The 57,671-nt window shown below is 61.0% G+C and carries 51 protein-coding genes, 1 tRNA gene and 3 pseudogenes (2 of these 55 running past the window's edge); 30 read left to right on the plus strand and 25 right to left on the minus strand.

What is annotated here, in order from left to right:
• Positions 1-1,229, minus strand: the 5' portion of a protein-coding gene (locus BKP54_RS05035) for a sulfatase-like hydrolase/transferase (RefSeq protein ID WP_025426552.1). It extends 457 nt beyond the left edge of the window; 1,229 of the gene's 1,686 nt are visible here — the first part of the coding sequence; the start codon lies at positions 1,227-1,229; the stop codon falls past the left edge of the window.
• Positions 1,230-1,528: 299 nt separating this feature from the next.
• On the opposite strand from BKP54_RS05035, the gene argC reads away from it, so the two are divergent.
• Entirely contained in the window at positions 1,529-2,461 is a 933-nt protein-coding gene (gene argC / locus BKP54_RS05040) for an N-acetyl-gamma-glutamyl-phosphate reductase (protein ID WP_025426551.1), read from the plus strand.
• Positions 2,462-2,532: 71 nt separating this feature from the next.
• Here the strand turns inward: argC and BKP54_RS05045 are convergent, their stop codons facing one another.
• Complete coding sequence (locus BKP54_RS05045; RefSeq protein ID WP_025426550.1) at positions 2,533-3,636, minus strand: COX15/CtaA family protein; 1,104 nt, start codon at positions 3,634-3,636, stop codon at positions 2,533-2,535.
• A 156-nt stretch (positions 3,637-3,792) separates the two neighbouring features.
• On the opposite strand from BKP54_RS05045, the gene BKP54_RS05050 reads away from it, so the two are divergent.
• The 3 genes from BKP54_RS05050 (at position 3,793) to BKP54_RS05060 (ending at position 6,151) form a co-directional block, all read left to right on the plus strand.
• The gene (locus tag BKP54_RS05050) at positions 3,793-4,005 is read left to right on the plus strand and encodes a DUF2842 domain-containing protein (RefSeq protein WP_025426549.1); all 213 of its coding nucleotides are present in this window, start codon (positions 3,793-3,795) and stop codon (positions 4,003-4,005) included.
• 16 nt (positions 4,006-4,021) lie between these two features.
• Complete coding sequence (locus BKP54_RS05055; protein ID WP_025426548.1) at positions 4,022-4,765, plus strand: metallophosphoesterase family protein; 744 nt, start codon at positions 4,022-4,024, stop codon at positions 4,763-4,765.
• Between the two features lie 213 nt (positions 4,766-4,978).
• Positions 4,979-6,151 carry a GNAT family N-acetyltransferase gene (locus BKP54_RS05060; protein WP_225906177.1) on the plus strand — a complete coding sequence of 391 codons (1,173 nt, stop codon included), beginning with the start codon at positions 4,979-4,981 and terminating at the stop codon, positions 6,149-6,151.
• A 24-nt stretch (positions 6,152-6,175) separates the two neighbouring features.
• On the opposite strand, the gene BKP54_RS05065 is transcribed toward BKP54_RS05060, so the two are convergent.
• On the minus strand, positions 6,176-8,368 hold the full coding sequence (locus BKP54_RS05065) for an exopolysaccharide transport family protein (RefSeq protein ID WP_057211434.1): 2,193 nt from the start codon (positions 8,366-8,368) through the stop codon (positions 6,176-6,178).
• A gap of 206 nt (positions 8,369-8,574) precedes the next feature.
• Between BKP54_RS05065 and BKP54_RS05070 the strand changes: the two genes are divergently transcribed.
• The 7 genes and pseudogenes from BKP54_RS05070 to BKP54_RS05100 all read left to right on the plus strand — a co-directional run bounded on the left by BKP54_RS05070 (position 8,575) and on the right by BKP54_RS05100 (position 16,406).
• On the plus strand, positions 8,575-9,150 hold the full coding sequence (locus tag BKP54_RS05070) for a polysaccharide biosynthesis/export family protein (RefSeq protein WP_025426545.1): 576 nt from the start codon (positions 8,575-8,577) through the stop codon (positions 9,148-9,150).
• Positions 9,151-9,155: 5 nt separating this feature from the next.
• A complete protein-coding gene (locus BKP54_RS05075) occupies positions 9,156-10,328 on the plus strand; it encodes a glycosyltransferase family 4 protein (RefSeq protein ID WP_025426544.1) in 1,173 nt (390 codons plus the stop codon).
• A gap of 56 nt (positions 10,329-10,384) precedes the next feature.
• Positions 10,385-11,946: pseudogene (locus BKP54_RS05080) on the plus strand (undecaprenyl-phosphate glucose phosphotransferase).
• Positions 11,943-13,187 carry an O-antigen ligase family protein gene (locus tag BKP54_RS05085; RefSeq protein WP_025426542.1) on the plus strand — a complete coding sequence of 415 codons (1,245 nt, stop codon included), beginning with the start codon at positions 11,943-11,945 and terminating at the stop codon, positions 13,185-13,187. Before BKP54_RS05080 ends, BKP54_RS05085 begins: the two are co-directional and overlap by 4 nt.
• Before the next feature lie 2 nt (positions 13,188-13,189).
• The gene (locus BKP54_RS05090) at positions 13,190-14,374 is read left to right on the plus strand and encodes a glycosyltransferase (RefSeq protein ID WP_057226542.1); all 1,185 of its coding nucleotides are present in this window, start codon (positions 13,190-13,192) and stop codon (positions 14,372-14,374) included.
• Between the two features lie 122 nt (positions 14,375-14,496).
• The gene (locus BKP54_RS05095; RefSeq protein WP_081788848.1) at positions 14,497-15,552 is read left to right on the plus strand and encodes a glycosyltransferase family 2 protein; all 1,056 of its coding nucleotides are present in this window, start codon (positions 14,497-14,499) and stop codon (positions 15,550-15,552) included.
• Positions 15,553-15,563: 11 nt separating this feature from the next.
• Complete coding sequence (locus tag BKP54_RS05100; protein ID WP_025426539.1) at positions 15,564-16,406, plus strand: glycosyltransferase family 2 protein; 843 nt, start codon at positions 15,564-15,566, stop codon at positions 16,404-16,406.
• Positions 16,407-16,516: 110 nt separating this feature from the next.
• On the opposite strand, the gene BKP54_RS05105 is transcribed toward BKP54_RS05100, so the two are convergent.
• Positions 16,517-16,593: transfer RNA gene (locus BKP54_RS05105), tRNA-Pro, on the minus strand.
• A gap of 344 nt (positions 16,594-16,937) precedes the next feature.
• On the opposite strand from BKP54_RS05105, the gene BKP54_RS05110 reads away from it, so the two are divergent.
• Positions 16,938-17,171 carry a hypothetical protein gene (locus BKP54_RS05110; RefSeq protein WP_025426538.1) on the plus strand — a complete coding sequence of 78 codons (234 nt, stop codon included), beginning with the start codon at positions 16,938-16,940 and terminating at the stop codon, positions 17,169-17,171.
• Positions 17,172-17,580: 409 nt separating this feature from the next.
• Here the strand turns inward: BKP54_RS05110 and BKP54_RS05115 are convergent, their stop codons facing one another.
• From BKP54_RS05115 to BKP54_RS05140, 6 genes and pseudogenes are all read right to left on the minus strand, one after another.
• On the minus strand, positions 17,581-18,117 hold the full coding sequence (locus BKP54_RS05115) for a MerR family transcriptional regulator (RefSeq protein ID WP_025426537.1): 537 nt from the start codon (positions 18,115-18,117) through the stop codon (positions 17,581-17,583).
• 139 nt (positions 18,118-18,256) lie between these two features.
• The gene (locus tag BKP54_RS05120; RefSeq protein ID WP_025426536.1) at positions 18,257-18,595 is read right to left on the minus strand and encodes an integration host factor subunit alpha; all 339 of its coding nucleotides are present in this window, start codon (positions 18,593-18,595) and stop codon (positions 18,257-18,259) included.
• Between the two features lie 92 nt (positions 18,596-18,687).
• The gene (locus BKP54_RS05125) at positions 18,688-19,659 is read right to left on the minus strand and encodes a beta-ketoacyl-ACP synthase III (RefSeq protein ID WP_057211437.1); all 972 of its coding nucleotides are present in this window, start codon (positions 19,657-19,659) and stop codon (positions 18,688-18,690) included.
• A 4-nt stretch (positions 19,660-19,663) separates the two neighbouring features.
• The gene (gene plsX / locus BKP54_RS05130; protein ID WP_025426534.1) at positions 19,664-20,722 is read right to left on the minus strand and encodes a phosphate acyltransferase PlsX; all 1,059 of its coding nucleotides are present in this window, start codon (positions 20,720-20,722) and stop codon (positions 19,664-19,666) included.
• 201 nt (positions 20,723-20,923) lie between these two features.
• Positions 20,924-21,475 (minus strand): DUF177 domain-containing protein, encoded by a 552-nt coding sequence (locus BKP54_RS05135; RefSeq protein ID WP_084814311.1) that lies wholly within the window; start codon positions 21,473-21,475, stop codon positions 20,924-20,926.
• A 98-nt stretch (positions 21,476-21,573) separates the two neighbouring features.
• A pseudogene (locus BKP54_RS05140) lies at positions 21,574-22,112 on the minus strand (ubiquinol-cytochrome C chaperone family protein).
• 138 nt (positions 22,113-22,250) lie between these two features.
• On the opposite strand from BKP54_RS05140, the gene BKP54_RS05145 reads away from it, so the two are divergent.
• Entirely contained in the window at positions 22,251-22,757 is a 507-nt protein-coding gene (locus BKP54_RS05145; protein ID WP_025426531.1) for an outer membrane protein assembly factor BamE, read from the plus strand.
• Between the two features lie 70 nt (positions 22,758-22,827).
• Here BKP54_RS05145 and BKP54_RS05150 read toward each other — a convergent pair whose 3' ends face one another.
• From BKP54_RS05150 to ribH, 4 genes are all read right to left on the minus strand, one after another.
• Entirely contained in the window at positions 22,828-24,963 is a 2,136-nt protein-coding gene (locus BKP54_RS05150; protein ID WP_025426530.1) for a sodium-translocating pyrophosphatase, read from the minus strand.
• A gap of 199 nt (positions 24,964-25,162) precedes the next feature.
• Positions 25,163-26,368, minus strand: a complete 1,206-nt coding sequence (locus BKP54_RS05155; RefSeq protein ID WP_038576864.1) for an MFS transporter — start codon at positions 26,366-26,368, stop codon at positions 25,163-25,165.
• Positions 26,369-26,399: 31 nt separating this feature from the next.
• Positions 26,400-26,882 carry a transcription antitermination factor NusB gene (gene nusB / locus BKP54_RS05160; protein ID WP_025426528.1) on the minus strand — a complete coding sequence of 161 codons (483 nt, stop codon included), beginning with the start codon at positions 26,880-26,882 and terminating at the stop codon, positions 26,400-26,402.
• Positions 26,879-27,340 carry a 6,7-dimethyl-8-ribityllumazine synthase gene (ribH, locus tag BKP54_RS05165; protein ID WP_025426527.1) on the minus strand — a complete coding sequence of 154 codons (462 nt, stop codon included), beginning with the start codon at positions 27,338-27,340 and terminating at the stop codon, positions 26,879-26,881. Before ribH ends, nusB begins: the two co-directional genes overlap by 4 nt.
• A 278-nt stretch (positions 27,341-27,618) precedes the next feature.
• Between ribH and BKP54_RS05170 the strand changes: the two genes are divergently transcribed.
• The 4 genes from BKP54_RS05170 to BKP54_RS05185 all read left to right on the plus strand — a co-directional run bounded on the left by BKP54_RS05170 (position 27,619) and on the right by BKP54_RS05185 (position 30,223).
• Positions 27,619-28,332, plus strand: coding sequence for an HAD family phosphatase (locus BKP54_RS05170; protein ID WP_057211439.1), 714 nt, complete (start codon positions 27,619-27,621; stop codon positions 28,330-28,332).
• Between the two features lie 171 nt (positions 28,333-28,503).
• Entirely contained in the window at positions 28,504-29,004 is a 501-nt protein-coding gene (locus tag BKP54_RS05175) for a cupin domain-containing protein (protein ID WP_025426525.1), read from the plus strand.
• Between the two features lie 33 nt (positions 29,005-29,037).
• Positions 29,038-29,616 carry a GNAT family N-acetyltransferase gene (locus BKP54_RS05180; protein WP_025426524.1) on the plus strand — a complete coding sequence of 193 codons (579 nt, stop codon included), beginning with the start codon at positions 29,038-29,040 and terminating at the stop codon, positions 29,614-29,616.
• Positions 29,617-29,872: 256 nt separating this feature from the next.
• The gene (locus tag BKP54_RS05185) at positions 29,873-30,223 is read left to right on the plus strand and encodes a hypothetical protein (RefSeq protein WP_025426523.1); all 351 of its coding nucleotides are present in this window, start codon (positions 29,873-29,875) and stop codon (positions 30,221-30,223) included.
• 83 nt (positions 30,224-30,306) lie between these two features.
• Here the strand turns inward: BKP54_RS05185 and BKP54_RS05190 are convergent, their stop codons facing one another.
• The 7 genes from BKP54_RS05190 to BKP54_RS05220 all read right to left on the minus strand — a co-directional run bounded on the left by BKP54_RS05190 (position 30,307) and on the right by BKP54_RS05220 (position 36,813).
• Positions 30,307-30,927, minus strand: a complete 621-nt coding sequence (locus BKP54_RS05190) for a riboflavin synthase (protein WP_025426522.1) — start codon at positions 30,925-30,927, stop codon at positions 30,307-30,309.
• Entirely contained in the window at positions 30,927-32,036 is a 1,110-nt protein-coding gene (gene ribD, locus BKP54_RS05195; RefSeq protein ID WP_025426521.1) for a bifunctional diaminohydroxyphosphoribosylaminopyrimidine deaminase/5-amino-6-(5-phosphoribosylamino)uracil reductase RibD, read from the minus strand. The genes BKP54_RS05190 and ribD overlap by 1 nt, the downstream gene beginning before the upstream one ends.
• A gap of 18 nt (positions 32,037-32,054) precedes the next feature.
• A complete protein-coding gene (gene nrdR, locus BKP54_RS05200) occupies positions 32,055-32,528 on the minus strand; it encodes a transcriptional regulator NrdR (RefSeq protein ID WP_003529310.1) in 474 nt (157 codons plus the stop codon).
• A 10-nt stretch (positions 32,529-32,538) separates the two neighbouring features.
• Positions 32,539-33,834 carry a serine hydroxymethyltransferase gene (gene glyA, locus BKP54_RS05205; protein WP_025426520.1) on the minus strand — a complete coding sequence of 432 codons (1,296 nt, stop codon included), beginning with the start codon at positions 33,832-33,834 and terminating at the stop codon, positions 32,539-32,541.
• Between the two features lie 183 nt (positions 33,835-34,017).
• A complete protein-coding gene (locus tag BKP54_RS05210; protein ID WP_084814300.1) occupies positions 34,018-35,343 on the minus strand; it encodes a murein L,D-transpeptidase in 1,326 nt (441 codons plus the stop codon).
• Between the two features lie 389 nt (positions 35,344-35,732).
• Positions 35,733-36,245 carry a MarR family winged helix-turn-helix transcriptional regulator gene (locus tag BKP54_RS05215; RefSeq protein WP_025426518.1) on the minus strand — a complete coding sequence of 171 codons (513 nt, stop codon included), beginning with the start codon at positions 36,243-36,245 and terminating at the stop codon, positions 35,733-35,735.
• Positions 36,246-36,375: 130 nt separating this feature from the next.
• Entirely contained in the window at positions 36,376-36,813 is a 438-nt protein-coding gene (locus tag BKP54_RS05220; RefSeq protein WP_025426517.1) for a DUF6163 family protein, read from the minus strand.
• A gap of 183 nt (positions 36,814-36,996) precedes the next feature.
• On the opposite strand from BKP54_RS05220, the gene hemB reads away from it, so the two are divergent.
• The 4 genes from hemB to BKP54_RS05240 all read left to right on the plus strand — a co-directional run bounded on the left by hemB (position 36,997) and on the right by BKP54_RS05240 (position 40,404).
• Positions 36,997-38,013, plus strand: a complete 1,017-nt coding sequence (gene hemB / locus BKP54_RS05225; protein WP_025426516.1) for a porphobilinogen synthase — start codon at positions 36,997-36,999, stop codon at positions 38,011-38,013.
• A 103-nt stretch (positions 38,014-38,116) separates the two neighbouring features.
• Complete coding sequence (locus BKP54_RS05230; protein WP_025426515.1) at positions 38,117-38,581, plus strand: RDD family protein; 465 nt, start codon at positions 38,117-38,119, stop codon at positions 38,579-38,581.
• Positions 38,582-38,715: 134 nt separating this feature from the next.
• Entirely contained in the window at positions 38,716-39,504 is a 789-nt protein-coding gene (locus BKP54_RS05235; RefSeq protein WP_025426514.1) for an arginyltransferase, read from the plus strand.
• Between the two features lie 3 nt (positions 39,505-39,507).
• Complete coding sequence (locus tag BKP54_RS05240) at positions 39,508-40,404, plus strand: DMT family transporter (protein WP_025426513.1); 897 nt, start codon at positions 39,508-39,510, stop codon at positions 40,402-40,404.
• A gap of 50 nt (positions 40,405-40,454) precedes the next feature.
• On the opposite strand, the gene BKP54_RS05245 is transcribed toward BKP54_RS05240, so the two are convergent.
• Positions 40,455-40,793: a helix-turn-helix domain-containing protein gene (locus BKP54_RS05245; RefSeq protein WP_025426512.1), complete on the minus strand. Its 339-nt coding sequence runs from the start codon at positions 40,791-40,793 to the stop codon at positions 40,455-40,457.
• 136 nt (positions 40,794-40,929) lie between these two features.
• Positions 40,930-43,206 carry a DNA topoisomerase IV subunit A gene (gene parC / locus BKP54_RS05250; protein WP_025426511.1) on the minus strand — a complete coding sequence of 759 codons (2,277 nt, stop codon included), beginning with the start codon at positions 43,204-43,206 and terminating at the stop codon, positions 40,930-40,932.
• Positions 43,207-43,657: 451 nt separating this feature from the next.
• Here parC and BKP54_RS05255 point away from each other — a divergent pair, with 451 nt between their 5' ends.
• From BKP54_RS05255 to groL, 5 genes are all read left to right on the plus strand, one after another.
• Complete coding sequence (locus BKP54_RS05255) at positions 43,658-44,851, plus strand: hypothetical protein (protein WP_057211441.1); 1,194 nt, start codon at positions 43,658-43,660, stop codon at positions 44,849-44,851.
• A gap of 526 nt (positions 44,852-45,377) precedes the next feature.
• Positions 45,378-46,808, plus strand: a complete 1,431-nt coding sequence (locus tag BKP54_RS05260; protein WP_025426509.1) for a cytochrome P450 — start codon at positions 45,378-45,380, stop codon at positions 46,806-46,808.
• A complete protein-coding gene (locus tag BKP54_RS05265) occupies positions 46,798-47,805 on the plus strand; it encodes a hypothetical protein (protein ID WP_084814301.1) in 1,008 nt (335 codons plus the stop codon). Before BKP54_RS05260 ends, BKP54_RS05265 begins: the two co-directional genes overlap by 11 nt.
• Positions 47,806-47,976: 171 nt before the next feature.
• Positions 47,977-48,195 (plus strand): hypothetical protein, encoded by a 219-nt coding sequence (locus tag BKP54_RS05270; protein ID WP_025426507.1) that lies wholly within the window; start codon positions 47,977-47,979, stop codon positions 48,193-48,195.
• 115 nt (positions 48,196-48,310) lie between these two features.
• Complete coding sequence (gene groL, locus BKP54_RS05275) at positions 48,311-49,939, plus strand: chaperonin GroEL (protein WP_057211442.1); 1,629 nt, start codon at positions 48,311-48,313, stop codon at positions 49,937-49,939.
• A 186-nt stretch (positions 49,940-50,125) separates the two neighbouring features.
• Here groL and aspS read toward each other — a convergent pair whose 3' ends face one another.
• The gene (gene aspS / locus BKP54_RS05280) at positions 50,126-51,913 is read right to left on the minus strand and encodes an aspartate--tRNA ligase (protein ID WP_057212547.1); all 1,788 of its coding nucleotides are present in this window, start codon (positions 51,911-51,913) and stop codon (positions 50,126-50,128) included.
• A 316-nt stretch (positions 51,914-52,229) separates the two neighbouring features.
• Between aspS and BKP54_RS05285 the strand changes: the two genes are divergently transcribed.
• The 4 genes and pseudogenes from BKP54_RS05285 (at position 52,230) to BKP54_RS05300 (ending at position 57,420) form a co-directional block, all read left to right on the plus strand.
• On the plus strand, positions 52,230-53,468 hold the full coding sequence (locus tag BKP54_RS05285; protein ID WP_057226524.1) for an MFS transporter: 1,239 nt from the start codon (positions 52,230-52,232) through the stop codon (positions 53,466-53,468).
• 103 nt (positions 53,469-53,571) lie between these two features.
• Positions 53,572-54,971: pseudogene (locus BKP54_RS05290) on the plus strand (multicopper oxidase family protein).
• Between the two features lie 78 nt (positions 54,972-55,049).
• A complete protein-coding gene (rnd, locus tag BKP54_RS05295; RefSeq protein WP_038575996.1) occupies positions 55,050-56,201 on the plus strand; it encodes a ribonuclease D in 1,152 nt (383 codons plus the stop codon).
• Between the two features lie 172 nt (positions 56,202-56,373).
• Positions 56,374-57,420 carry an adenylate/guanylate cyclase domain-containing protein gene (locus tag BKP54_RS05300; RefSeq protein WP_025426502.1) on the plus strand — a complete coding sequence of 349 codons (1,047 nt, stop codon included), beginning with the start codon at positions 56,374-56,376 and terminating at the stop codon, positions 57,418-57,420.
• 3 nt (positions 57,421-57,423) lie between these two features.
• Here the strand turns inward: BKP54_RS05300 and BKP54_RS05305 are convergent, their stop codons facing one another.
• Positions 57,424-57,671, minus strand: partial view of a DUF2000 family protein gene (locus tag BKP54_RS05305; protein WP_057211443.1) — the 3' portion only. 160 nt of this gene lie beyond the right edge of the window; 248 of the gene's 408 nt are visible here — the last part of the coding sequence; its start codon lies off the right edge, out of view; the stop codon is at positions 57,424-57,426.

The raw sequence follows: 57,671 nt of genomic DNA on the forward strand, positions 1-57,671 counted from the left end.
GGAGCGAAAGCCTTGTCCGGCAAGGCGTCTTGCGGCACCAGCGTCATGTCGTAAGGGCCGTGCGGGAAAAGGGTCTGCATGGCAATGAACAGTGGTCGCCGATCCTTTTCGCGGTGCTCGCGCACAATTCGTTCTACGACATCGAAATAGAAACGATCGCGCACGAAGTGCGACTCCGGTTTCATTGCGTCGAAATCGACGATTTCCTGGAATCCGATCGAGGTCAGGAACGGCCCTTCATTGACGAAGCTCGCCTGCATCGGCATCACGGCGATGGTGCGATAGCCGCAGCGTGCCATGAGGCTCGGCAGGCTCGCCTTGACCCGGCCTTCCAGGATCTGCGTCACATAGGGGCTCTGCCAGCCGAAATCTGCTCCGGAGAGCCCCGTCATCACGGAGAAATTCGTGACCCATGTGCCGCCGCCGAACGTCTCGACCTGCATCGGATGCACCCGGCCGTCCTGTGATTGGAACGACGCACTCATCCATTCAGGGACCGTTACCTGCGGGAAATAGCTGGGGCTGGTCTGGCTCTCGCTGAGAACGAGAAACAGGTCGGGCTGGCTGGCCGCCACGCCGCAGCTGATGTCATCGCTGAGCTTCCCCTCCGCTTCGACATTTTCCAGTCGACCGGCAAGGACGATCCGCCCGAGCGGAAACTCAAGATCGCCGATCGACACGAAGAAGGACGAGGCGTCATAACCGGAGATGTAATGGACGTAGTCTGGCTCGCCGTTCTTCTGCGGATAAAGAGCGACAACACCGACTGCCGCTATGACAAACAGGCAAGCGCGCACGACAAAAGAGCGAGCCGACCGGCGGTCGCTCCTGAATGCCACGACCAGGAACACGAATGCTGCGGCCAGCGCAGCCAGTCCGGCAATCAACAAATTGAAGTAGGAGCCGACCAGAAAGGAAAGCGCAGATCGATCAAGGCCGGTAAAGGCGAAATCGAAAACGTGCAGGGAAAAACCCTTGAGGCGGAACTTGACCTCCGACATCGCCGCAATGAGCAATACCGTCAATCCCGCTGCCCAGAGCGAAAAAGTCGGCCGGCGCGACAAGAGGAACAGCAGTGCGGCGATCGCCAGCGTCACGGCGACGAGGAAGGGCACGAACCGCCACCGCGTATCGAAATAGTGTAAGGCCTGGAGCAGCGTCAGGAACGCCAGCGAGATAGGCAGCGGATGCCTGAGCACGCGCCCGGCCTGCTCGATCACGTATTTCACCCTCTGCTCCCATATGACAGTTTTATGACAGCGCCTCAGATGCAGAATTACCGACGACAAGGCAACCTCTGGGTTGTAAATCACAATTCATGGTTAAGCGTGGAATGCGCGGCGCGGCGTCGCCGGCCCGTTGCTTGCGCGGGCGCCCAGTTGCGGGCTCCGGCCGCTGCTTATATATGAACACCACCGCGCCACCGGGCGGGCGCTTCACGCGCGAACGGGGCGTTGAGAAACTGAATCAAATCTGTGTCAGATTGATTCCGGAATGACTCGTAACCTTCTGGACGAACGGGAAAATCATGAAACCGAAGATCTTCATCGATGGCGAACACGGCACCACCGGGCTGCAGATCCGCACCCGCATGGCCGGCCGCAGCGATCTCGAACTCCTGTCGATACCGGAAGCCGAGCGACGCAATGCCGCGATGCGCGAAGATCTTCTGAACAATGCCGACATCGCAATCCTCTGCCTGCCGGACGACGCATCGCGCGAGGCCGTCTCCATGGTTGCCGGCAACAACCGGGTACGCATCATCGACACGTCGACCGCGCATCGCATCACTCCCGACTGGGCCTACGGCTTTGCGGAGATGGACAAGACACAGCCCGCCAAGATCCGTGACGCCCGCCACGTCGCCAATCCCGGCTGCTACCCGACGGGTGCAATCGGCGTGATCCGGCCGCTGCGTCAGGCCGGCATCCTGCCCGATGGATACCCGGTCACGGTCAATGCCGTTTCCGGCTATACCGGCGGCGGCAAGCAGATGATCGCGCAGATGGAAGACGAGGCGAACCCGGATCACATCAGCGCGCCACATTTCCTCTATGGGCTGACGCTCAAGCACAAGCACGTGCCGGAGATGAAGATGCATGGCCTGCTCGACCGCGCACCGGTATTTGCGCCATCCGTCGGCAAATTCCCGCAGGGCATGATCGTTCAGGTTCCGCTCTATCTCGACGATCTCGCCTCCGGCGCGACGATCGAGAACATTCATGCGGCGCTCGTCGAGCACTATGCCGGCCAATCGATCGTCGACGTTGTCCCGCTGGCCGTCAGCGAAAAGCTCGGCCGCATCGACGCCACGGAACTTGCAGGAGCAGACACGATGAAGCTGTTCGTGTTCGGCACGCCTGGCGGAACTCACGTGAACCTCGTCGCTCTGCTCGACAATCTCGGCAAAGGGGCCTCGGGGGCCGCTGTCCAGAACATGGATTTGATGCTGTCCGCCTGATCGGTTACAGCAATTGCAAACGAAAAAACCCGGCGAGACGTTCGCCGGGTTTTTCTTTGCGATTGTGGGTTTTAGTTGCGCAACTCGATTGCAGTCGGCTTCGGATATTCGCCGATGAAGCCGCGCCAATGGGCGATGGCAAAGCCGAGCACCACCAGCGCACCGCCCTGATGCAGGACGCCCCAGCCGACCGGCACCTGCAGCAGGAGCGTCGTGATGCCGATGATCGCCTGGACGCAGACGAGCACGAACAGCAATACCGAGCGGCGCGCATGGGTCGATTCCGGCGCCGCCCGCACCGAGGCGATCACGTGCATCAACGCCAGCGCAAACAGCACGTAGGCGCCGATCCGGTGGATGAACTGCACGGTCTTCGGGTTCTCGAAGACATTGATCCACCAGGGGTGCTGCAGGAAAAGATCGGACGGGATCCACGCGCCATCCATCAGCGGCCAGGTATTGTAGCTGAAGCCCGCATCGAGCCCGGCAACCAGCGCGCCGAGATAGATCTGGAACAGGCTCATGATTGCGATGATGGCGGCCATCCGACGCGAACGATCCGTCGGCGCCGCATCATCGGAATGCGGACAAAGGCCGCGCTGGATCCACATGCAGGCGGCGAAGATCAAACAGGCGATGACGAGGTGGGTCGCCAGCCTGTATTGACTGACTTCGGTCCGCTCCACCAGACCGGACGAAACCATCCACCAGCCGATAAAACCCTGGAAGCCACCGAGCGCCAGAATGCCGAGCAGCGGCCAGCGCAGCCGGCGTTCGACCCGACCCGTCAGCCAGAAGAAGGCGAGCGGCACGGCGAAGATGATGCCGATGGTGCGCGCCAGCAGCCGGTGCGCCCATTCCCACCAGAAGATCGTCTTGAACTCGCCGACGGTCATGCCGTTGTTGAGCTGTTGGTATTGCGGAATGCGCTGGTAGAGCTGGAACTCCTCCTCCCACTCCTCGGCCGTCAGCGGCGGGATCACACCGTGGATAGGTTTCCACTCCGTGATCGAAAGGCCGGATTCGGTCAGGCGCGTCGCGCCGCCGACAAGCACCAGCGCAAAAAGCGTAAAGAGAACGACGACGAGCCAGCCGCGGATCTGCCGGCGGTTGCGATCGGTCCTGCCAATCTCGCTTCGGAGCATCTGTTCTGTCGCCAATTCGACGCCTGCCATGGCTTTCCCTCTGGTATCGCGGGGTTGGCGGCGAGCGGTTCATCGCCGCGCCTGCCGGAAAGCCGTTGATTTGCACCAGAGCGGCATGCAAAACAAGGCCGAACCCTTTGCGGCATGCCGTCGCGGCCGGATCTCGCGCCATTTGAAAGAATTGAAATGCCCGTACGTCTCAGAAAGCTGATCGGTACGATCCTGATCATCATCCTCGTCATCGTCTATGCGCTCGCCGCCGTCACCTTCGCGTCACTGCTGCTCGGCGCTGCGCCGTGGTGGGTGCATCTGATGTACTTCTTCTTTACCGGCCTGCTCTGGGTGCTGCCGGCGATGCTGATCATCAAGTGGATGGAAAAGCCGGCGAAAGACCGCTGAGCCAAGGGGGACCTCGATGAAGGTTGCGATCATTTCCGATATCCATGGCAACGACCTTGCACTCGAGGCGGTGCTTGCCGATATCGACGCGCTGGGGATCGCCGATATTGTCAATCTCGGCGACCATGTCAGCGGTCCGCTCAATGCGGCGCGCACCGCCGATATCCTGATGGCGCGCAACATCCCCTCGATCTCTGGCAATCATGACCGATACCTGCTGACGCTCGATCCCACCGGCATGGGGTTGTCCGACCGCGCGGCCCATGCGGAATTGCAGCCTCGGCATCTTGAATGGCTAGCGACCCTGCCGGCCACCCTCGTCTATCGCGATGCATTCTTTCTTTGCCATGGCACGCCTGCGAGCGACGAGGCGTACTGGCTCGAAGCATTGACGGCGGAGGGCGTGGTCCATCTGGCAGCGCGCAGCGCCATCGAAGTCCTCGCTACAGGCATCAAGCAACCAGTCATTCTCTGCGGACACACGCACACTCCCCGAGCGATCCGCCTTGCGGACGGCCGGCTCGTAGTCAACCCCGGCAGCGTTGGTTGCCCTGGATATGACGCCGACAGCCCGGTCGCCCACAAGGTTGAAGTCGGCTCGCCGGATGCGCGCTACGCCATCGTCGAAAGCGTTGGCAATGATTGGAGTGTCACGTTCCGCACAGTTCCCTACCAGCACGAGACGATGGCAAGGCTTGCCGCGCAGCGAAACCGCCTGCAATGGGCGCAAGCTCTTGCAACAGGTTTTCTCGGTGGGTAGCAATCCGGGCTTCATGCTTTGCTAACTGCATTCGCCGGTTGTTGCCCGGAGGTCGCAGTCATATTTCAGGAATTAAACGGATTGTAGCGGAGTTGCCGTTGAATGGCAGCCGCAACCAGCATCCGGACGGCCTTGCCGATGACGAACACAGATCTGACCATCGGCCGGCCGGGCCATCGAGACGCACACGCTGCGTCCCGGTCTGATGCCGCCATGAGCCGATTCGAGATCTCCATCCATGATACGATGGCGCCGCTGGAGCAGGAATGGCGGTCGCTGGAAGCGCTGTCTTTCAACTCCCTGCATCAAGGCTACGACTGGTGCGCGGCATGGGCGCAGGCTCATGACAGCGAGTTGCAGGTCGTTCGCGGCGCCCTTGATGGCGAATTGCTGTTCATCCTGCCTCTTGAATTCGTGCCCGGTCGCCTGTTCAACACGGCGCGGTTTGTCGGTGCGCCCCACAGCAATCTCAATACCGGACTTTTCGCGGCAGATGCGCTGACCCTTCCCCGAAACGACTTCGCTGACCGACTGGCGCGCGAACTCACTCATCGGCTGCGCCATAAAGTCGATCTCGTGGCGCTCGAAAAGACGCCGCTTGCCTGGCGCGGAACCGCAAGCCCGTTTGCGAACCTACCCGGCATCAAGAACCAGAATTCCTCGTTTCAGCTGCCGCTGTTTTCGAGCTTCGAACGCACGCTGGCACAGGTCAATGCCAAACGGCGGCGCAAGAAGATGCGGATCTCCGAGCGGCGGCTCGAGGCTCTCGGGGGGTACGACTACGTCATTGCGCAGGATCCCTGCGAAGCGCGGTCGTTGCTCGACGTCTTTTTTCGCCAGAAGGCCACTCGTTTTGCAGCTCTCGGACTTCCCGATGTCTTTCAGGGCGCCCCGACCAGAACGTTCTTTCACGCAGTCGCGGGCAGTTGCGGCGCAGCTGACGAACGACTGCTCGAACTCAATGCCATCCGCCTTAAAGGCGAACATGGCGGGCGGATTGTGGCCGTCGCCAGTCTGTCGCGAAAGGCCGATCATGTCATCTGTCAATTCGGCTCCATCGACGAGGAATTGGCAGGCGACGCCAGCCCGGGCGAGCTCTTGTTCTACAGAATGATCCAAAGGCTTTGCGGCGAGGGCGCGGCGCTCTTCGACTTCGGCGTCGGAGACCAGCCCTACAAACGCTCGTGGTGTACAGTCGAGACGCCGCTCAGGGACATCGTCCTGCCGCTGACGGTGCGCGGCCGGTTTGCAGCCGGCTACCACCGGGCATTGGTGCAGGCGAAAGTGGCGATCAAGGCCAACAGGGCCGCCTATTCATTCTTCCAGCGGGTGCGGAGCCGCAAGCGGAAGACCGATCGACAGACCGGCGAGATCGATAGCGAATAAGCAGCGCCGTTAGCGCGCCTCGGCTCAGGCCGCGTGGCGGTCGGGATAATCCGGGCCGGGTTCACCCCGCCCAGTCATCAACACGATGTCCCGGTAGCCGGCCTCGCCGAAGCCGGTCAGGACTTCAATGATTCTCTCTTCGCTAACCGCCGGCGCCGACAGGATGATTTCCGCGCCGTCGCGGCGGGCAATCTTGTCGACGGCTCCCTCGTCGGCCGGTCCGCATTCGACCAGCACCAGATCATAGGCATTGGTCAACGCATCGATGATCATCTGCAGGCGCTCGATGCCGCGCATTGCGAGCCGCGGATCGGCATCGCCTTGCGGAATGATGTGCGCGTCGGAGAACCGATCGGCATGAATGGTTTCGGTGAACGCCACCTCGCCGGCCAGCAAGTTGGTGATGCCAGGCAGTTGCGCCGAACGCGCCATCAGGCGGGTCGGGCAGGCCGAACCTGTGAGGTCGATCAACACGACCTTGCGATCTTCCTCCGCGATCAGACGCGCCAGCATCACCGTCGCCGTCGACCCCTCGTCGCCACCGGGCGAAACAGAGATTGCGATCCGCACTGCGTTTTCACGCAGGTGATCGGCAACCGCCTCGATCGAGAAATCCGGTTCGGCCGTCTCGCCGCTCGGGTCGTCGACAACATCGTCCGTCTCGTCCTCGGCCAGTGGCGCCAACGGTGGCAGATCGATGGCGTCGTTCAATGCAGGCGAGATGTTGAGCTTCTTCTCATCGAAACCATCAGCAGCAGCGACGGCGGCAATGGCCGGCCGCGAACGTGCCGGCGGCCGCTCGGCACCGACTGACACCGGCCGCAGTGCACGACCGCTGAACAACTCCCCGAGCATGATGATGATGCAGCTCAGAAGAAAGGTCGCAAGTGCCGCAACGATGGTGATCGGCATCACCTTCGGGAAGCTGGCGCCGGTGGGGACGACCGCGCTTGAAATGACACGCGCATCGGCGGGCGTTGCATTCTCGACCGTGCGCGACGTCGCTTCGCGATAGCGCGCCAGATAGGTCTCGAGCAGTTGCCGTTGGGCGGTCGCCTCGCGCTCGAGTGCACGCAGGCCCACCTCTTCCTCGCCGGCCTGGGCCGATTTGGCCTTGAGCGCGTTGAGCTGCTGCGTCAGCTGTTGCTCGCGCAACTCGCCGACCTTCGCCTCGTTTTCCAGACTGCTGAGGATCTTGCGGGTTTCTGAGCGGATCTGCGCCCTGATACCTTCGACCTGCGATTTCAGGGCCTTCAGCCGCGGATGGCCGTCCAGAAGCGTGGTCGAAAGGTCAGCCACCTGCCCTTGCAGGTTTGCTTCCGTCTCCTTGAGGCGCTGTATCATCGGCGAACCAACGACGTCGGCGATGGTATCAGCCTCGCGGCCGCTCGCCAGCGCCGCCCGCACACCTTCGGCGCGCGCCTCGGCATTAGCCCGCTCGCCACGCACGCGGGTCAGCTCGGTCGAGATATCCGTGAGTTGCCGGGTTGCGAAATTCGTGGTCTCGCCGGTTGGCAACAGATCGGACGACGAACGATAGGCCGCCACCTTGGCTTCGGCATCCCGCACCTTCTCGCGCAGATTGGCGATCTCCGGCTCAAGCCAACGGCTGGCTTCAGAATTGGTGTCGAGCTTCGCGCCGCTTTGCAGCGAAAGGAATACCTTTGCCATCTCGTTCGGGATCGCAGCCGCCAACTGTCGATCCTTCGAGGTAAAGGCGATCGCGATCACGCGCGACTTCTCGACCTGATAGACCTGCAGTTTCGATGTGAACTCCTTCAGCACCCGCTCTTCGGGCGGCATTTCCAGTGGGTTCTTCTTCAGGCCCAGCATGACCATCAGGTCGGAAACCGCCGAAGGTGCGGCCGAAGGATCAAACTCCTTCTGCTCGTGTAGCTTCATGTTGCGCGCGACCTGCTTGATCAGGTCGGCCGAACGCAGCACCTGAACCTGGCTCAGAATGCCGGATTCGTCGAAGACGCGGTCGGACCCTGTCTGCGCGTTCTGGTTGGAGCCGCTGAATTCAGGCTCCCGCGATTCGATGAGGACGCGCGTCTCGCTCTGATAGTCCGGTGCGATCATCTTCGCGGCGCCGAAAGCGAGCGCTGCAACACACGCAGTGGCGAGCAATACCTTGACGCGTCGATCCCACACGGCGCGGAACAGCCCGCCGAGATCGATATCCACATCCTGTTGTCCGCTGCCGTTTCCCGACATGCTTCTGGCTCCGAACCTTAAAATCTCGCTGGAAGGTAAATGAACATGGTAACGCAAGGGTTAATGGCTGCTCAACCTCTGGGCGATTTCGCCCCTCCTCTGCCGCAGGTCCCCCGTTGAAAATTCTACCGCGAGTTTACCAGCTATTAACCCTAACGGATCGATAACGGCGAGAGAGGTGGTCGTTTCCGGAGCCGAAGAGCAGCATGTCAACCGCAGGTATGAAGACGGGTCTCGCTATTACGGTGGCAGCACTGTCGATGTTGCTCGGCGGCTGCACAAGCTATCAGCCGGCACCCAAAGCGTTCAGCGAAGCAACGATCCAGCCCTATCGGCTGGACAGCGGCGACCGGCTGCGCATCAACGTATTCGAGCAGGCAGGCCTAAGTGGTACCTACACGGTCGATCAGGCAGGCTATGTTGCCTTTCCGCTGATCGGCACCGTCGCCTCGCGCGGCCACACGCTGCCCGAACTCGAAGGCATGATCGCCGCAAAGTTGAAACAGGGCTATCTGCGCGATCCGGATGTCACCATCGAAGTCGATCGCTATCGCTCGGTCTTCATCATGGGCGAAGTCGGCCAGGCAGGACAATATGCCTATGTGCCGGGAATGACGATACAGAACGCGATTGCGGTTGCCGGCGGCTTCTCGCCGCGGGCCAACCAGGCCAGCGCCGACGTCACGCGTAAAATCAACGGCCGGATCATCACCGGTCGCGTGCCGATTACCGATGCCGTACTGGCTGGCGATACGATTTACATTCGCGAACGGCTGTTCTGATCTCGATGCAGCCGCAGCGTCCCTTGCGCATCATTCACTGCTTCAGATCGCCCGTCGGTGGTATTTTCCGCCATGTGCGCGAGCTGGCGGAGGCGCACGCGGCGGCGGGTCATGAGGTCGGCATCCTCTGCGACAGTACCACTGGCGGATCCTATGAGGATTCGCTCTTCGACGGAATCCGGCCCTATCTGGCGCTGGGCCTCGTCCGCATGCCGATCCATCGCTCGATCGGCCCAAGGGATTTTGCCGCGCTCTGGCGCTGTTACAAGGAAATCAGAAGTTTGCAACCGGATGTGCTGCATGGGCACGGCGCCAAAGGTGGCGCCATAGCCCGCCTCATCGGTTCAGCCTTGCGGGTCAACAGGTATCGCGTAGCCCGCCTCTATTCCCCGCACGGTGGCAGTCTCCACTACAGCCCGAAGTCGTTTGTCGGGCGGATCGTCTTCCCGCTGGAGCGGCTTCAGGAACGCCTGACCGACGCGCTCGTCTTCGTCTGCGACTTCGAGCGCCAGACTTATTTTTCCAAGGTCGGCGAGCCGCGCGAGCACTACGAGCTGATCTACAACGGCATCGACGATCGCGAGTTCGAGGCCGTAGAGGCGCGGCCGGATGCGGTCGACTTCCTCTATATCGGCATGATGCGGGACCTGAAGGGTCCCGATCTTTTTGTGGATGCCTTTGCCCGCACGGAACGGCTTGTCGGGCGGCCGCTCTCGGCGTTGATGGTCGGCGACGGCCCACAGCAGCAAGAATACCGCGACCTCACGTTCGAGCAGGGCCTCGGGCGACGGATCACCATGCGCCCTGCCATGAACGCCCGCGAAGCCTTTGCGCTGGCACGAAACATCGTCATTCCATCCCGGGCAGAATCCATGCCCTATATCGTGCTCGAGGCGCTCGCGGCGCAAAAGCCGGTGATTGCCAGCCGCGTCGGCGGCATACCGGAAATCCTCGGCAAGCACAGCGCAGCTCTTGCCGAAGCGGCAGACGCGCAGTCACTTGCCACGATCATGGCTTCTGCAATCGTCGAGAAGGACTGGTCCGCGCGCGTGATGCCCGACCCGAAGACATTCAAGTCCCGCTTCGCGGCCTCGGTCATGACGGCGGAGGTGCTGCGGCTCTACCGGGATTTGTGCCGGGACCAATCGGCTCCGATAAGGCCTCAGGTTGCAACGTAAGCGTTTCTTAGTGGCTTTCTGCTATCCCGTGCGGACTTCAGTGCCGGAAGGAAGCCATGAACGAGTTTAAGCGGTCGGAAGCCTTCGACCCCGAAGCGCTTCGCAAGAAGATTTCGGAGATCCGTACCCGTGCGCCGGACGAAAAAGCCGGTGACGAACCGTCGACGGAACTCAACCCCCTCGCCCGACAGATTGCCGAACAATTCCGCGCAGACACCTATTCGCCCGCCATGATCATGGGCCTGATGCGTCTTTTCGAGTTCTGCGCACTGTTCGCCATCGGCTATGCCATCAATGCGCTTTATGTGCAGCCCGGCTTCGATCAGCTGCCGCTTTACCTGACGATCCTCGTTGGTGGCTCCGCACTAGCCGTTGCCGCGATGCAGATCGCCGACACCTACCAGGTCCCTGCTCTTCGCGCCTGGTTGCGCTTTACTCCGCGTATCCTCGCCTCTTGGGCGATCGCATTCGGCGGCATTGCCATCGCGCTTTTCTTTCTAAAGTCCGGTCATCAATATTCGCGTGTGTGGTTCGGCGGCTGGTTCGTCGCCGGTGCGCTCTTCCTCGTGGCAGAACGCGCATTCATTGCCTATTCCATCCGGCATTGGGCCCGCAACGGAACGATGGAGCGTCGTGCCGTCGTCGTCGGCGGCGGCCAGCCGGCCAAGGATCTGATCCGCACACTCGAACATCAGACCGACAACGACATCAGGATCTGTGGCATCTTCGACGATCGCGACGAACGTCGGTCTCCGAATGTCATCGCCGGCTACCCCAAGCTCGGAACGGTCGACGAGCTGGTGGAATTCGCGCGCCTGGCGCGCATCGACATGTTGATCATCTCGCTGCCGTTGACGGCGGAGAAACGCATCCTGCAGCTCCTGAAGAAGCTCTGGATACTGCCGGTCGACATCCGTCTTGCAGCGCACGCCAACAACCTGCGCTTCCGGCCGCGCAGTTATTCCCACGTCGGTGAAGTGCCGATGCTGGATATCTTCGACAAACCCATCGCAGACTGGGATTCCGTCGCCAAGCGTGGCTTCGACATCTTCTTCAGCATCGTCGCTCTGGTGTTGTTGTGGCCGGTGATGCTGGGGGCTGCGATCGCGGTCAAAGCCACCTCGCCCGGCCCCATCATCTTCAAGCAGAAGCGCCACGGTTTCAACAACGAGACCATCGAGGTCTACAAGTTCCGCTCGATGTACACGCATTTGAGCGACCCGAGCGCCCGCAACGCTGTGACGAAGGGCGACCCCCGCGTCACGCCGGTTGGGCGTTTCATCCGCAAGTCCTCGATCGACGAACTGCCGCAGATCTTCAACGTGCTCAAGGGCGAGCTCTCGCTCGTCGGCCCGCGCCCGCATGCCGTGCTAGCGCAGACGCAGAACCGCACCTATCCGACGTCGTCGAAGGCTATTTCGCCCGTCACCGCGTCAAGCCCGGGGTCACCGGCTGGGCGCAGATCAACGGCTGGCGCGGCGAGATCGACAGTGACGACAAGATCCGCCTGCGCACGGCCTTCGACCTCCACTACATCGAGAACTGGTCGCTGCTCTTCGACCTGAAGATCCTGTTCCTGACACCGTTCCGGCTGCTCAACACGGAAAATGCCTATTGAGCACCGTCGACACACCACCGCCGATCGTCTTTAGACCCCAGCTCGCCGCGCTTTCGCTCTTCGGCTCATGGCTGGTTGCGCTTGTGGTGTTTCTGTCGGGTTTCGTGATTGCCGAACCAGCGCCCTACGAGCTATTCCTGGTGGTCCTCATTGGGCTCTGGGCGCTCTTCGGCCTGAAAATCTCGCGCTATGTCGCGCCGCTTCTTACTCTGCTCACCCTGTTCATGATCGGCGGGATCCTGTCGCTGATGACGATGGTCGACCTGACCAAGGGGCCGATGTACATGGCGGTCTCCGGATTTCTGGCGCTGTCGGCGGTCTTTTACGCCGCCATCATCGAGGATCGCTATCAGCGGCTCCGGCTGATCTTCAACGCCTGGGTCACGGCTGCCGTCCTGACCGCCCTGCTTGGTATTCTCGGCTACTTCGGCGCAATCCCGGGCGCTGAAAACTTCACACTCTACGACCGGGCCAAAGGCGCCTTCCAGGACCCGAACGTGTTCGGCCCATTCCTGTCGGTTCCCGCACTCTATCTAATCCACGGGTTGTTGACGCAGCCGATCCACAAGGCCCCGCCCAAGATCGCCGCGCTTCTGGTGCTGGCGCTCGGCGTGTTCCTGTCGTTCTCGCGTGCTGCATGGGCGCTCAACCTTTTCTGCGTGGTTGCCTTCGTCTTCGTGATGCTGCTCAAGGAGCGCAACGGCCTCTTCCGCCTGCGCATCCTCGTCGTCGCCCTGGTCGGCGGTGTCTTTGTTGTCGGCGCCCTGCTGGCCGCGCTGCAATCGGAGCAGGTGGCAACGCTCTTTTCCAGCCGCTCGCAGCTCGTGCAGGACTATGACGGCGGCCACCTCGGCCGCTTCGACCGTCACCGCATCGGTTTCCTGATGTCGATGGAGAAACCGCTCGGCATCGGTCCGATGGTCTTCAGCACGATCTTTCCCGAGGACGAACATAACGTCTGGCTGAAGTCGCTGACATCCTACGGCTGGCTCGGTTTCGTCAGCTACGTCACGCTTATCATCTGGACGCTGTCGCTCGGTTTCCGCTTCCTGCTGCTCGAGCGCCCCTGGCAGGTTTATCTGATGATCGCCTGGGTCGCGCTGATCGGTCATGTGGGCGTCGGCAATGTCATCGATACCGATCACTGGCGTCATTTCTACATGCTTCTCGGCATCATCTGGGGATGTGCCGCCCTCGAATACCGCCATCGTCGAACAATGCGGGCCGGATGGCAGCAATGAACATGGAATATCCTTTGCCAAATCGCACCGCCGCCGCGCCGCTGCGCCTGCTCGAAGTCCTCGAGCCGAGCGGTGGCGGATCGGGCCGGCATTTCATCGATCTCTGCCGCGGCATGCATCTCCGCGGGCATCACGTCGAGGCGGTCTACTCACCGGTGCGAGCCGAGGAAAGTTTCGTGCGCGAGCTGAAGGCTATTGGCCTTCCCGCTGTTCACGCCGTCGACATGAAGCGTGCCCCAGGGCCCACCGACATCCCAGCCTTCCTGACGCTGCGTCGTATTATGCGCGATCATGGCCCTTTCGATATCGTTCACGGCCACAGCTCCAAGGCCGGAGCGTTGACGCGCCTGCGCTTGCCCGGTCGCCATTTGCCGCGCATCTACACGCCGCACGCTTTCCGTACGCTGGATCCGACACTGGGACGCGGCGGCAGGCTGATCTATGGCGCGATCGAATGGGGTCTCGCCTGGTTCTATACCGACCATCTCATCTGTGTGTCCGACGACGAGCGCTCCCACGCCGTTTCGCTATACATGCCGGAGGAGCGGATGTCGGTGATCGTCAATGGCGTTGCTCCGCCCTCACGGGATATGGCAACGACCATAAGGGCTAGTTTCGGCATTGCGCCGAACGCATTTGTCTTCGGGTTCATCGGCCGGCTGACCGCGCAGAAGGCACCCGAACGGCTCGTTGCCGCCTTTAAGAACATCGCCGCGACGGTGAAAGACAGTCATCTCGTCATGGTTGGCGCCGGCGAGCTCGAAGGCACGGTTCGCACCGCCATTTCCGAGAGCGGCCTACAGAACCGGATGCATCTGACATCCGCATTCACAGGTCCGCAAGCGGCCCCTGCCTTCGATGTGCTGGTCATGCCGAGCCGCTACGAGGCGATGTCCTACGTCATGCTGGAGGGGGCGGCGGCCGGAAAGCCGATCATTGCCAGCGATATCGGCGGCGCACGAACCGTGATCGAGGATGGTCACAACGGCTTCATCGTGCAGAATACCGACGATATCTCGGAGCTTGCCAAGACTATGGCTGCGTCCGCTACGCCAGCCACCTTCAGGAAGCTCGCGGCGGCAGCCGACAGCGTCAAGGAGCGCTTCACGCTCGACGCGATGCTCGACCAAACCGAGATGCTCTATTGGAAGCTGGCGGAACGACGACGTATCAGGGTAACCGCCTGATTACATAACACGGTTTTGGGACGACGACCTGCATGACGACATGTAGGCATACCGCAAACATTGCGAAACCGTAGCTTTTCATCTAAGTCGAAATAATATCTGGAAGCTATACTGGGGCGGGAATGGCCGAAATCAACTATCCCTTCAGGGCTCAAGCCGACGCGACTTCGATCGCTGACAGGGGGGTACTGGAGCGTCTCTCCACTTGGTATGAAACGCTGAAGGTCGAACGGCGCGAACGGCGCAAAGCGACATCCGTTAGCCTGCGTTGCGTCAGTCATCACGGCCAAACGTCACTATATCCCGACGAACTTCCGCTTGTTTTCCTGACGCACAACGACGCAAAGCTGGTTCCCGCATTCCTTTCGCACTATCGGCAGCTAGGTGTAACGCGCTTCATTTGCGTGGACGACGTCTCCACGGACGGAACAAGAGAATTCCTCCTCAAACAGGACGATGTGGACCTGTGGGTTTCGCCTGTCCGCTACAAGGACGCACGCCGCGGCCGAGCATGGCGCGAGACACTTTTGGGCCTCTATGGCGGCCCAAGGTGGTACGTCAATGTCGATTCCGATGAATTCCTCGTCTATGACGGGTTCGAAACCAGGACACTCTGGTCTGTTATACACTGTCTTGAAAAGGCAGGCGCGCTGAGACTGCCGGCGCCCATGCTCGATATGTATCCCATCGACCTATCTAAAGCGGACGCCAATCTGCTGAGCTCGCGCGCGCCTTGGGAAATCGCGGACCACCTCGATAGCTCCGGGTACACGCTGTCTACAACCAAACGGGCGATTTCAATCAAGGGCGGAGCGCGCAAACGAGAATTCGACGCAGACCTCGAACTCATCAAGTACCCCCTGATATACTGGGACGATGACTGTCGCTTCGGCCCCAGCATACATCAACCGCTTCCATATCGGAGAAACTTCGCGAGCATGATGGGCGCCCTGCTCCACTTCAAGTTTTTCTCAGACTACGAGAAGGAAATAACGGAGGCTGCACGCGACGGGCAATATTTCGACAATGCGGCTGCGTATTCGAAGATGACGGATGTCATCGCGAAAAAAGGGACGCTGCAGCTACAGTCCGACGACTCATTGAAGTTTACCGGCTCGCAGCAGTTGCTCGACCTTGGCTTCATTACGCCAATTGCTCCAACTGAGCCCAGACGGTAACACGTGTAGCCATGCCTGAAAAATCCAAGATCGTCGTCGTCTTTCCGGTCCACAACGGCGCAAAAACGCTTGAGCGAAGTCTGCAGAGCATTGCGGACCAATCCCTGTCCGATTTCAGGGCACTTATCCTGGAAAATGGCTCGACCGACGACACCTTAGAGATCGCCAGAGCATTTTGCGCAAGGGATCCGCGATTTTCCGTTATTCAGAACGCCAATTTTCTGAGCGCGCTCGAGCAATTTGCCAAGGCGTTCAGAATAGGCGCATGCGAAGGCGAATACTTCTGCCTTCGCGCGTGCGACGACACGTCAACACCCGACTTCCTGCAGGAACTCGTCGCATCGCTGGATGCGGATCCAAGTAAAATGCTGGCCGTGGGCAACGTCGAGCGCGTCGACGGCACAAAAGTAAAACACGCCAAGCCGAACCAGGACATTTTCCGTTTCAAGGAACGCTACGTACGCGGCCGAGCCCCGCGGAATCTCATGTATCCGTCCGAGTGGATCTACGGCGTCTTCCGGTCTGCTGCAGCCGACGAGATCGTTCTCAAGCGGTGGCACGAAGGCGCGGTCTGGGCGCTCAGCTCCTATGTCGTCACGGAGTTCGTCGTTCGCGACCTCGTCGCCTACACCGACGGCCCTGTCTACGAATTCACCGAGGGATCCGGTTCGGACAAAAAATACATGGTGACATCCATCACAGCAAAAATTCGAGCTCGCTGGCAATACACGATCGGCTGCTACAAGCTCAAAGACAAGCTTCCTCCCGCATCCCTCTACAGCCGATTGATGCTATTCCGCATGTGCTGGAACGATGCCAGGCGTAAGACCAGGTATCGGATTTTCGGCCTCTGACGCTCAGACGGGTGAGTTGGCGGCGCCGTATAGCCGCCTAGTTGGCGACAACGGAAAATCAACAAACGAAGGAATTTATCAATCACCCCTTGGGGGCTTGGTGATTGAAATGGTCGGAGCGGCGGGATTCGAACCCACGACCCCTTGACCCCCAGTCAAGTGCGCTACCGGGCTGCGCTACGCTCCGGACCGAGGAAATCCCTATATTCTCAACGCTTAGAGCGCAAGCGGGAATTTCGGGCCCGGCAGGAAAAAGGAACAAACGGCGTGGATAAGTGGAAAATGGGACGAGCAGTCCCACAGGTCAAAACTTTGCGATTGTCGGTCTAGAATACACTCCATGTGAACGCGGCGGTCACTGCCGGCAACGGTTGTCGCCACACCGCCGCTTCGCCCCTCCCTTCACAGGGCTGGCAACCCAGCTAGGCCCGTCTTTCTGCAGCGCAAACGAGCGATTGGTCTCCCGCAGAATTAAGCCGTTGACTTCTGACCAGCATCAGAACATTTGTAGAACAAATTGGAGGCTTTGCCATGTCAGAGAAATTTATCATCATGCCCTTTAAACGCGTTCGCGGTGGGCTCGCGCCCGGCGAGATGCGTGCCGCCACGACCGCGGCTGGGGCAGAGAAGGTTGCGGCGGCTATGGCGCCGAGGCATGTCGGCGTCGCCGCCTATGCTGTCCAGGTGGACGAAGAAAGCGGCGACATGAGTAGCCCTCGCCTATTGGTCCAGTTCGGCGAGATTGCGGATCTGAACGCTGCCTGACATGCAGGACCGCTTTCCGCCTATCCGCGATCTTCCAGAACCATCAGGACCTCGCGCAAAATAGCTCAGGCCCTGGGGTCCCTTTGCGATCAGCTCTCGCTCTCAGGCGAACGCCGACGGGTGTACGTCGAATGAGTCACGGCTAAAGGCCCGCCGCAGCCCCCTTGAATCACCGTCAATTTAAGGAGTTGTGCAGTCCATCAAAGGACACCCAAAGAACACCCTTAGCGCGCACCTGCATCGGTGAAGTGATTCGACTATGCGACAGGATCGAGGCGTGCTTCATCAGCTCGGGACCGGCGTAGTTGCCGCAATCCTCCGGCGTGACCTGCACAGCCCCTCTACTTTCGCGGCCTGCGCCTCTGCCTCGCCGACGCGCAACCTTCGCTGCCGAATCAGCAGGCGCCAGTTACCGCGCCTGATCAAGCAAACGCTTGCATTCCAGGAGATCGTAAAGCGCCTCTTGAAGCAGCGCCCGATCTTCCTTGCCGACGGAGGAGGACTTGCCGAGAGAGATTTCCGGAACGTCGTCATTGCCGCCGCCGAAGGAGAAAAAGCGGCGGCTGGCTGGCGCCTTGGCGCGACCGACGATCTGATCCTCGTCGGACAAGCCGGCCTTCGGCGGTAGCGGCTCCTCGTTGCTCGAGGCGGCCAGGGCCTCAACCGTCGCCAGATCGCCGCTGGCGATCGCCGCCACGAATTTGTTGCCGTTGGCCTTCAGCAGCTTCTGCACGCCTTTGATCGTGTAGCCATGATCATAGAGCAGGTGACGGATGCCCTTCAGCAGGTCGACATCTTCAGGGCGATAATAACGCCGGCCGCCACCACGCTTCATCGGCTTGATCTGCTGGAAGCGTGTTTCCCAGAAGCGCAGGACGTGCTGCGGCAGATCGAGATCGTCGGCGACCTCGCTGATGGTGCGAAAAGCGTCGGGGCTTTTTTCCATTTCGTTCCCATTCCATGTCATGCGACTCAGGGCAAGCCTAAGCGCAATGAACCGATGTCGTGCGATGATCGCACGAATCGGCTCCATTTCAACGGCTTATGGATGGGTTTTCAACCACATTGTGGTTGCCGACCTCCGCTTACGATACGGGAGAGGCCGGCTTCAGCTTGGCCTTGCGGCTCAGATGCGATTTCAACACCCGCTGCTTCAGGACGTTAGACGCCTTGAAGGTCATCACCCGCCGCGGCGAAATCGGCACTTCCTCACCGGTCTTCGGGTTGCGGCCGATGCGCTCGTTCTTATCGCGAACTTGAAAGGTCGCGAAGGAGGATAGTTTCACACTCTCGCCACGCACGATTGCGTTGCATATTTCGTCAATGACGGTTTCCACCAACTCGGCAGACTCTGTACGAGACAGACCCACCTTGCGAAAAACCGACTCAGCCAAGTCTGCTCGTGTTACTGTTTTTCCGCTCATCTTCCCCCACCGATGTCTGGCACGCCGATCAGCGACCGAAGACTATTGCCCTTGCCTTTTGCGGTCAAGCGCCTGCGTTGCCTCAGCATTTTTTACCAGCGTATCAGAACGGAGCCCCATGTGAAGCCACCCCCCATGGCTTCAAGCAGAACGAGATCGCCCTTCTTGATCCGGCCGTCCGCCGCCGCGGTGTTCAGAGCCAGCGGAATGGACGCGGCAGAGGTGTTGCCATGGAGATCGACTGTTACCACAACCTTATCGAGCGGGATGCCGAGCTTCTTGGCCGAACCATCGATGATACGGCGGTTGGCCTGGTGCGGCACGAGCCAATCGATGTCTTCCGCCGTCGTTCCCGTGGCCTCGAAGGCGGCCTCGATCACGTCGGTGATCATGCCGACGGCATGCTTGAAGACTTCGCGGCCTTCCATCTTGAGATGGCCGACGGTACCCGTTGTCGATGGTCCGCCATCGACATAAAGCTTTTCGCGATGCGCACCATCGGAGCGCAACTTGGCAGTGAGCACGCCGCGATCGGCAATCGTGCCCTCGCCTTTCTGGGCTTCCAGGATGATCGCGCCAGCGCCATCGCCGAAGAGCACGCAGGTCGTGCGATCGGACCAATCGAGAATGCGTGAGAACGTCTCGGCACCGATCACCAGAACACGCCTTGCCAGCCCACCACGGATATAGGCGTCCGCCGTCGTTACCGCGTAGATGAAGCCCGAACAGACCGCCTGCAGATCGAAGGCCGCGCCATGGTGCATGCCGAGCCGGTTCTGAATGTTGACCGCAGTTGCCGGAAAGGTGTTGTCTGGCGTTGACGTCGCCAGAATGATCAGGTCGAGATCAGCCGCCGTCAGCCCGGCATTGTCCAGTGCTGCGCGTGCAGCGGCCTCGCCAAGCGACGCCGTGGTTTCGCCTTCGCCGGCGATGTAGCGCTGGCGGATGCCGGTGCGCTGCACGATCCACTCGTCTGACGTATCGACCTTGGATTCCAGCTCCTGATTGGTGACAATGCGCTTCGGCAACGCTGCACCGAAGCCGCGAACGACGGAACGGATCATTTATTCAAACCTCATCATTCATGCCGGCGGGAAGCGCGCTCGGCGGCTCGGCGCCATGGTACTTCGCCAGATCGATCTCGATCTTCGCCTTCAGGCCATTTTTCACCATGTCATAGCCGACGTCGATAGCGGCCGCAAAGCCCTCGCCATCGGCGCCACCATGGCTCTTGATCACGACACCATTGAGGCCGAGAAAGACGCCGCCATTAACCTTGCGCGGGTCCATTTTTTCGCGCAGGCGGTCGAAGGCACCTTTGGCCAGGATGTAGCCGATCTTGGCCATCAGCGTGCGCGACATGGCCGCGCGGAGATATTCGGCGATCTGTCGCGCCGTTCCTTCGGCGGCCTTGAGCGCGATATTGCCGGAGAAGCCCTCGGTGACAACTACGTCGACGGTGCCGCGTCCGATATCGTCGCCTTCGACGAAACCGTAATAATCGAAGCCTTCGATATTGGCGTCACGGATGAGGCGCCCGGCTTCCTTGACTTCTTCCTGGCCCTTGATTTCTTCGACGCCGACATTGAGCAGGCCGACGGTCGGGCGTTCTATCTCGAACAACGCTCGTGCCATGGCGCCGCCCATCAGCGCGAAATCCATGAGCTGCTGCGCATCGGCACCGATGGTGGCGCCGACGTCGAGCACGATGCTCTCGCCCTTGAGCGTCGGCCAGATCGCGGCGATCGCCGGGCGCTGGATGCCCCGCATCGTGCGCAGGCAGAAGACCGACATGGCCATCAGCGCGCCGGTATTGCCGGCCGAGACGACGACGTCGGCCTCACCGGCGTTGATCGCATCGATCGCCCGCCACATGCTCGACTTGCCGCGGCCGCGCCTCAGCGCCTGGCTCGGCTTCTCATCCATGGCGACTGCGATCTCGCAATCGTGGAAGGTGCTATTGGCCTTGAGCTTGGGGTGTTTGGCCAAGATATCAGCGCATTGCGCTTCTATGCCGAACAGGACAAACCTTATGTCCGGATGACGTTCAAGCGCCCGTGCGGCGCCCGGGATGACGACTTCAGGACCATAGTCGCCGCCCATCACGTCAAGAGAAATTCTGACCACGCGTGTCTTATCCTTTTTTCCTGCCACACAACACGTGCTGCCGTGGCGCACGCTTTCGAACGCAACGACGATACATATTGCTTCTGACGCTTGAGCCAGGCACGCGGCAGGTCGCTGCGGCGGCTCATTTGGCCGGAGTCGGGCCAAAATACTGCTTTTCGCCCGCGTGACAACCGAATTGTAGGGGAGGCTTTGGCGGCCTCAGTCCTTTTTCCAGTCCTTCAGCGCTGCAAACGGGTTCGGCTTCTCGTCGTCGGCCGCCGTGCTTTCGATGCGCGCACCGAAAGTCACGCCCGGTTTGCGCGGATAAGGTTCGATCGCCAGCGCCACATGCTCGCTGACGACGACGCCGGCATCGATCGTGTCGCCGGTAAAGGTATCGGGGATATCGGGGCCGTCGGGGCTGAGGATCATCTCACCGCCATCATTGCTGGCCTGGCGGGCGAGCCTCGATCCTTCCGGTACGAGGATAGAATCGATGGATTCCTTGATATCGGCCTCGACTGGCTCGAGGGTCACGACGCAGGACTGCACGATCCGAGCGGTAACGTCACCCTTGATCTTGACACCGTCCTTCTTCCAGCGCGCGATCTGCAGATCCGCTGAAAGCGACAGGACTTCGCGCACATCCCAGAGTTCGGCAAGCGCTTGCCGTTCGCTCTCGTTTGCCGAGAGCCGCACGGTCACGGCATTGGCCGAGATATGCCCGACCTTCACCGCGTAGGAGAATGCCGGTCGGCTATCGTCTTTCATGATCAGATCCTTCCTCGCGCGGGCGCCGTTGCCGGCACGCTCTTCGCGGATAGTGCCGCACGCCAGGTTCAAGGGCGCACGGGCATCGATGGCGTCTCTTACTCTCCGGCGGTGGGGATGCGCAACTGGCCGGTTTCGACGCGCTCTTCCGGTTCAGTCGCGAGCCGCTCCTCGACAGAGAGGAGATAGGCAGCCAGGCCATCCATCCCCGGCTCACCCTGATCGCCCTTCGGATAGAAGTTACGCTTCAGCGCCGCAGCAAGCGAGGACGCATCTCGACCTTCGAGTGCCGCCGCATAGGATTCGAGCCGGCCATAGAACATTCCGGCCAGCTTCTTCATCTTCTTCGGCACGCCGGCATCACCGACGCCAAGCTCGCGGATCGAATGGTCGACATCCTCGAAGAAGGCGTCGACGATCTCCTGAGCGATCTCCTGGCCGGCGCGCGCGACCCGCGCGTGCGCCGGAAATAAAGGATCAGCACGGCCGACAGCATCTCGAAACGCCCCATCACCGTGTCGGGCACGTCGAGGTCCGTATAGAGGTGCGGCTGACGTGCCGCCGCGGTCAACAATGCATATTGCCGTTCGACAATCGCAATATTGCCGCTTTTTCTTTTGAACAGTCCAAAAATCATCACAAAGCCCAGCTTTGGCTTTCTCGAAATGCGCGCAAGCGCCCATGACGTTGTTGCATGATAGCCGAAGCTGGTTTACCGAAGCATGCACGAATTGCAATGGCGGATATGCCATCGTTACTCCAAAGGGAGCTGTCGTTGACGAAGCGGTTTTTCAGAACAAATTTGAAGGTCCTAGGCCGAGTTGCGGCCGTAGCGACTGTTAGCACCATTGCTCTCTCCGCCTGCCAGTCCGCTAATGTCGGTGAAGTTCTCCACCAGGGTTATGTGGTTGACCAGGAAACGCTAAATCTCGTTCCGGTCGGTTCCAGCCGTGAACAGGTCATGCTTTCGCTCGGCACACCGTCGACGACCGCGACCTTCGACAACGAGGTATTCTACTACATCTCGCAGACCCGCAAACGGCCTGTCGCGTTCATGAAGCCGCAGCTCGTCGACCAGTCGATTCTTGCCGTCTATTTCGACAAGGAAGGCACGGTCAGCCAGCTCGCGCACTACACGCTCAAGGACGGCAAGGTCTTCGACATGCTGACGCGTACGACGCCGACCGGCGGCAAGGAAACGAGCTTCCTCGGCCAGTTGCTGACCGGCCCCGGCGCCGGACAGGCTGCAGCGCGAAGCCTGTTCAAGGACTTCGGCAACTAAGTTCACCCGATCGCAAAGAAAAGGCCCGCGGAACGATGTTCCGCGGGCCTTTTGCGTTTTGGGGATAGGATCAGGCAAGGACTGCCAGAAGCAGCAACGCCACGATGTTGGTGATCTTGATTGCCGGGTTCACCGCGGGGCCTGCCGTATCCTTGTAGGGATCGCCGACAGTATCACCGGTCACCGACGCCTTGTGCGCTTCGGAGCCCTTGAGGTGCCGAGTGCCGTTCTTGTCGACGAAACCGTCCTCAAAGCTCTTCTTGGCGTTGTCCCAGGCGCCGCCGCCCGAGGTCATCGAGATCGCCACGAACAGGCCATTGACGATCACGCCAAGCAACGACGCGCCAAGTGCCGCGAAAGCGGATGCCTTCGAGCCGGACAGCAACAGCACGCCGAAATAGACGACGAGCGGCGCCAGAACCGGCAGCAGCGACGGAACGATCATTTCGCGGATCGCCGCCTTGGTGAGCAGGTCGACCGCGCGACCATAGTCCGGCTTTTCCGTGCCGGCCATGATACCCGGCTTTTCGCGGAACTGGCGGCGCACTTCCTCGACGATCGAACCTGCCGCACGCCCGACGGCCGTCATCGCGATGCCGCCGAAGAGATAGGGAATGAGGCCGCCGAAGATCAGTCCGGCAACGACATAGGGGTTCGAGAGATCGAAGGAGATCTGACCGACATCAGCGAAGTACGGATATTTGTCGCCATTGGCGGCAAAGTAGCTGAGGTCGTTGGCGTAGGCCGCAAACAGAACCAGCGCGCCGAGCCCGGCCGAGCCAATGGCATAGCCCTTGGTTACGGCCTTCGTCGTATTGCCGACGGCATCGAGCGCGTCGGTAGACTTGCGCACTTCCGGTGGCAGATGCGACATCTCCGCGATGCCGCCCGCATTGTCCGTCACCGGACCGAAGGCGTCGAGTGCAACGATCATACCGGCAATGCCAAGCATCGCGGTTACGGCAATCCCGGTGCCGAACAGGCCGGCCAGTTGGTAGGTCGAAATGATGCCCCCGACAATGACAATCGCCGGCAATGCCGTCGATTCCAGCGAGACTGCAAGGCCCTGGATGACGTTCGTGCCGTGACCGGTGACCGACGCCTGCGCGATGGAGTTCACCGGGCGCTTGTTGGTGCCAGTGTAGTATTCGGTGATGACCACGATTAATGCGGTGACCACGAGGCCGAGGATACCGCACAGGAACAGGTTCCAGCCGGTAATATCCTGGCCCGCGACGGTGCCGATCGAACCCCAGCCGATCGTCAGCGATGTGGCCGCACCCAGGCCGACGATCGACAGCGCACCCGTCACGATCAGGCCGCGGTAGAGAGCGCCCATGATCGAGTTGTTGCTGCCGAGCTTGACGAAGAAGGTGCCGATGATCGAGGTGATGATGCAGGTCGCGCAAATCGCCAGGGGGTAAGCCATCACGGTCGAGAGCACTGGCGTGCCGGCAAAGAAGATTGAAGCCAGCACCATGGTTGCGACCACCGAGACAGCGTAGGTTTCGAACAGGTCGGCCGCCATGCCCGCGCAGTCGCCGACATTATCGCCGACGTTGTCGGCAATCGTCGCAGGGTTGCGCGGATCATCTTCCGGGATTCCGGCTTCCACCTTACCGACGAGGTCGCCGCCGACATCAGCACCCTTGGTAAAGATGCCGCCGCCGAGACGGGCAAAGATCGAGATCAGCGATGCGCCGAAGCCGAGCGCCACCAGCGCGTCGATCACTTCACGCGAACCGGGCTCGTGACCCAGACCTGCTGTCAGGATGAGGTAATAGACCGATACGCCGAGCAGGGCGAGGCCTGCGACGAGAAGACCGGTGATCGCGCCGGATTTGAAGGCAATATCGAGGCCGGATGCGAGGCTGACCGAAGCCGCCTGCGCGGTGCGCACGTTTGCGCGAACGGAAATGTGCATGCCGATGAAACCGGCAGCGCCCGAAAGCACTGCCCCAACGAGAAAGCCGAACGCGGCTGCGGAAGAAAGTAGAACCCAGGCGCCGATGAAAACGACGACGCCGACGATGGCAATGGTTCTGTACTGACGTGTGAGATAGGCCTGCGCCCCCTCACGAATGTAGCCTGCGATTTCTTGCATGCGGGCGTTCCCCTGGTCGGCGGCAAGCACCGACCGTGTTGCCCAGATGGCATAAGCCACCGCGAGCAACCCGCATGCGATAACGCCCAACAAAATGGTCATTTCGCATTACCCTCCGTTTCAACCCGCGGACTCACTCCCGGCCGCAGGCCCCTCAAATCCGCGAATCACGCACCACCTCCTCAAGCAGCACCCCTCACGGCGCGGCCAGAGTGCGGTTGCAACGAAAGATCGTCAAGCCCCGGAAAACTAACTACCGGCGGACCTTTGCGAACGGAAGATTTTGGAGAAAAGCGGTGGCTCAGGCCGCAACGCTGGGACGAGTACGCATCAGCAAGAAGAGCAGAAGAAGGCAGACTGATGTCACCGGCCAGACGACGGCGTTCAGCATATCCCAGCCATAGACCGAGAGAACCTTGCCAGAGGCAAAGGACGAGAGCGCGACGGTGGTAAAGAGGATGATGTCGTGGAAGGCCTGCACCTTGTCGGCCTCTTGTGGGCGATAACTGCCGGCAACAATGGCGGTCGAGCCGATGAAACCGAAATTCCAGCCCAGACCGAGAAGCACCAGAGCGCCCCAGAAGTTCCAGAGTTCCAGACCCATGTGGGCGACGGCCGCGCAGGCCATGAGCAGCAGCAGCCCGCAGGCGACGATGCGCTCGGCGCCGAAGCGTGTGATCAGCCACCCCGTAAAGAAGCTGGGCGCAAACATTGCGAGCACGTGCCACTGGATGCCGAGCGTGGCAAGCTCGGTGGAAAAGCCGCAGCCGACGACCATGGCGACCGGTGCACCGGTCATCATGAATGTCATCAGCGCGTAGCTGGATATGCCGCAGACCATGCCGGTGATGAAGCGTTGGTTGCGAACGATCTCACTGAGCGAGCGGGCGGCCTGGCCATGATGCTCGCTAGCCACGGTCCCCTGCTCCGGCAGACGCAATGGCGCGAAGAAGAATGCGGCCAGCAGGCAGACCGGCAGCAAGGCGATGAAGGCCCCGACAAAGGCAACGGGCGCGAAGAGATCACCGGCGAAAATGACGATCTGTGGGCCGAGAATCGCGGAAACGATGCCGCCGCCCAGGATCCACGATATCGCCTTCGGTTTGTAGAAGGACGGCGCAGCATCGGCGGCCGCGAAGCGCAGCTTTTGTGTAAACCCGTTGGAGGAGCCGAGAATGGCAAGACCGAAGGCAAAGAGCCAGAAGCTCTCGCGGAACAGCGCAACCGCGGCGATTGCGGCGCCTACCGACGCAATCCCGGTGCCGACCATGAAGGCGAAGCGTCGGCCGATGAGGCGCGAGAGCGTTGCCACGAGAATGACACCGAGCGCCATGCCGACGTTGTAGGCAGTCAGAGGTGCTGTCGCCAGCGACTTGTCGTCTGCCAGCAATTGATAGCCGGCAACGCCGCCGACGGCAAAACAGATCGGGCCGACGACGCCAAGGATCGCCTGCGCCGCCGTTAGAAGGAAAACGTTGCGGCGCGCTTCGCGAAGGGCAGAGCCCATATCATCGACGGCAGCCGCAACCATGGCCGCGCTACTTCTTGGGTTCGCCGCGAACCTGCCGGGCAATTCGGTCAAGAACGGCGTTCACCAGCTTCGGCTCGTCGTCTCCGAAGAAAGCCTTGGCAATTTCGACATATTCGGTGACGATCACCGCAACAGGCACGTCCTTGCGCTCCAGCATCTCGAATGTCCCGGCGCGCAAGATGGCACGAACGGTGGAATCGAGCCGCGACAGCGCCCAGTCGTCCTGCAATGCCGAGCCGATCAGCGGGTCGAGCTTGCGCTGATCGCGCACGACGCCTGCAACGATCGAGCGGAACCAGGACGCATCAGCCTTCAGATAGGTATCGCCGTCCAGTTCCTGGCCGAGGCGGTGCATTTCGTATTCAGCGACGACTTCGAGCACGCCGGTGCCGCCGATATCCATCTGGTAGAGCGCCTGCACGGCCGCGAGACGCGCCGCGCCGCGTTGGTTAGCCTGTTTCAACGGCTGATCCGAGGGGGTGTTCGTCACTGTTCCGTGCCCAATTTGTTCTTCAGTTCAATCATCGTCAACGCAGCGCGCGCTGCAAAGCCGCCCTTGTCGCCTTCCGACCGGCGCGCCCGCGCCCAGGCCTGATCATCATTTTCGACCGTCAGGATGCCGTTGCCGATGGCAAGGCTTTCGCTGACGGCGAGGTCCATGATCGCACGCGAGGATTCGTTCGCGACGATATCGAAATGATAGGTCTCGCCGCGAATGACCATGCCGAGCGCGACGAAGCCGTCGTAGCCCGTGCCGCCGTCGTCCGCGCCATCGAGCGCCATGGCGATTGCCGGCGGGATTTCGAGTGCGCCGGGAACTGTCACGATATCATAGGTCGCGCCGGCTGCATCCAGCGCATGTTTGGCGCCATCGAGCAACGCGTCGGCCATATCGTCATAGAAGCGTGCTTCCACAATCAGGATGTGGGCAGCCTTGGTCTTCGCCATGGGTCACCTGTCTTGAGATTTCTGCGCCGGTGCGACCGGCTGAGGCGGCGGTCAAACCATGACCGGCGTCGAATGGCAAGCAAATTCCGCTCTCGGCGCCCTTTTGCCGCGTCGCACGCCGGTAGCGCCCTGCCCGCTCCAGATGGGGCGGTACGCTTGTGTCACGCTTGAGGGGGTAGCCAGGCGTTGCCGACAATGACAATAATCAAACCTTACACAACGCCTGGCCGGAGAGAAAGCCGGCCCGGACAATGGAAGTCGAGCGAAGGTTGTCCCTAATGCATGATGTCGATCCGTCGATATCTATTCGTCTGCCCAGTATGCCTCAGGCCGTCGTCTTCGACATGGACGGCCTGCTCTTCGATACCGAGGCACTCTATCGCGACGCGATGCTTACGACTGCGCAGGCGCTCGGGCAGATCATGCCGCTGTCGCTTTATCTCGCGACCATAGGGCTTTCCGGCGAAGCGACGCGACAATCACTCAGCAGACATTTCGGAGCAGACTTCGATCTCGACGGGTTTTGGCGGCAGGCGTCCGCCACCTTCCATACCCTGACAACGACCGAACTGCGGTTGAAGCCGGGTGTGGTCGAACTCATCGACCTATTGGAAGACCTCGGCATTCCCTTTGCGATCGCCACATCGTCAGAGCATCACGATGTCGAGCGAAACCTCGGCCTTCATGGATTGTTCGACCGCTTCCCTGTCGTCGTCGCTCACGGCGACTACCAACTGGGCAAGCCGCATCCCGAACCTTTCCTGACGGCTGCTCGGCGGCTCGATGTCCCGCCCGAGCTTTGCCTTGCGCTTGAGGACAGCCATAACGGCGTGCGCTCGGCATCATCGGCCGGCATGATGACGATCATGGTGCCGGATCTGCTGGCGGCAACGGAAGAGATCCGCAGCCTTTGCGTCAATGTCGCCGCCCACCTCGGCCAGGTTCACCACGCGCTCCTCAACCATTCGCGAGGCGCCCATGCCCCTGCCTGAAGACAGAATTGCCACGCGCCTTTCTTCACGTTTCGAATGCAAATTTTCCCGTAAGAACGAATGGCCGCCGCCGGACACCTGACCGATTGTCGGCAGACCAAAAATCAAGCGCGACACGGAGGAGCCACTAAGGTCGCCCCGTGCGACGCCGATAGCGCCAGGGAGGAATACATGGCGGACACCAACAAACCCATCATCAACCCGAGGGATCTTGCCCTCGACCATTGGTCGGAAGGCACGTTTTTCGAGTCACGCGACGCGTCTTTCGGCGGCCGGCTGGGGCTGAAAGACCTAGGCATCGGCTATGGCGAAGTGCCACCGGGCAAATCCGGTTGCCCGTTCCACAACCATCATGTGGAAGAGGAACTGTTCGTCATCCTCGAAGGCGAAGGCACCTATCGGTTCGGCGCCGAGCGCTACGCTGTCGGGCCTGGGGACATCCTGGGCGCACCTGCCGGCGGCCCCGAGACGGCACACCACCTGATCAACACCGGAACCGTGCCGCTCAAATATCTCTCCATCTCGACGATGGCCGCAACCGAGATCTGCGAATACCCGGATTCCGGAAAGTTTCACGCCAGGACGCGCACGGCCGGCGGCGAACGCCGGTTCCAGTTCACCGGCAGGCCTGAAAGTGCCGTCGACTACTGGGACGGCGAGCCCGGCATCTGATCCCCTTTCCAAACCAATAGCAGTGGATAAAACATGCACAGTGTTCCTATCATCGAGACCGAACGCCTGGTCCTGCGTCCCTATCGACGTGACGACTTCACGGCCTATGCCGCCCTGTTTGCCGACAGTGAGGTAACGCGTTTCGTCGGCGGCGTTCCCTACACGCGAGAGCAGTCCTGGACGCGGTTCCTGCGCCAGGTCGGCATGTGGCACTATTTCGGCTTCGGCTTCTTCGCCATCCAGGATCGAGCGACCGGCACCTTTCTCGGAGAAGCGGGTTTTCATGACGTTCATCGGCTGATCACGCCATCGCTCGAAGGAACCATGGAAACCGGATGGGCGCTTTCGCCCAAGGCACATGGCCAGGGGCTTGCAACCGAGGCTGTTACCGCCGCGCTCGAATGGGCCGACCGACAGTTTCCGAAGTTGCGGAAGACCTGCATCATCGATGTCGGCAACAATGCTTCGATCCGCGTCGCAGAAAAGCATGGCTTTAAGGAATTCTGGCGCACGTCCTATCACGGAACCCATGTGATCATGTTTGAACGGCAACGACCGCTTGCTGGTGCCACGGCCCATTTGGGGCAAATGCCTGCGAATTTGGCAACGTAAACAATCCTGAATTGCCAAACGCCTAGATCGCAAGTAAGGTTGCTGGGCCTCGGGTGGAGGCGAATTATAACCTTAGGCAACACCACCTGATCAGTCGACGTCCAACAAATTTCGCTGCGGGTAAGTCACCCGTAATACAGCCCGCTGGCGACTGCCATGCGCATCCCCAGCAGGCCCGCCAGAAACCCGCACTGGGTAATATGTTCGGGTATCAGGTTACCGGTTACTGCGCCGCAAACAACCAGGGAGCATGACCATGAATCGCATTGCCAAGCTATCAATCATTGCTGCTTTCTCTTCCCTCGCCTTCGCAGCTATCCCCCACGCTCAAGACGCCAAAATGGAATGGCCGGCTGAAATCGAGAAGACGGTGCAAGAGTTCAAGGGAGACAACTTCACCATCGTCGATGTCGGTACGCTGAGCGAACAAGATCAGACACGCATGTGGATCGAGCATGCGACGCCAGAACAGCGCGCCGCCTTGCAAGCGGCGGTCAACAGCAACGCTGGATTAGCCGCCGCGCTGAAGGCCAAGAACGTCGAAATGGGCAATATAGCGGGCGCTGTGCAGAGTGCCAACGGAAGCCTCACCCTATACGTGCGTTGAACCGCGCGCGGTCAACCTAAAAAGGTGCACCATCTCCACATTCGAGGTGGTGCACCTTGTCGGGTCTCGGCGGCTGCGATCGCCTATTCAGCCTTCGGCGCGGGAAACTCCGCAAGGCGGGCGGCGTAGCGCGCCATCGTATCGACTTCGAAATTGACGAAATCGCCAGCCTGGCGTTCGCCCCAGGTCGTCACCTCAAGCGAATGCCGGATCAGCAGCACGTCGAACTCGGCGCCATCGACCTTGTTGACTGTAAGCGACGTGCCGTCCAGTGCGACGGACCCCTTGGGCGCAACGAACTTGGCCAGATGCGCTGGTGCACGCAACCGGAACCGGACAGCATCACCTTCAGATTCGATCGAGAGAATCTCGGCCTTGTCGTCGATATGACCGGAAACGAGATGGCCGCCGAGTTCATCGCCGATCTTCAGTGACCGCTCGAGATTGATGCGTGTGCCCTTCTTCCAGCCGGCTATGGTCGTCAGCCGCAACGCCTCCTCCCATGCCTCGACCTCGAACCAGCGCTCGTTGCTGCCACCATCAGGCAAAGCCGTGACCGTCAGGCAAACGCCGGAATGGGCGATGGACGCCCCCATGTCGATGGTCTTCGGATCGTAATTGGTGGCGACGCGCAGCTTCACGCCTTCCTTCAGCGGCGTAACGGCGTCAACGGTACCGATATCAGTGACAATGCCTGTGAACATCAGTTCTCTCTTTCGTATTCTTCGAAAAGGTCGTCGCCGTATCGTGCGGAATTGACGAGCGTGAAGCCGGCAGGAACGGACTTCCGATCAAATGGGGACGCGATACCGTTTTCGCCAATCTGTTGCGGACCGGTATAGATCTGGATGCGATCGACGAGGCCACTCTCCAGGAAAGCACGAGCGGCAACGGCACCACCCTCGACGAGCAGCGAGGAAATGCCGCGAGAACCGAGCGCTGTCAGCAGATCGGCGACCGATCCGGTTTCCAGCACCTCGACACCGGCGGCCTCCAACGCCGCGCGGCGGCCAGCCCGGTCGCCAGCCGGCTCCAGTTCCGGTTGCCCCGACGGCTCGCCGGAGACGACAATCAGCGGGACATCGCGTGCTGAGCGCACGAGCTTCGATCCGGGAGAAAGGTCCAAGCGTCGATCGAGAACGATGCGGACGGGCGAGCGGTCTTCAAGTCCGGGAAGACGCACGGTCAATTCCGGATCGTCGGCGGTCGCCGTACCGATGCCCACCAGGATCGCGTCGCTTTGCGCCCTGAGGATCTGAACCTGCGCCCTGGAAATCGGACCGGTAATACGGACCTGTCCAGCCCCTTTGCGGCCGATCATGCCGTCGGCAGAAATGGCAAGCTTGAGAGTCACATGCGGACGTTTGCTGACCTGCCGCATGAGATAGGCTTCGAGCGCGCGATGCCCCTCCTCCGGCAGTAGGCCGATATCGACCGTGATTCCAGCATCGCGCAAACGCACGACGCCGCGGCCGGCAACGCGTTCATCGGGGTCGAGGATCGAGATGACGACACGGGCAACGCCGGCGGCGACAAGCGCATCGGCGCAGGGCGGCGTCTTGCCGTGATGCGAGCACGGTTCGAGGGTGACATAGGCGGTCGCGCGCCGCGCCCGTTCTCTGGCTTCGGCAAGCGCCTGGGCTTCCGCATGCGGACGACCGCTGCTGGCGGTTACCGCCCGTCCGACGACAATGCCATCCTTCACGATCAGGCAGGCGACCGATGGGTTTGTGGATGTCTGTCCGAGATGATGGCGTGCCAGCCGCAGCGCCGCCGCCATAAACCTCTCGTCCTCACGGGTGGGATTGGCCATGGCGATCCGGGCGCTTTCCTATTCGCCGGGGTCGCGCGCAATCTTGGCGCTGATCTCGGCGATGACCTTCTCGAAATCTTCGGCGTGGGAGAAATCCCGATAGACCGATGCGTAGCGGACGAAAGCGACATCGTCGAGGCTCTTCAGCGCTTCCAGCACCTGCAGGCCGATCTCTTCCGAAGGGATCTCGGTCTCGCCGGAGCTTTCGAGCCGTCGCACGATGCCGGAAACTGCCCGCTCGATGCGGTCGCGATCTACAGGGCGCTTTCTCAGTGCGATCTCGAAAGACCGCAGTAGTTTGTCCCGGTCGAAAGGCACCTTCCGACCGGTCTTCTTGATGATCATCAGCTCACGCAGCTGCACCCGTTCGAAGGTCGTGAAGCGACCACCGCAATCCGGGCAGATACGGCGACGACGAATGGCGTTGCCGTCCTCTGCCGGACGGCTGTCCTTCACCTGGCTGTCTTCGGAACCGCAATAGGGGCAGCGCATGATGAGCCGATCACATGTAGCCGTACATCGGGAAGCGTTCGGTGAGCTTCATCACCTTCTCGCGCACACCCGCTTCGACGGCAGCATTGCCTTCGTCGGAGTTGGCGACCTTGAGGCCGTCGAGCACTTCGACGATCAGTTCACCGATTTCCTTGAATTCGGCTTCCTTGAAGCCACGCGTCGTGCCGGCCGGAGTGCCGAGACGGACACCCGACGTGACGAACGGCTTTTCGGGATCGAACGGGATGCCGTTCTTGTTGCAGGTGACATAGGCGCGGCCAAGGGCTGCCTCGGCGCGCTTGCCGGTCGCGTTCTTCTTGCGCAGGTCAACCAACATCAGGTGGTTGTCGGTGCCGCCGGAAACGATGTCGAGGCCGTTCGCCTTGAGCGTCTCTGCAAGCGTGCGGGCGTTGTTGACGACCTGGGCCGCATAGTCCTTGAAGGACGGCTGCAGCGCTTCGCCGAAGGCAACGGCCTTGGCGGCGATGACGTGCATCAGCGGGCCACCCTGGAGACCCGGGAAGACCGCCGAGTTGATCTTCTTGGCGATATCCTCGTCATTGGTCAGGATCATGCCACCGCGCGGGCCGCGCAGCGACTTGTGTGTGGTCGTCGTTGCAACGTGGCAATGCGGAACCGGCGACGGATGCTGGTCACCGGCAACGAGGCCGGCAATGTGCGCCATGTCGACCATCAGATAGGCGCCGATTTCGTCGGCGATCTCGCGGAAACGCTTCCAGTCCCAGATGCGGGAATAGGCGGTGCCGCCGGCGATGATCAGCTTCGGCTTATGCTGGCGCGCTTTCTCGGCGACGGCGTCCATGTCAAGCAGGTGATCGCTCTCGCGAACGCCGTAGGAAACCACGTTGAACCACTTGCCGGACATGTTGACCGGCGAGCCGTGCGTCAGGTGACCGCCCGAATTGAGGTCGAGACCCATGAAGGTGTCGCCTGGCTGCAGGAGTGCCAGGAACACGGCCTGATTCATCTGCGAGCCGGAGTTCGGCTGCACGTTGACGAACTTGGCACCGAAGAGCTTCTTGGCACGCTCGATCGCCAATTCCTCGGCGATATCAACGAACTGGCAGCCGCCGTAATAGCGCTTGCCCGGATAGCCCTCGGCATATTTGTTGGTCATGATCGAGCCCTGGGCCTCGAGCACGGCGCGCGAAACGATGTTCTCGGAGGCGATCAGTTCGATCTCGTGGCGCTGGCGACCCAGCTCCTTTTCGATCGCACCGAAGATTTCCGGATCGCTGTCGGCGAGAGAGCGGGTGAAGAAGGCATCATTGTTCTGTGCAAGCATCGGGCGAGGCTCCTCTCAAAGGTGGCAGTTCTTTAGCTTCCTCGCACGGCGAGAGCAATATCCGCTGTGCGGTTTGCGTCATTTCCCCCATCTGCCGCGCCTAAACATCGCAGCCATGGACCAACGAAAAAGCCGCACTGCCAAGGCAAGCGCGGCTTTTTCAAATTATTGTCCCGACTTTGCTTATTGCGGCAGAGCGTCCTGCTCGACCGAGCCGGAGGACTGCTCGACGCCATAGGGCGTCTGCAGTGCAAGTTCTGTCGCGCCATCGCGCTGATAGATGTCGTCGCGGAACTGGACGACGCCATCTGTCGCCGACCAGGCGGTGATGTAGGTGAAAAAGACCGGAACTTCTTCGGCCAGCGTGATCGGAGTGTTGACGCCGGTCTTGATCGTGGCTTCCATCTGCTGGCGCGACCAGCCGGGTGTTTCCTTCAACAGCCAGCTCGAAAGGTCGCGAACGTTCTGGACGCGAACGCAGCCGGACGATTCGAAACGCATCAGCTTGTTGAACAGGCCCTGCTGCGGCGTATCGTGCATGTAGACCTGATGCTCGTTGTGGAAGTTGATCTTCGTCGACGACATCGCGTTGATCTTGCCCGGATCCTGACGGAACATCAGGTTCGGCGCCTTCTCGGCATTCCAGTCGACCGTTTCTGGCGACACTTCGCCACCGCTGCCATCGAACAGGCGGATGGCATTGCGCTTCAGGTAGGTCGGATCCTTGCGCATCAGCGGCATGATATCCTTCTGGATGATCGAGCGCGGCGCGGTCCAATAGGGGTTGAGAATGACCTCGTAGATCTTGGAATTGAGGATCGGCGACTGGCGGTCGATCTTGCCGACGATGGCGGTGTGGCGCAGCGCGACGCGGCCGTTCTCCACAGCTTCGATGTAGGCAGCCGGGATGTTGACCATCACGTAGCGGCGGCCGAGGTCACCGGACATCGACTGCAGGCGCACGAGATTGGTCTGCAACTGGCCGAGACGGGTGGTCGCCGGAACGTTGATGGCCTTCAGCGTGTATTCGCCAATGACGCCGTCCGCCGGGAGGCCGTGGCGGGCCTGGAAGCGCTTTACGGCGCCGTCGACGTAGGAATCGAACTGCGACGAAATGCCGGCCGAACGCGGCAGGTCGCCGGAAACCATCAGGCGCTGGCGCAGTTGCTGCACCGAAGGATCGGTAACGCCGATCTCGAGCTTGAGGCTGGTTGCCACCATCGGCCAACCGCGTGACGAAACGATGTTCTGATAGTCGAAGATCGCCTGCTGGACATGGCTGATCGTCTCCGGGCCGAAGACCGGCGTATTGGACACGACCGTGGTCGCCGTGCGCGATGCCTTGGCGTCGTACTGGTCGTCCCAGGAGCCGCGGCGTGGCGAATTGATGATCTCGTTCAGGGCGTCCTGTGCGCCCGCGGCTCCCGCGCAAGCGACGGCACCGAAGGTTGCGGCCGAGCGCAGAAATGCACGGCGCGAGAATGCATCAATTCCATTCTTTTTCGACATATTCCTACCATCCCAATGCGTTGGCACGCGCCCTATGCGCAGGCACGCATGTTGCCGGAGCCCTAACACGATCGTGGTTAACAAAGGTCAACCAACGAGCCACCCTGCCCTCGCATTTCACGATACCGCGAGCGAGGTCCCTCATCCGGCAGGCGTACGCGAAACGAAACCACATCGATGAAAACACGTGGGCGCACCTACCGCATGCTCTCGTCGCTGTCACACCAATATGGCCAATTCGTGTCTCGGGCGGCGGCCGAAGGCATGTGGCACGCCTCTTGCTTGGGCCCACTGCGGCCTTTCGGCAACATCGCCGGGACCGAAAAACGGCAAAGGCCGGACACGCAAGGATTGCGTCCGGCCATTGAACTGGAGGTAAGCGACGCCGATTACAGGCGGTACATGATCGAGTCGTTCCAGAAGCGATCGAGGCGCTGCAGCAGCTTGTTCATCTGGGTGAACTCATCTGAACCGATGCCGCCAACCTTCTGGATCGAGCCGATGTGACGCTCGTAGAGCTTGGCGACGGTTTCGGCGATTTCCTGACCGTCTTCCGTCAGGCTGATGCGGACCGAACGACGGTCGACCCGTGAGCGCTGGTGGTTGATGAGACCGAGGTCGACGAGCTTCTTGACGTTGTAGGAGACGTTCGAGCCGAGGTAGTAGCCGCGGGAGCGAAGCTCGCCGGCGGTCAGCTCGGAGTTGCCGATGTTGAACAGCAACAGAGCCTGGACGGCGTTGACATCGTCGCGACCCTGACGGTCGAACTCGTCCTTGATAACGTCGAGCAGACGGCGGTGCAGACGCTCGACGAGGTGGAGGGATTCCATGTAGAGACCGCGGATGGTTTCTTCCTGAGGGTCTCGGGGCGCAGCGACCTGCGGCTTCATCTTCGTGTTCATTTGACTGCCTCACTGTTTTGTTTGGCGGTGTCTGTTTGTCTTCCCGCCTTGAGTGAGACCCTATCGAATACGTCTAAAATTCTACTTAAACCGCAGCCTTAACATGAGCTTACCATTCGGCGAGTCTGTCTCAGGGTGAATCAACTCTTACCTGTCTCGCCTGCCGGTAGCGTTGATAGAACAGCGCGGCCCTGAAAAGGATGAAGGTAACGGCGACGGCCCCGTGCAGCGCAATCAGCAACGGACGGGCGCCGAAACTGACGGGATAGAACTCGTACATCGCGATTTCGATCGCTGCCGCTACCACCCAGACCACCGGTCCCCAGGAGACCAGCAGCCACAGCCCGAGGGCAGCCACGGGGTAGACCACGGCAAGCGCGGTAGCCGCTGCCCGCCACTCCGGCGTCAATAGATCGAAACGGCCGGCACCGCCATGGGAGAAGCCGATCAGCATGGCCCAATAGTTCAGCGCGAACCAGAAGCACGAGGCCGACACCAGCCGCAGGAACAGACCGAAAAGGATCTCGGTCAGCGATGGTTTCGGCACATGGGCAGAATCATGAAGCATGGGCGGCAAGATAGGGCGGGTCGACGCCATCCGCCAGCACGAAGGAAGCCCCTCCCCCCCTTTGTCGATTGGCGACGGGGAAGAAATGCCGCAGGCCGGTCGTGCGCGGCGCGGTTTCCAAGCGTGGCCCCCACATGATAAAGCGCATGCCACCTCACAGTTTCCAAGGAAAGGCGCGGCGCGATGAACGACAGGACGAATCTTGTGGACAGGATTACCGGACACCGCCGCATGCGCCGCAACCGCAAGGCCGATTGGACGCGCCGGCTGGTGCAGGAAAACCGCCTGACGGTCGACGACCTGATCTGGCCGATCTTCATCGTGCCGGGCAGCAACATCGTGCAGCCGATCGATGCCATGCCTGGCGTCAACCGCATGAGCATCGACACGGCGGTGGAAGCGGTGAAAGAAGCCGCCGATCTCGGCATCCCGGCAATCGCCACCTTTCCCAATATAGATCTGTCGCTGCGCGACGAGACCGGCTCCAACAGCCTTGCCGCCGACAATCTCATCAACCAGGCGACGCGCGCCTTCAAGAAGGCCGTGCCCGAGATCGGCGTCATAACCGACGTGGCGCTCGACCCGTTCACCAGCCACGGCCACGACGGCATCCTGCGCGATGGCGAAATCGTCAACGACGAGACGGTGGAGACGATCGCCAGGGCCGCTGTCGGCCAGGCCGACGCCGGCGCCGATATCATCGCGCCTTCCGACATGATGGACGGTCGCATCGGTGCGATCCGCCAGGCGCTCGACGCGGCGGGCCACCAGAATGTCGGCATCATGGCCTATGCGACGAAATTCGCTTCCGGCTTCTACGGTCCCTATCGCGAGGCGATCGGCACCGGCGGTCTGCTCAAGGGCGACAAGAAGACCTATTATATCGACCCGGCCAACGGCACCGAGGCGATCCGCGACGCCGCACTCGACGTCGAGGAAGGCGCCGACATGCTGATGGTCAAGCCCGGCCTGCCCTACCTCGACATCTGCTGGCGCATGAAGGAGGCCTTCGGCCTTCCGGTTTTCGCCTACCAGGTGTCGGGCGAATACTCTCAAGTCAAGGCGGCGGCCGCCAATGGCTGGATCGACGGCGAGAAGGTGATGCTCGAAACGCTGCTCGCCTTCAAGCGCGCCGGCTGCGACGGCATCCTCAGCTACTTCGCCATCGAGGTCGCAAGGATCCTGGCCAAGGGGCGGTAACGCCCTCACCTTTGCAAACTGCAGGCGGCGCGTGGCGGGCAATCCTTGTTTTGCACGCAATGCCAACCCATATCGAGCTTACAACTATGCGGGGCCTATAGAGATGACGATGCACAACGAAGAACTGCGGCTGCCGAGCAATGACTGGCGCGCCTATCAGGGTGTGCTGTCGCGGCGGGTGTTCGCCTTCATTCTCGACTATGTCATCATCGCGCTCTTGTGGATCCCGGCCGCCGTCGTTGTGTTCTTCCTCGGCATCCTGACGCTCGGCCTCGGCTTCCTGCTCTATCCCGTGCTTTTTGCGCTGGTAGCGATGCTCTATTTCGGCGTGACCGTGGGCGGCCGCGAGCAGGCATCGCCCGGCATGCGGATGATGGGACTGGCGATTGCGCGCACTGACGGACGACCAATGGACTTCCTGACGGCGATCGTGCATCTCGTCATCTTCTGGATCGCCAACGCGCTGTTGACGCCGCTGATTCTGCTGATCGGACTGTTTACAGATCGCAGCCGCCTGCTGCACGATCTGCTGATTGGCACCGTAACGGTCCGTCGCGACACCTACTGAACCCTGCCGAAGCAATCGACGACGAACAATCCGCGCGCAAGGGGCGACCGCCCCAAACGTGTGAGTTGACGTTTTCCATTCTTCCGCCATGCTACTGTCATGAACAACCGCGCGAAGAGTGACCGCCGCACTCGATGAACACACAGACCACACCGTCTCCGCAATTCTATCTCACTGCACCGGCAGCCTGCCCTTATCTGCCGAATGAGATGGAGCGAAAGGTGTTTACCCACATGGTGGGCGAGCGCGCACCGGAGCTCAACGACCTCCTGACCCAGGGCGGCTTCCGCCGCTCGCAGAACATCGCCTATCGGCCCGCCTGCGAAACCTGTCGCGCCTGCATTTCCGTTCGAATTCTCGCCAACGAATTTTCGCCGAGCCGGTCGATGCGCCGCGTGCTCGCGACCAACAGCGACGTGATCTCATCGGAATATCCGGCCGAGCCGTCGAGCGAACAGTACAACCTCTTCCGCCGCTATCTCGACCGACGACACCAGAAGGGTGGCATGTCCGACATGTCGGTTCTCGACTATGCGATGATGGTCGAAGACACCCATGTGCACACCAAGATCATCGAGTATCGCTTAAGGACCGAAGGCGACGGCATCAGCGAGAGAGCGCGCGGACCGCTGATCGCGACAGCGCTGACCGACCGCATGGGTGACGGGCTTTCGATGGTCTATTCCTTCTTCGACCCTGCGCATGAGGAGCGCTCGCTCGGCACCTTCATGATTCTCGATCATATCCGGCGCGCCAAGGAGCGCGGCCTCCCGCATGTCTATCTCGGCTATTGGGTCAAGGGGTCGCGCAAGATGGGATACAAGACGAAATTTTTGCCGCAGGAGCATCTTATGCCGCGCGGCTGGGAGCGCTACGATGGTCCTGACGCTCCTTCAGAAATGCCCTCGACGGAAACGGATTGAAAATTGAACCCTTCCACTGATGCCGCGCTGCACCGGCGCGGACTTGCGATCACCGGCCTTGGCGGCCTTGCTCTCTCCTTCGACATTCCGCTCATCCGATCCGCCGGCGGCGAGGTCTGGTCGCTGCTCGCGGTGCGCAGCCTTTCGACTTTCTTCATCGGCCTCCTGGCATGGTTCGTGCTCAATCGGCTGCTTCGCCGCAAGATCTCACTCATTCCGGGCAAGACCGGGCTGGTCGTCGGTCTGTTTTACGGCATCAACTCGTGCACGTTCCTGCTGGCCGTCTTCAACACGTCAACGGCAAACGTCGTCTTCATTCTTGCCTTCACGTCGATGTTCGCGGCACTGCTTTCCTGGATCTTCCTGAAGGAACGCCCTTCCAACGCAACGCTCGTGACGATGGCAGCCATGGTGATCGGCGTGGGGCTGATCGTGCAGGACGGGCTTGAAAGTGGCCATATCTTCGGCGACGCGATGGCGGCAAGTTCCGCCTTCCTGCTCGCCAGCGCCATCACCATCAGCCGGGCAAGCGGCCGCGACATGGCTTTGGTGCCGCTGGTGACCGCCATCTTTCCGGCCGCAGTCGCGCTTCTGCTCTTGCCTGCCGGCGGCTTCGCGATCGCGGCTCCGCAATACATCCTGTTCAACGGCCTGGTGATGATCCCGCTTGCCTTCTTCTGTCTGGCAACAGGGCCGCGGTTCCTGTCGGCACCGGAAGTGGGTATGTTCTATCTGCTCGAAACCATCCTGGCACCGATCTGGGTCTGGCTTGTCTTCGCCGAAAGCCCGACGACGCAGACGCTTGCCGGCGGCGCCGTCCTTATCCTTGCGCTTATCGGCCACTCTCTCTGGCAGATGCGCAGCCGCCCCGTCCGCGCGGCTCTGCCCTGCCCCGAATAGGTAGCGGCCGTCCGCAAGGCGGCGAAATAACGATTGTCAGCGAAGGTTCGTCAGGCTGACGTTCTACCGCCCTCCAAAGAGTACGCCACTTGGCTGTGCATCGACCAAAGCGCACGGTTCATGTCGATCCAGGCGGCAGCGACATCAAGAGGTGCGGGATTGCCGCACACGGCCTCGCCATCACGGGCAGGTAGACGCGAAACCAGGCTGGCTTCCTCAAGGATGCGCAGGTGCTGCTCGAGTGCATCCGGCGTCACGGCGACGGCGGCGGCCACCTCGACAACCCGCGTTTCTCCGCCGAGCAATATCTCGAATATCCGCCGGCGAACCGGATTCGCGAGTGCGAGCAGAATGTCGTCAAGGGCAGCAGAATTTGGCATGGTCTTCATCCTGTTGGACGATTATTGATCCACGACCGCACGTTGCTTTCAAGCGCCGAAAACGGGGCATTCTACTAAATTTCAGATTGCTTTAGAAGCAGATGGGTATCGGCCTGCGCAGCCAAGCCGCGCAGGCAGCGATGGATCAGCCGCTGAACTTGCCGCTGCGCGGGAAGCCCTTGGGCACGACGCGACCGGCAGAGGCGCGATCGGCCAGCCACTCAATCAGTTCGTCCTTGCCCTTGGTGAAGACGCGGCCGGCGCTGTCTTCCCAGACGAGGCCGTCTGCGATTGCAAAGCAGCGGATATCGGAGATGCCGCCATCCTTGTAGCGCTGCAGCCGGACGCCCTTGCCCCGCGCCATTTCCGGAATCTGCGCCAGCGGGAAAACGAGCATCTTGCGGTTTTCGCCGACAACGGCGACATGGTCGCCCTTGACGGAAACAACCAACTTCGCCTCATCGTTGTTGGCGACATTCATCACCTGCTTGCCCTTGCGGGTATTGGCGACGATATCGCTTTCCGTCACGACAAAGCCGTTACCGGCAACAGAGGCCACGATGAGCTTTCTCGCCGGGTCGTGCACGAATGCCGTCAGCACGTCCTGGTCATTTTCCATATCGACGATGATGCGCAAGGGTTCGCCATGACCGCGACCGCCGGGCAGCTTGTCGCCGCCGAGCGTATAAACCTTGCCGCCCGTGGTGAAGACGAGGATCTTGTCGGTCGTCTGCGCTGGGAACGCCACCTTGAGCGCATCCCCCTCCTTGAATTGCAACGTCGAGGTATCGGAGATGTGGCCCTTCAGCGCCCTGATCCAGCCCTTTTCAGAGATGACGACGGTGATCGGTTCCTTCTCGATCATCGCCTGCTGGATGGCTTCGATGTCGGCGTCCGGCGCATCCGCAAAGGTGCTGCGCCGCTTGCCGATCTCGGTCGCCTTGGCAAACTTTTTCTTCACCTCGCCGATTTCCCAGGCGACAGTCTGCCACTGCTTCTCCTCGGAAGCGAGCAGCGCCTCGATCTCGGCCTTTTCGTTCGACAACGCGTCGAACTCCGTGCGAATCTCGAATTCTTCCAGCTTGCGCAAAGAGCGCAGCCGCATGTTGAGGATCGACTCGGCCTGGAGGTCGGTGAGCGAAAACCGCTCCATCATCACGGCCTTCGGCTCATCCTCCTCGCGGATGATGCGAATAACCTCGTCGATATTGAGATAGGCGACGAGATAACCGCCAAGAATCTCGAGGCGCCGCTCGATCGCAGCCAGGCGGTGGCGCGAACGACGCTGCAGGACGTCGCGGCGGTGAGCAAGCCACTCCGTCAACACTTCGTTGAGCGCCATGACGCGCGGCACGCGTCCCATCGACAGCACGTTCATGTTGAGCGGGATGCGGCTTTCAAGCTCTGTCAGCTTGAAGAGCGATTCCATCAGGATGCCGGCATCGACGGAACGGCTCTTCGGCACCAGCACAATGCGGATATCTTCCGCCGATTCGTCCCGGATATCCTCCAGCAGCGGCAGTTTGCGCGCAACGAGCAGTTCGGCGATCTTCTCGATCAGCCGCGACTTCTGGACCTGATAGGGGATCTCGGTGATGACGATCTGGTAGCCGCCGCGACCGAGCTCTTCCGAAACCCAGCGCGCCCGCACGCGAAAGCCACCGCGACCGGTGCGATAGGACTCCGCCATGCTCGCACGGCTTTCGACGATGATGCCGCCGGTCGGGAAATCCGGCCCTTCGATCCCGCCCCGCTGCGGATTGGCAGGATCGTAGAGCAGATCCTCGACGGTCGCCTCGGGATGGCGGATCAGATGCAGCGCTGCGTCGCACAGTTCATGGGCGTTGTGCGGCGGGATCGATGTCGCCATGCCGACGGCAATGCCGGTCGCACCATTGGCAAGCAGGTTCGGGAAGGCGCCGGGAAGCACCGCCGGCTCCTGGTCTTCCTCGTTGTAGGTGGGACGAAAATCCACCGCGTCCTGATCGATGCCCTCAAGCAGAAGCGAGGCGACGTCGGTCATCTTCGCTTCGGTGTAACGCATGGCAGCGGCGTTATCGCCGTCGATATTGCCGAAGTTGCCCTGCCCGTCCACCAGCGGATACCGGATCGCGAATTCCTGGGACAGGCGCACCAGTGCGTCGTAGATCGAGGCGTCGCCATGGGGGTGGAACTTACCCATGACGTCGCCGACGATGCGGGCGCATTTCTTGAACGAGGTGTTCGGCCTGAGCCCCATCTCGCTCATGGCATGAACGATGCGTCGATGCACCGGCTTCAAGCCGTCGCGGACATCAGGAAGCGCGCGATGCATGATGGTCGACAAGGCATAGGCGAGGTAACGCTCTTCCAGCGCCGCCTTCAGGTCAACCGGCTGAATATGATCATCCCCGCCAGACGGGGGAGTAAGGCTTTGTCCCATATGTTCTTGCTAGCGCAACAAACCCGGAACATCAAGGATTTCAGGGGATCGCGCTGTGGAGAACCACAAGTCGCCGCCGGCGCGCTATTGAACGGCGCAGACCGGGCGCTGCAATGTTCATGCAACGCTTAGACGGTTATGCCATGGATGAGCGATCGCCACCAGTAACGCCCTGGAAAGCATCCGGGCGCGGAAGCTGTGTGATTTCATCAAGCGAATATAATTTCGCCCTGTTTCGTATTAGGTTCGGCTGCTGTTGATTTGGATGATTTGCGAGGGGGACATTGCGGGACGCGAACTGAGGGGAGATGGAGCCATAGGCACGGCATATTTCGTCGGCCGACACGGCTGTCCACCTCAGTTGACGCAGCTTGCCGATATGAACCAGATTAGCGACACCGCTTCTTCAACACAGCTAAACAATCAAATATTTTCACGAAGGAACTCCACAATGATGCATACGCGCAAGATCCGCCTGATGATGGCCAGCGCCGCACTCCTGACCCTGACCGGCCCGGCCTTCGCGCTTGATGGTGCGGACATGATGAAGAAGCTCGATGCGGCGACGAACTCGAACGGCACCACGCTCACCTTCGACAAGGCCGAAGTCAGCGGCGACACCGTCACGGCCTCGGGCGTCCAGGTCAAACTCGCGGGCCAGCCCGGCGACGCGCTGAAGATCGGCGACATCACTTTTGAAGGCGTCGAAGAAACCGAAGGCGGCGGCTACTATGCCGAGACCGTCTCCTTCCCCGACGTCAATGTCACGCAGGACGCGGGCAGCTTCGCCGTCAAGGATATTCTCGTTTCGGGTCTGTCGATCCCCGCCAACCCGGCCGGCGGCACGATCAACGATATCCTGCTCTACGAGAGCGCCAGCACCGGCCCGATCACGGTCAGCGCCAAAGGCAAGGAAGTTTTCTCGCTCGAAAGCAGCGAAGCAAACCTCGCCCGCCAGGAAAACGATGCCGGCTTTGACTTCGACGCAACGGCTGCCGGCCTCAAGGCCGACCTTTCCGAAGTCGAAGACCCCAAGACCAAGGACGCCATCGAGAAGCTCGGCCTGACCAAGCTTGATGGCGCCGTGACCATGAAGGGCAGCTGGGAAATCGAAAGCGGCAACGTCGCGCTGGAAGAATATGCCTTCGACTTCAAGAATGTCGGGCGGCTGAACCTCGCCGTCGACATCTCGGGCTACACGCTTGCCTTCATGAAGTCGCTCCAGGAAGCCATGAAGACCGCAGAAGCCAACCCGAACAAGGAAGAGGCCAATCAGGCCATGGGCCTTGCTATGATGGGGCTGATGCAGCAGTTGACCTTCAACAGCGCCGAGGTCCGCTTCGACGACGCCTCCATCACCAAGAAGGCGCTCGACTATGCGGGTTCGCAGCAGGGCGTTACCGGCGATCAGCTGGCCCAATCGCTGAAGGGCCTCGTTCCATTGATGATGGCGCAGCTCAACGTGCCGGAACTGCAGAATCAGGTATCGTCCGCGGTCAACACCTATCTCGACGGCCCGAAGAGCCTGACGATCAGCGCCGCACCGGAAAAGCCGGTGCCGTTCCCCATGATCATGGGTGCGGCAATGGGCGCGCCGAACACCATCCCTTCGGTGCTGGGCGTCAAGGTGACGGCGAACGATTGATCGCTAAAGTCATAGTCTGACAATCGCCGCCGGCGACTTCGCAAGACACTGTTGTCATCGAAGTCGCCGGCGTTTTAGCATCGGCGCCCGGTGCCGGCGCTGCCGGTTAAACGGACGATCAAGCCGGCCGGCGCGTACTGGAATAGCTGTTGCCCCGCGCTTTTCGGTTGAAAACCCGCATTTCCGTGCGCCGTTTTATTTCGCCTGCCTTGCTTCCCCATGTCCGCGCAGCCACTATTACTGGCGCGCCTCTCGCGGGCGACTGCATCTTTTTTCAGCATGACTTGCAAGCGTAAGACCTGAATGGCGCTTTGCCTGACACCTCTTTCTGCGCGACTTTTTCGACCGCATACCGATACCGACAGCCAAACAAATCCACGCTGACGACTTCGATCCAAGGAAGAACAGCTAAGAATACAAGCGGCGGATTTCCTGTTTGGAGAGCCGTTTTCTTGCGAACAACCAGCTGAACTGAACGCCGAACGCAGAAGTAATCATCTCTCTTTTTTCGACAGATCGGACGTCAATGGCTGGGTGGTTCCATCAACCGGTAAAGTTCAGGGAAGAGCTGTCGGAAGAAAAATTTGAGCCTGCGCGCGCCGAATATTATGCAGGCCCACCAGGCAAGCCCCTCAGACTTCTGCTTCAGGCGAGAACAGATTTCCTATCCATCTGGCGAAACAACGACTTTACCGAGAAGGTTTCCCAGATCCGGCTGATCGGCCGGCAGGTCATTCTGGTCAACTCGCCCGACCTCATCCGTCAGGTCGTCGTCAAGCGTCATGAGAACTTCGAGCGCAAGAGCCCGCAGATGCGCCGGGCGCTCGAGTTCCTTTTGGGCGACGGCCTCTTCATCTCGGACGGCGAAACCTGGAAACAGCGGCGTCCCCTGGTCGCCGACATCGTGCATGCCAAAAGAGTGCCGGCCTTCGGTCCGGTGATGGAGCGCACGACCACCGAATTGGTCGAGCGCTGGAACGGGATGCCGGACGGCACGCAAGTCAACGCCCTGCACGAAATGGCTGGACTGACCGCCGAAATCATTGCCCGCAGCGTTTTTGGAAACCAGCTCGGCGACGACAGTGCTGCGGCGGTCACCGACAGCTTCACGAGCTACCAATCGCTGGTCGATTCGATCAACCTCGGCTACTTCCTCGGTTTCGACGACGGGCTACCGATCTTGCGAACGCCGACGCTTCGCCGCTCGGTCAAGCGTATCCATCAGATCATCGACAAGGTGGTCGAGGATCACCTGGAAGGTCGCGGCGATCACAATTCGATGGTTGAGCTGCTGATCCGTCGACAACAACGAAACCCGGAGTTGAAACTCGACCTGGTTGCCCTGCGCAACGAAGCGGCGACCATCTTCATGGCGGGCCATGAAACGACAGCCGCCACGCTGACCTGGGCCTGGTATCTGCTGTCTCGCGCCAAATGGGTGGAAAAGGCGCTCCATGAAGAGATTGGCCGTGTCTGCGGCGATCGCGTTCCGACGATCGACGACGTACCGCAACTCGAATGGTGCAAGGCCATCATTGAAGAGACCCTTCGCCTCTATCCGCCCGTCCCCATTCTCGCGCGCCAAACGCGCCAAGCCGAAATGATCGGCGATATCGCCGCTGAACGCGGATCGCTCGTTCTGATCGTCCCGTGGCTTCTCCACCGAACGGAAAGCCTGTTTGAGGACCCGCACCATTTCCGCCCGGACCGCTTCATGGGCGGACGTCGCCCGACGCCCTATAGTTACATTCCGTTTGCAAGCGGACCACGCGTGTGCCCGGGCTTGCATTTCGGCCTGACCGAAGCAATCCTGTGCCTGGCGATCATTGCACAGCAGTTCCGGGTGACCGTCGTCGACGGCCACAAGGTCGAGCCCATCTGCCGCCTGACGCTGCGGCCAAAGGGCGGGCTTCCGGTGACCCTTCATCGACGGCAGAAAGCATCCCATGACCACTGAAGAGCCGAGCCAGGCCGAAAGAATCGCCAAGCGAAAGGCGTGGACATTCGCCAGCGAAGGGCGGCCCTCCTTTGTGGATGCCCTTTCCGGCCGCGAAGGCTTCCGCGCCTTCTGGCGCTATTGGGTGACGGACAATCTCTGGAACCTCGCGCACCTCTCCGGGCATTTCGGGATGAAACCCCTGCCGATGGACGCCTGCTCCAACCTTGGTGCAGCCCTTGGTCTGTTTGCCGTGCCGCGTTTCCACAAGGTGGCATCACGGCGTGCGCAAGAAACGATCCGCGCACTGCGACCCGATCTCAACGAGGCCGAGCAGGCGGCGCTCTTTCGCGAGAACTGCCGGGCACAGGGTCGGCTGATGACCGAATTCTCCGTCGTGAACCGGTTGCAAAACAACCGTGACCGCCTGACATTGCACGGCCTCGACATTATCGGCGAAGCGGCCAAGGCCGGCCCGGTCATCATCGTCGGTATGCATCTTGGCAACTGGGAAGTTGGTCCGACTGTACTGCAGAGCATCAATGTCCACCCCCATGCCTTCTACCTCCCGCCCAAGGGCCGCGCCAAAGCCTGGATCGCCGAGCGCGTCCGCAGCAAGGCGGGCTTGCGGTTCCTGCCGCCGGGCGCCGAGGGCATTCGGCCGGCGATCAAGATCCTGAAGAATGGCGGCGTCGTCAGCACGTTCTGCGACGAAGGTTTTGGCGGCTTCATTCGCGGACCATTCTTCGACCGCAAGCCGCATCTCGAAGGAAACTTTGCCATTGCCATTCGTCTGGCACGCATGACCGGCGCCACCATTTGCCCGTGGTACAATCTGCGCACCGAGGGTTTCCGCTTCGAATGCCGCGCGCTGGCGCCTATCCGGCTCCCGCCCGAAGAGCGCCCCGGGGCACGCCAGCTTGACGATATCCTGATGCTGAACAACGCCATCGAGCCGGTTATCCGGGCAAATCTCGACCAGTGGTACTTTCTCGACAATTCGCTCCGACCGGAGTGACCCGAACCGGGCCATGGCAAGTATAGCGACTTCCGCCGGGCTTTTTCGCGCGCGTGCGTTCCATGTTATGATCGTATCTGCTTGATGCCCGCGAGCAGTCGCCTATCTACATCTGTCTGAAGACAAGACTCCATCCCGCATTCCTGACCGATCACACGGAAGGAGAACGCCATGGGACTGAAACACGCGGATATCACCGCCATTCTTGGCCCGGTCGACGAAACGCTGATGGCAGAGCTGCTGGCTACCGGGGCCAGTGCGGCCGAACTCGCCGAAGCGATCGCCTGGGTCAACAACGACGAAGCGCTGATCGGCGAAGGACGACATCTGCCGGCCGGGCGCGTTGCGGCTTTGATCGACATCCTGACGCCGGATGACGGCGAGGAATGAACTTTGGGGCGCTGAGGAGACGCCCGACGAGGCAGATGTAATGACCAAGACGTCAGGAGCCATCTCGTGATGGCTGGCCACGTGACTGCGAGTTTCGTGTTGAGGGAGGCCGACTATGACAGCCAAGGAAGTCAAGTTCAGTAGCGATGCCCGCGATCGCATGCTGCGCGGTGTCGATATTCTTGCCAATGCCGTGAAAGTGACGCTCGGGCCAAAGGGACGAAATGTCGTCATCGAAAAGTCCTTTGGCGCCCCGCGCATCACCAAGGACGGCGTGTCCGTCGCCAAGGAGATCGAGCTCGAAGACAAGTTCGAGAACATGGGCGCGCAAATGCTGCGCATGGTGGCGTCACGCACCAGCGATGTTGCCGGCGATGGGACAACGACGGCAACCGTGCTCGCGCAGGCGATCGTGAAAGAAGGCGTCAAGGCGATTGCCTCCGGCATGAACCCCATGGACCTCAAGCGCGGCATAGATCTCGCCGTCGACGCCATCGTCGCCGAACTTAAGGTCCGCGCCCGCAAGATCGCCAATAATGAGGAGATCGCCCAGGTCGGCACCATCTCCGCCAACGGCGATACGGAGATCGGCCGATATCTCGCCGAGGCGATGGCCAAAGTCGGCAACGAAGGCGTGATCACCGTTGAGGAAGCCAAGACCGCCGAGATCGAACTCGAAGTCGTAGAGGGCATGCAATTCGACCGGGGCTACCTTTCGCCCTACTTCATCACCGACCAGGAGAAGATGCGGGTCGAGTTCGAAGATCCCTACATCCTCATCCACGAAAAGAAGCTCTCCAACCTGCAGGCGATGATCCCGATCCTCGAATCGGTCATCCAGGCGAGCCGCCCGCTGCTCATTATCGCCGAAGACGTCGAAGGCGAGGCATTGGCGACGCTGGTCGTCAACAAGCTGCGTGGCGGGCTCAAGATCGCCGCCGTCAAGGCACCGGGTTTCGGCGACCGGCGCAAGGCGATCCTTGAGGATATCGCGGTGCTGACGGGCGGGACGGTGGTTTCCGACGACGTCGGCATCAAGCTTGAGAATGTCACGCTGGAAACGCTCGGCCGCGCCAAACGCGTGATGATCGAGAAGGAAAACACCACCATCGTCGATGGCGCCGGCACCAAGGCCGACATCGGTGGCCGCATCAGCCAGCTCAAGGCGCAGATCGAGGAGAGTACCTCCGACTACGACCGGGAGAAGCTGCAGGAACGGCTTGCTAAGCTCTCGGGCGGTGTTGCCGTGATCCGCGTCGGCGGCTCGACCGAGGTCGAAGTGAAGGAAAAGAAGGACCGTGTCGATGACGCGCTGCATGCGACGCGCGCGGCCGTCGAGGAAGGCATCTTGCCGGGCGGCGGCGTCGCCCTGCTTCGGGTCGTCAACGCGCTCGACAATATCAAGACTGCCAATGCGGAACAGCGCGTCGGCGTCGAGATCGTCAGGCGTGCAATCGAGACGCCCGTGCGCCAGATTGCCGAGAATGCCGGCGCCGAAGGCTCTATCATCGTCGGCAAGCTGCGTGAGAAAACCGATTTCGCTTACGGCTGGAATGCTCAGACCGGCGAATACGGCGATCTGTTCAAAATGGGCGTCATCGATCCGGCCAAGGTCGTGCGCGCCGCTCTGCAGGACGCAGCGTCAGTCGCCGGGCTCCTGGTCACAACCGAGGCGATGATCGCCGAAAAGCCGAAAAAGGATGGCGCCGCGCAACTGCCGGGCGGACCCGGAATGGATTTCTAGGATCAACGGGCTAGCGCCATCGGCTGCGAGTTGGCGTGGGTCAGACCGAGGAATCGGACGGCACCGAGTTCACCCGGGGCGTTCGCGACGCGCTCTATGCCCAGCCGTAAGCCCTTGGATTGCCGAAATGAAAAAACCCGGCAGCGAGCGCTGCCGGGTCCGTTGCTTCTTTGATCGCTTCGGACCTTAGTCCTTCTTCTGCGGGATCGGGCGAAGCGCCAGTTCGCGCAGTTGGGCTGATGTCGCCTCGGACGGCGCGCCCATCAGCAGATCGACAGCCTGCTGGTTCATCGGGAAGATCGAGATCTCGCGCAGGTTCTTGGCGCCGACCAGCAGCATGACGACGCGGTCGATGCCGAAGGCCATGCCACCATGCGGAGGCGCGCCGTACTGGAACGCTCGGTAGAGACCACCGAACTGCTCTTCCACTTCCTGCTGCGACTTGCCGGTCAGCTCGAACGCCTTGACCATGACTTCCGGCAGCTGGTTACGGATCGAGCCGGACGCGATCTCGAAGCCGTTGCAGACCATGTCGTACTGGTAGGCCTTGAGCGACAGCGGATCTTCGCTGTTCAGCGCCTCGAGGCCACCCTGCGGCATCGAGAAGGGGTTGTGGGCGAAGTCGATCTTCTTTTCGTCTTCCAGCCATTCGTAGAACGGAAAGTCGACGATCCAGCAGAATTCAAAGCGGTCACGGTCTACGAGGTTCAGTTCCTCGCCTGCCCGCGTGCGGGCTTCGCCTGCAAACTTGTAGAATTTCGACGGGTCGCCGGCGACGAAGAAGCAGGCATCGCCATCATCGAGGCCGAGTTGGGTGCGGATCGCATCGGTGCGCTCCTCGCCGATGTTCTTGGCAAGCGGACCGGCGCCTTCGAGCTTCTCGCCTTCCTTGCGCCAGAAGATGTAGCCGAGACCCGGCTGGCCCTGGCTCTGGGCCCAGGCGTTCATGCGGTCGCAAAACGCGCGCGAACCACCGGTCTTGGCCGGGATGGCCCAGACTTCGACCTTCGGGTTCGAGGCGATCATGTTGGCGAAGACCTTGAAGCCTGAACCGGCAAAGTGCTCGGTAACGGCCTGCATCTCGATCGGGTTGCGCAGGTCCGGCTTGTCGGAACCGTATTTGCGGATCGCCGTGTCGTAAGGAATGCGCGGGAACTTTTCCGTCACCGGCTTGCCGTCGGCAAACTCGACGAAGATGTCGCGGATCACCGGCTCCATCGTCGTCCAGACGTCTTCCTGCTCGACGAAGCTCATTTCGAGGTCGAGCTGGTAGAATTCGCCCGGCAGGCGGTCGGCGCGCGGGTCTTCATCGCGGAAGCACGGCGCGATCTGGAAGTAGCGGTCGAAACCGGCGACCATCAGCAGCTGCTTGTACTGCTGCGGCGCCTGCGGCAGCGCGTAGAAGCTGCCGGGATGGATGCGCGACGGCACGAGGAAGTCGCGTGCGCCTTCCGGCGACGACGCCGTCAGGATCGGGGTCGTGTATTCGGTGAAGCCGACGTCGCCCATGTGGCGGCGCATCGACGAGATGATCTGGGTGCGCTTGACGATGTTCTTGTGCAGCGTGTCGCGGCGCAGGTCGAGGAAGCGGTACTTCAGGCGCACGTCTTCCGGATAGTCCGGCTCGCCGAACACCGGCAGCGGCAGTTCCTTGGCGGCCGAGAGAACCTCGATCTCCTGGGCGTAGAGCTCGATTTCACCTGTTGGCATGCCCTTGTTGACGGTGTCGTCCATACGGGCCTTGACGAGGCCATCAATACGGACAACCCATTCGCCGCGGACGGTCTCGGCGGCCTTGAAGGCAGGGCTATCGGGATCGGCGACGACCTGGGTGATGCCGTAATGATCGCGCAGGTCGATGAAGAGCAGGCCGCCATGGTCGCGGACGCGGTGGACCCAGCCGGAAAGGCGAACGGTGGAGCCGACATCCGACTTGCGGAGGGCGGCACAGGTGTGGCTGCGGTAGCGGTGCATGGTGTTATCCCGGAATTGCAAAGCGCCGCGCAGGCTCGCCGGAACGGCGCGCGGCAACATGATCAAAATCGGGCGGAAAAGCGCATGATGCGCCGGCTTTGTCAAGCCGAGACCTCCGCGCTCCCCGAGGGAAGCGCCGCTCAACCGGGACAAGTTCGACCCTATTCATGGGCTTGAGACAAGTGCATTCGCCCAAACGGCGCGAAAAGAACGGATATCGTCACAATTCGCGACTGTGCGCCACGGGAATGCGCCGCTACACATAATGGGTCCGCCTTATCCGACTCGCGAGCACCATTCGGAAGTCGCCTGCCCCATGTCGCAAATTCGTCCGCTCATTCCGCTTCTCGTCACCGCAGGCATCCTCATCGGTGGCAACGGACTACAAGGCACCTTCATTTCGCTGCGGGCGCTGGAAGAAGGCTTTTCGACCTCGCTGATCGGTGTCATCGGCGCCGGCTACAACATCGGCTTCGCGCTCGGCTGCGTCTATGTCACGCGCATCCTGCGCTCGATCGGCCATATCCGCACGTTCTCGGCGATGGCAGCGATCGCGTCGGCGGCGGCGATCGCCATGGTGCTGATCATCAATCCGTTCATGTGGTTCCTGATGCGGCTCGTCGCCGGTATCGCTTTCGCCTGTCTTTTTGCGACCGTCGAAAGCTGGCTGAATGCCAGCGTCACCAATACTAACCGCGCGCGCACGCTTTCCGTCTATCGTCTGGTCGATCTCGGCTCGGTCACCGCGGCCCAATATATCATTCCCGGCGTCGGTATCGGCGGCTTCGAACTCTTCGCGATCATCTCGATGGCATTGACTTTGTCGCTCGTGCCGATTTCCTTTGCCGACCGGTCGAGCCCGGTGGCGCCGGAAGCGAACCGCTTCGACGTCAAGGCGCTCTGGAACATCTCGCCGCTCGCGACCGTCGGCTGCATCGTCGTCGGCCTCACCAACGCCGCCTTCCGCTCGCTAGGCCCCATCTACGCGCAGGGGATCGGCCTCTCGGTGACGGCAATCGCCACTTTCATGAGCGCCGGCATCATCGGCGGCGTGGTGCTGCAATATCCGCTCGGCCATTACTCGGACCAGATCGATCGGCGCCTGATCATCCTGATCGCCACCCTCGGATCATTGCTCGCCGGACTTTTCCTTGCGTTTGGCGCCGGCAATGATGAGTGGCTCAATTTCGCCGGTATCTTCCTCTTCGGCGCCTTCGCCATGCCGCTCTATTCGCTCTGTTCGGCCCATGCCAACGACCATGCGGCGGAAGGTCAGCATGCGCTGGTATCGGCGGGCATGCTGTTCTTCTGGTCGCTCGGCGCCATCATCGGCCCGCTGTTTGCCTCTTTCCTGCTCGAAATTTTCGGTCCGCAGGCGCTGTTCATCTATACCGCCGCGATCCTCTTCCTCTTCATGCTCTACACGGTCAGGCGCATGACAGCGCGCAGCGGCGTTCCCGCGGAAGCGCGCGTCATGCCTTTCCGCAACCTGCTGCGGACCTCATCGTTCTTCAACAAGCTCGCCGGCGGCAACCACGCCCGCAAAGACGACTGATACCAACCTGCGGCAAGATGTGCCTGCGGCAAAGAATTGCTGATTGCGGCGATCAGGTTTAAAAACCGAGCGGTCGTCCTATCCAGTTGCCGAGATTGCCAAAATGTCCCTGATCAGCCGCCGTACGTTCCTCCAGGGCTCTGCCGCTTTGGGAGGCGCCTTCGCATTCGGAGCCGGCATGGCGGCACGCGCCGGTGCGGCACCGGATCCGCAGGTCCTGACGGCACAGCTGACGCAGGCACAGATCGCCTCAGATGGCGTGACACCCAAGGTGATGACCTACGGGCTGGGCGATGCGACCACTAACGGCATGCCGCCTGTCTTGCGGATGCGCATGGGCGAGCCCTATGCCGCAAGACTGATCAACAAGCTCGACGAACCGACGACTGTCCACTGGCACGGACTTCGCATACCCAATGCCATGGACGGCGTGCCCGAGATGACCCAGCCCTATGTCTATCCGGGCGATCCCTTCGACTACATCTTCACGCCGCCGGATGCCGGCACCTTCTGGTATCACCCCCACTGCAATACGCTGACGCAGATGGGAAGCGGGCTGACCGGCGTCATCGTCGTCGAGAACCCGGATGATCCAGTATTCGACGCCGAGATCGTCTTGAACCTGCGCGACTGGCGGCTCGGCAAAGGCGGCGTTTTCATCGACCCGTTCAAACCGAGGGACGCTGCGCGCGGCGGCACCTACGGCACGGTTCGCACCGCAAACTGGCAGCAGGAGCCGAGCTACGACGCGCCGGCCGGCGGCCTCGTGCGGGTCCGTATCGCGGCGACGGATGTCACGCGGATATATACGGTCGGCCTGGAGGGGGCGGAGGCCATGGTCGTCGCGCTAGATGCAAATCCGGTCGACAAGCCCTTCCCGCTCGACCGCTACGACGTCGCCCGGGCCAGCGCATCGACCTCGTCGTCAGGATGCCCGACAACGAAGGTGCGACGGTGAAGCTCGGCAATCTGCGTGGCTCGCATCCCTGGACGATCGCCAATTTCCGCGCAACGGGCCAATCCTTGAAGCGCGATATCCGCGATGTGGCTGCCCTTCCCGCCAATCCGATCGCCGAGGCGGACCTGTCGGTTGCCACTCGCGTTCCGATCGATCTGACGGCCACGGCAGAACACAAGGCGACGCCGTCGATCTGCGGCTCGCTCGGCTACACCTTCTGGGCAATCAACAAGGTACCGTGGCCGGGCGACACGCCCGATCCGATCGCGCCGATCGAGGAGATGAAGCTCGGCAAGAGCTATGTCCTGCAGATCGCCAATCGGACGCCGCATGCCCATCCGATCCACCTGCATGGCATGAGCTTCCGAATTCTCAATTCGAACAAGCGGACCTTCCTGCCACCACCGACGGACACCATCCTGCTTTTGCCCGACGAACAGGCGGAAATCGCGCTCGTCGCCGACAATCTTGGCGATTGGGTGTTCCATTGCCACATCATCGAGCACCAGAAGACCGGCATGACCGGTTATTTCAAGGTGGTTTGAGATTTTCGATTGTGACGGATGGCATGAAGGGCTACACGAAAAACCTAGCCGCATTTTTGCCACAGTGATTTAAATCCGATGATTGAAACAACCGCAGATCTAGAGGCCGCCTGCCAGCAGCTGGCCCGCTCAAGTTATATTACGATAGACACGGAATTCCTGCGTGAGACCACCTTCTGGCCAGAGCTTTGCCTGATCCAGATGGCAAACCCGGATATGGCCGTCATCGTCGACCCGATGGCCAAGGGCATCGATCTCACGCCGTTCTTCGCGTTGATGGCCAACCCCGACGTGATCAAGGTCTTCCATGCCGCGCGCCAGGATATCGAGATCATTTTCCATCTCGGCAATCTGATTCCGCATCCGATCTTCGACACCCAGGTTGCGGCCATGGTCTGCGGCTTCGGCGACAGCGTCTCCTATGACCAGCTCGTCAACCGCATCAAGGGCGAGCAGATCGACAAGTCCTCGCGCTTCACCGATTGGAGCCGGCGGCCGCTGACCGAGAAACAGCTCGATTACGCGCTGGCCGATGTCACGCATCTGCGCGACATCTATCAGTACCTGAATGCGCAGCTCGAGCGCGAAAGCCGCTCGCTATGGCTTTCCGAGGAAATGGCGATCCTCGAAGCCCGCGATACCTACGACCTGCACCCGGACGATGCCTGGCAGCGCCTGAAAATGCGCGTCAAGAAGCCGATCGAGCTTGCCGTGCTGCAGAAGGTCGCAGCCTGGCGTGAACGCGAGGCACGCAACCGCAACGTTCCGCGCGGGCGTATCATCAAGGACGATGCGATCTATGAAGTCGCGCAGCAGCAGCCGAAGGACACCGAGGCGCTGGCGCGGCTGCGAACCATTCCGAAGGGCTGGGAACGATCGAGCGCCGGGGCTGCGCTGATCGAGGCGGTCAACGAAGCGCTCGCCATCCCCAAGACCGACCTGCCACGGCTGCCGCGGCAGAGCCATACACCTGAAGGCGCAGCCGCCGCCACCGAAATGCTGAAGGTGCTGTTGAAGCTGATCGCCGAGAAGCAGGGCGTGGCTGCCAAGATCATCGCCAACAGCGAGGATCTCGACAAGATCGCCGCCGAGGGCGAGAACGCCGATGTCGGCGCGCTCAAGGGGTGGCGGCGCGAGCTGTTCGGCGATACGGCACTGAAATTGATCAATGGTGAAGTGGCTCTGCGCTTCGTCGACAAGAAGATCGAAGCGATGGAAATCGGTGACTGAAAAACGGACGGGCGGACAACAACTTTCCGCCCGAATCCGGCTCTAGCCAAGGCCCTGCAGCGGGACTGATTCGCAATCGCGTCGAGCAGACATCAGAGCGCTGACGCGTGACGCGACAACCAGGGTGTCCGACGCGTTTTTTCTTCGTTGTCCGGGTTCGAGGCTCTTCCGCATGCGCTGGCGTTTCTCCATGTTCGAGGGAATTTTGCTGCTGTTGATCGTCAGTAGCGCCGGCGCCATCTATGCGACGATCGCCTTCGACGGTGGCGGCGGATTGATCGGCGCCACGTACGCATTGTGCGTCTGCGTCCCGATCCTCGCCTTTGAACGGCGCATCATTCTCCGGCGTCTCAACCGCAAGATCCATTCCTATTCGACGCCCGCTTTCTTCCTCGCTTCGATCGCCGTCTATCTGGTGTTTATCGAGCTGGGCTACGGCGTCGCCGGCTTCCTGATGCAGATGAGCGGGCAAATAGACGCGGATTGGAAGGACGCGGTCGTCCCCTCAAGCACGGCGCTTCTGTTCGCCCTGGCGGTCTCGGGCTCGATCGTTTTCGCGCTTCGCGTGCGCGAACTGTTGGGCCGTGACGTGTTTCTGAGCCTTTTGACCGGGCGCTATCGCAAGCCGATGCAGGAGGAGCGCGTCTTCCTCTTCATCGATCTTGCCGGCTCCACCGCCTATGCCGAGCGATACGGCGATCTCAGGATGCAGGAATATCTCAGCAAGCTGTTTGCAACACTTGCCGACCCCGTACTGCGCTATCGCGGCGCGATCGACGACTATGTCGGCGACGCGGCCGTGATTACCTGGCCCTTCGACCGTGCTGTCAAAAACGCCGCCTGCGTGCACTGCGTTTTCGACATTCTCGAAGAGATCGAAGCCGGCGCCCACCGTTGGCGCAAGGAGTTCGGCGAGGTTCCGCGCCTACGGGCAGCGCTTCATGGCGGCACCATCGTCGCCGCGGAAATTGGCGTCGACAAACACAAGATCACCTATTTCGGCGACACGGTGAACACCACCGCTCGCCTCGAAGGCCTGTGCAAGTCACTGAACCATCAGGTGCTGATTTCCACCGACCTCGCCCGCAAGATGCGGCTGCCGCACTATGTCCGCGTGGAAGATCTTGGCGAGCACGCCGTGAAGGGACGCGGGCAGAAGCTCGGCGTCCTGGCGCTTCGGGCCGGGGGCACGCCTGCACCGCCAGTGGCTGTCAATTAGCCGTCAACCGTGCAGTTTTGCACCCTTGGTGATCTTGTCGACCAGCTTCTTGTCGGCATGAATGGCGATGCCGGCGACCTTCGCGCCGTCGGGTCGCGTTTCGGCGAAGACCGCGCGGTTGGCACTGTCGTGGCCGGTCGAAAACATCGCATCGACATAAACAGAGGTTTGTATTTCCCTTTCGATCGCACGGCGTTGAATATTGCCAAGCGTCGCACCATCTGCCGATAACACGATGATCGGCTGAACGC

This window comes from Ensifer sp. 1H6 (assembly GCF_001976035.1).
In the GTDB taxonomy this organism is placed as follows: Bacteria; Pseudomonadota; Alphaproteobacteria; order Rhizobiales; family Rhizobiaceae; genus Ensifer; species Ensifer canadensis.

Bases quoted from the DNA above. Each gene is read 5' to 3' on its own strand.
- argC (WP_025426551.1), top strand. From the start codon at position 1,529: ATGAAACCGAAGATCTTCATCGATGGCGAACACGGCACCACCGGGCTG.
- BKP54_RS05045 (WP_025426550.1), bottom strand. From the start codon at position 3,636: ATGGCAGGCGTCGAATTGGCGACAGAACAGATGCTCCGAAGCGAGATT.
- BKP54_RS05050 (WP_025426549.1), top strand. From the start codon at position 3,793: ATGCCCGTACGTCTCAGAAAGCTGATCGGTACGATCCTGATCATCATC.
- BKP54_RS05055 (WP_025426548.1), top strand. From the start codon at position 4,022: ATGAAGGTTGCGATCATTTCCGATATCCATGGCAACGACCTTGCACTC.
- BKP54_RS05060 (WP_225906177.1), top strand. From the start codon at position 4,979: ATGAGCCGATTCGAGATCTCCATCCATGATACGATGGCGCCGCTGGAG.
- BKP54_RS05065 (WP_057211434.1), bottom strand. From the start codon at position 8,368: ATGTCGGGAAACGGCAGCGGACAACAGGATGTGGATATCGATCTCGGC.
- BKP54_RS05070 (WP_025426545.1), top strand. From the start codon at position 8,575: ATGTCAACCGCAGGTATGAAGACGGGTCTCGCTATTACGGTGGCAGCA.
- BKP54_RS05075 (WP_025426544.1), top strand. From the start codon at position 9,156: ATGCAGCCGCAGCGTCCCTTGCGCATCATTCACTGCTTCAGATCGCCC.
- BKP54_RS05090 (WP_057226542.1), top strand. From the start codon at position 13,190: ATGGAATATCCTTTGCCAAATCGCACCGCCGCCGCGCCGCTGCGCCTG.
- BKP54_RS05095 (WP_081788848.1), top strand. From the start codon at position 14,497: ATGGCCGAAATCAACTATCCCTTCAGGGCTCAAGCCGACGCGACTTCG.
- BKP54_RS05100 (WP_025426539.1), top strand. From the start codon at position 15,564: ATGCCTGAAAAATCCAAGATCGTCGTCGTCTTTCCGGTCCACAACGGC.
- BKP54_RS05110 (WP_025426538.1), top strand. From the start codon at position 16,938: ATGTCAGAGAAATTTATCATCATGCCCTTTAAACGCGTTCGCGGTGGG.
- BKP54_RS05115 (WP_025426537.1), bottom strand. From the start codon at position 18,117: ATGGAAAAAAGCCCCGACGCTTTTCGCACCATCAGCGAGGTCGCCGAC.
- BKP54_RS05120 (WP_025426536.1), bottom strand. From the start codon at position 18,595: ATGAGCGGAAAAACAGTAACACGAGCAGACTTGGCTGAGTCGGTTTTT.
- BKP54_RS05125 (WP_057211437.1), bottom strand. From the start codon at position 19,659: ATGATCCGTTCCGTCGTTCGCGGCTTCGGTGCAGCGTTGCCGAAGCGC.
- BKP54_RS05135 (WP_084814311.1), bottom strand. From the start codon at position 21,475: ATGAAAGACGATAGCCGACCGGCATTCTCCTACGCGGTGAAGGTCGGG.
- BKP54_RS05150 (WP_025426530.1), bottom strand. From the start codon at position 24,963: ATGACCATTTTGTTGGGCGTTATCGCATGCGGGTTGCTCGCGGTGGCT.
- BKP54_RS05155 (WP_038576864.1), bottom strand. From the start codon at position 26,368: ATGGGCTCTGCCCTTCGCGAAGCGCGCCGCAACGTTTTCCTTCTAACG.
- ribH (WP_025426527.1), bottom strand. From the start codon at position 27,340: ATGGCGAAGACCAAGGCTGCCCACATCCTGATTGTGGAAGCACGCTTC.
- BKP54_RS05170 (WP_057211439.1), top strand. From the start codon at position 27,619: ATGCATGATGTCGATCCGTCGATATCTATTCGTCTGCCCAGTATGCCT.
- BKP54_RS05175 (WP_025426525.1), top strand. From the start codon at position 28,504: ATGGCGGACACCAACAAACCCATCATCAACCCGAGGGATCTTGCCCTC.
- BKP54_RS05180 (WP_025426524.1), top strand. From the start codon at position 29,038: ATGCACAGTGTTCCTATCATCGAGACCGAACGCCTGGTCCTGCGTCCC.
- BKP54_RS05185 (WP_025426523.1), top strand. From the start codon at position 29,873: ATGAATCGCATTGCCAAGCTATCAATCATTGCTGCTTTCTCTTCCCTC.
- BKP54_RS05190 (WP_025426522.1), bottom strand. From the start codon at position 30,927: ATGTTCACAGGCATTGTCACTGATATCGGTACCGTTGACGCCGTTACG.
- ribD (WP_025426521.1), bottom strand. From the start codon at position 32,036: ATGGCCAATCCCACCCGTGAGGACGAGAGGTTTATGGCGGCGGCGCTG.
- nrdR (WP_003529310.1), bottom strand. From the start codon at position 32,528: ATGCGCTGCCCCTATTGCGGTTCCGAAGACAGCCAGGTGAAGGACAGC.
- glyA (WP_025426520.1), bottom strand. From the start codon at position 33,834: ATGCTTGCACAGAACAATGATGCCTTCTTCACCCGCTCTCTCGCCGAC.
- BKP54_RS05210 (WP_084814300.1), bottom strand. From the start codon at position 35,343: ATGTCGAAAAAGAATGGAATTGATGCATTCTCGCGCCGTGCATTTCTG.
- BKP54_RS05215 (WP_025426518.1), bottom strand. From the start codon at position 36,245: ATGAACACGAAGATGAAGCCGCAGGTCGCTGCGCCCCGAGACCCTCAG.
- BKP54_RS05220 (WP_025426517.1), bottom strand. From the start codon at position 36,813: ATGCTTCATGATTCTGCCCATGTGCCGAAACCATCGCTGACCGAGATC.
- hemB (WP_025426516.1), top strand. From the start codon at position 36,997: ATGAACGACAGGACGAATCTTGTGGACAGGATTACCGGACACCGCCGC.
- BKP54_RS05230 (WP_025426515.1), top strand. From the start codon at position 38,117: ATGACGATGCACAACGAAGAACTGCGGCTGCCGAGCAATGACTGGCGC.
- BKP54_RS05235 (WP_025426514.1), top strand. From the start codon at position 38,716: ATGAACACACAGACCACACCGTCTCCGCAATTCTATCTCACTGCACCG.
- BKP54_RS05245 (WP_025426512.1), bottom strand. From the start codon at position 40,793: ATGAAGACCATGCCAAATTCTGCTGCCCTTGACGACATTCTGCTCGCA.
- parC (WP_025426511.1), bottom strand. From the start codon at position 43,206: ATGGGACAAAGCCTTACTCCCCCGTCTGGCGGGGATGATCATATTCAG.
- BKP54_RS05255 (WP_057211441.1), top strand. From the start codon at position 43,658: ATGATGCATACGCGCAAGATCCGCCTGATGATGGCCAGCGCCGCACTC.
- BKP54_RS05260 (WP_025426509.1), top strand. From the start codon at position 45,378: ATGGCTGGGTGGTTCCATCAACCGGTAAAGTTCAGGGAAGAGCTGTCG.
- BKP54_RS05265 (WP_084814301.1), top strand. From the start codon at position 46,798: ATGACCACTGAAGAGCCGAGCCAGGCCGAAAGAATCGCCAAGCGAAAG.
- BKP54_RS05270 (WP_025426507.1), top strand. From the start codon at position 47,977: ATGGGACTGAAACACGCGGATATCACCGCCATTCTTGGCCCGGTCGAC.
- groL (WP_057211442.1), top strand. From the start codon at position 48,311: ATGACAGCCAAGGAAGTCAAGTTCAGTAGCGATGCCCGCGATCGCATG.
- aspS (WP_057212547.1), bottom strand. From the start codon at position 51,913: ATGCACCGCTACCGCAGCCACACCTGTGCCGCCCTCCGCAAGTCGGAT.
- BKP54_RS05285 (WP_057226524.1), top strand. From the start codon at position 52,230: ATGTCGCAAATTCGTCCGCTCATTCCGCTTCTCGTCACCGCAGGCATC.
- rnd (WP_038575996.1), top strand. From the start codon at position 55,050: ATGATTGAAACAACCGCAGATCTAGAGGCCGCCTGCCAGCAGCTGGCC.
- BKP54_RS05300 (WP_025426502.1), top strand. From the start codon at position 56,374: ATGCGCTGGCGTTTCTCCATGTTCGAGGGAATTTTGCTGCTGTTGATC.